This is a genomic window from Streptomyces sp. PTL18 (assembly GCF_059510295.1).
The window spans coordinates 279,257-336,927 of the sequence record NZ_JCAJZO010000008.1 but is presented as its reverse complement, the minus strand read 5'-3'; the positions used below and the strand labels follow the sequence as shown (position 1 = coordinate 336,927).

42 protein-coding genes and 2 pseudogenes (2 of these 44 running past the window's edge) are annotated in these 57,671 nt (G+C 70.8%); 24 read left to right on the top strand and 20 right to left on the bottom strand.

Annotated elements, in window-relative coordinates; translation table 11 throughout:
• From AC5WS8_RS18590 to AC5WS8_RS18570, 5 genes are all read left to right on the top strand, one after another.
• Positions 1–649, top strand: partial view of an ABC transporter permease gene (locus tag AC5WS8_RS18590; protein ID WP_496104511.1) — the 3' portion only. The gene continues 203 nt to the left of window position 1, outside the view; the window shows 649 of its 852 coding nt (coding positions 204–852); the start codon falls outside the window, past its left edge; the stop codon is at positions 647–649.
• Between the two features lie 58 nt (positions 650–707).
• Positions 708–1,976: a sensor histidine kinase gene (locus AC5WS8_RS18585; RefSeq protein ID WP_496104535.1), complete on the top strand. Its 1,269-nt coding sequence runs from the start codon at positions 708–710 to the stop codon at positions 1,974–1,976.
• Positions 1,973–2,641 (top strand): response regulator, encoded by a 669-nt coding sequence (locus tag AC5WS8_RS18580; protein ID WP_496104510.1) that lies wholly within the window; start codon positions 1,973–1,975, stop codon positions 2,639–2,641. The genes AC5WS8_RS18585 and AC5WS8_RS18580 overlap by 4 nt, the downstream gene beginning before the upstream one ends.
• An 853-nt stretch (positions 2,642–3,494) precedes the next feature.
• Positions 3,495–5,918, top strand: a complete 2,424-nt coding sequence (locus AC5WS8_RS18575; RefSeq protein ID WP_496104534.1) for an SdrD B-like domain-containing protein — start codon at positions 3,495–3,497, stop codon at positions 5,916–5,918.
• Between the two features lie 302 nt (positions 5,919–6,220).
• Complete coding sequence (locus AC5WS8_RS18570) at positions 6,221–6,901, top strand: hypothetical protein (RefSeq protein WP_496104533.1); 681 nt, start codon at positions 6,221–6,223, stop codon at positions 6,899–6,901.
• A 16-nt stretch (positions 6,902–6,917) separates the two neighbouring features.
• Here AC5WS8_RS18570 and AC5WS8_RS18565 read toward each other — a convergent pair.
• Positions 6,918–8,262, bottom strand: a pseudogene (locus tag AC5WS8_RS18565) (right-handed parallel beta-helix repeat-containing protein).
• 83 nt (positions 8,263–8,345) lie between these two features.
• Here AC5WS8_RS18565 and AC5WS8_RS18560 point away from each other — a divergent pair.
• Positions 8,346–9,497 (top strand): Dyp-type peroxidase, encoded by a 1,152-nt coding sequence (locus tag AC5WS8_RS18560; RefSeq protein ID WP_496104509.1) that lies wholly within the window; start codon positions 8,346–8,348, stop codon positions 9,495–9,497.
• 204 nt (positions 9,498–9,701) lie between these two features.
• Here AC5WS8_RS18560 and AC5WS8_RS18555 read toward each other — a convergent pair whose 3' ends face one another.
• From AC5WS8_RS18555 to AC5WS8_RS18520, 8 genes are all read right to left on the bottom strand, one after another.
• Positions 9,702–12,638: a discoidin domain-containing protein gene (locus AC5WS8_RS18555; protein WP_496104508.1), complete on the bottom strand. Its 2,937-nt coding sequence runs from the start codon at positions 12,636–12,638 to the stop codon at positions 9,702–9,704.
• Positions 12,639–12,747: 109 nt separating this feature from the next.
• Positions 12,748–14,199, bottom strand: coding sequence for a glycoside hydrolase family 32 protein (locus AC5WS8_RS18550; RefSeq protein ID WP_496104507.1), 1,452 nt, complete (start codon positions 14,197–14,199; stop codon positions 12,748–12,750).
• A 108-nt stretch (positions 14,200–14,307) separates the two neighbouring features.
• Positions 14,308–16,527 carry a glycoside hydrolase family 3 N-terminal domain-containing protein gene (locus tag AC5WS8_RS18545; protein WP_496104532.1) on the bottom strand — a complete coding sequence of 740 codons (2,220 nt, stop codon included), beginning with the start codon at positions 16,525–16,527 and terminating at the stop codon, positions 14,308–14,310.
• Between the two features lie 142 nt (positions 16,528–16,669).
• Complete coding sequence (locus AC5WS8_RS18540; RefSeq protein WP_496104506.1) at positions 16,670–17,557, bottom strand: carbohydrate ABC transporter permease; 888 nt, start codon at positions 17,555–17,557, stop codon at positions 16,670–16,672.
• Positions 17,558–17,561: 4 nt separating this feature from the next.
• Positions 17,562–18,545, bottom strand: coding sequence for a carbohydrate ABC transporter permease (locus AC5WS8_RS18535; protein WP_496104505.1), 984 nt, complete (start codon positions 18,543–18,545; stop codon positions 17,562–17,564).
• A gap of 44 nt (positions 18,546–18,589) precedes the next feature.
• The gene (locus AC5WS8_RS18530; protein WP_496104504.1) at positions 18,590–19,888 is read right to left on the bottom strand and encodes an extracellular solute-binding protein; all 1,299 of its coding nucleotides are present in this window, start codon (positions 19,886–19,888) and stop codon (positions 18,590–18,592) included.
• Positions 19,889–20,374: 486 nt separating this feature from the next.
• Positions 20,375–21,382, bottom strand: coding sequence for a LacI family DNA-binding transcriptional regulator (locus tag AC5WS8_RS18525; protein WP_496104503.1), 1,008 nt, complete (start codon positions 21,380–21,382; stop codon positions 20,375–20,377).
• A 187-nt stretch (positions 21,383–21,569) separates the two neighbouring features.
• Entirely contained in the window at positions 21,570–22,613 is a 1,044-nt protein-coding gene (locus AC5WS8_RS18520; RefSeq protein ID WP_496104502.1) for a LacI family DNA-binding transcriptional regulator, read from the bottom strand.
• Positions 22,614–22,903: 290 nt separating this feature from the next.
• Between AC5WS8_RS18520 and AC5WS8_RS18515 the strand changes: the two genes are divergently transcribed.
• A complete protein-coding gene (locus AC5WS8_RS18515; protein ID WP_496104501.1) occupies positions 22,904–25,453 on the top strand; it encodes a GH32 C-terminal domain-containing protein in 2,550 nt (849 codons plus the stop codon).
• 391 nt (positions 25,454–25,844) lie between these two features.
• On the opposite strand, the gene AC5WS8_RS18510 is transcribed toward AC5WS8_RS18515, so the two are convergent.
• Positions 25,845–26,780 carry a potassium channel family protein gene (locus AC5WS8_RS18510; RefSeq protein ID WP_496104500.1) on the bottom strand — a complete coding sequence of 312 codons (936 nt, stop codon included), beginning with the start codon at positions 26,778–26,780 and terminating at the stop codon, positions 25,845–25,847.
• Between the two features lie 335 nt (positions 26,781–27,115).
• Here AC5WS8_RS18510 and AC5WS8_RS18505 point away from each other — a divergent pair, with 335 nt between their 5' ends.
• Entirely contained in the window at positions 27,116–29,446 is a 2,331-nt protein-coding gene (locus tag AC5WS8_RS18505) for a heavy metal translocating P-type ATPase (protein WP_496104499.1), read from the top strand.
• 252 nt (positions 29,447–29,698) lie between these two features.
• Here the strand turns inward: AC5WS8_RS18505 and arsM are convergent, their stop codons facing one another.
• Positions 29,699–30,604 carry an arsenite methyltransferase gene (arsM, locus tag AC5WS8_RS18500; RefSeq protein ID WP_496104498.1) on the bottom strand — a complete coding sequence of 302 codons (906 nt, stop codon included), beginning with the start codon at positions 30,602–30,604 and terminating at the stop codon, positions 29,699–29,701.
• Positions 30,605–30,709: 105 nt separating this feature from the next.
• Here arsM and AC5WS8_RS18495 point away from each other — a divergent pair, with 105 nt between their 5' ends.
• Genes AC5WS8_RS18495 through AC5WS8_RS18485 form a run of 3 tightly spaced genes read left to right on the top strand, consistent with a single transcriptional unit; the run spans position 30,710 to position 32,265 of the window.
• Positions 30,710–31,081: an ArsR/SmtB family transcription factor gene (locus AC5WS8_RS18495; protein WP_496104497.1), complete on the top strand. Its 372-nt coding sequence runs from the start codon at positions 30,710–30,712 to the stop codon at positions 31,079–31,081.
• Entirely contained in the window at positions 31,078–31,812 is a 735-nt protein-coding gene (locus AC5WS8_RS18490) for an aquaporin (protein WP_496104496.1), read from the top strand. Before AC5WS8_RS18495 ends, AC5WS8_RS18490 begins: the two co-directional genes overlap by 4 nt.
• Before the next feature lie 30 nt (positions 31,813–31,842).
• The gene (locus tag AC5WS8_RS18485) at positions 31,843–32,265 is read left to right on the top strand and encodes an arsenate reductase ArsC (protein WP_496104495.1); all 423 of its coding nucleotides are present in this window, start codon (positions 31,843–31,845) and stop codon (positions 32,263–32,265) included.
• Positions 32,266–32,652: 387 nt separating this feature from the next.
• On the opposite strand, the gene AC5WS8_RS18480 is transcribed toward AC5WS8_RS18485, so the two are convergent.
• Complete coding sequence (locus AC5WS8_RS18480) at positions 32,653–32,841, bottom strand: hypothetical protein (RefSeq protein ID WP_496104494.1); 189 nt, start codon at positions 32,839–32,841, stop codon at positions 32,653–32,655.
• Between the two features lie 4 nt (positions 32,842–32,845).
• On the opposite strand from AC5WS8_RS18480, the gene AC5WS8_RS18475 reads away from it, so the two are divergent.
• Positions 32,846–33,067 (top strand): hypothetical protein, encoded by a 222-nt coding sequence (locus AC5WS8_RS18475; protein WP_496104493.1) that lies wholly within the window; start codon positions 32,846–32,848, stop codon positions 33,065–33,067.
• 81 nt (positions 33,068–33,148) lie between these two features.
• Here the strand turns inward: AC5WS8_RS18475 and AC5WS8_RS18470 are convergent, their stop codons facing one another.
• A complete protein-coding gene (locus AC5WS8_RS18470; protein ID WP_496104492.1) occupies positions 33,149–35,821 on the bottom strand; it encodes a WD40/YVTN/BNR-like repeat-containing protein in 2,673 nt (890 codons plus the stop codon).
• A 537-nt stretch (positions 35,822–36,358) separates the two neighbouring features.
• Here AC5WS8_RS18470 and AC5WS8_RS18465 point away from each other — a divergent pair.
• Positions 36,359–37,558 (top strand): glycoside hydrolase family 64 protein, encoded by a 1,200-nt coding sequence (locus AC5WS8_RS18465; RefSeq protein WP_496104491.1) that lies wholly within the window; start codon positions 36,359–36,361, stop codon positions 37,556–37,558.
• Between the two features lie 111 nt (positions 37,559–37,669).
• Here the strand turns inward: AC5WS8_RS18465 and AC5WS8_RS18460 are convergent, their stop codons facing one another.
• Positions 37,670–37,963 carry a putative quinol monooxygenase gene (locus tag AC5WS8_RS18460; protein ID WP_496104490.1) on the bottom strand — a complete coding sequence of 98 codons (294 nt, stop codon included), beginning with the start codon at positions 37,961–37,963 and terminating at the stop codon, positions 37,670–37,672.
• Positions 37,964–38,376: 413 nt separating this feature from the next.
• Between AC5WS8_RS18460 and AC5WS8_RS18455 the strand changes: the two genes are divergently transcribed.
• The 4 genes from AC5WS8_RS18455 (at position 38,377) to AC5WS8_RS18440 (ending at position 42,487) form a co-directional block, all read left to right on the top strand.
• A complete protein-coding gene (locus AC5WS8_RS18455; protein WP_496104489.1) occupies positions 38,377–39,402 on the top strand; it encodes a sugar ABC transporter substrate-binding protein in 1,026 nt (341 codons plus the stop codon).
• 149 nt (positions 39,403–39,551) lie between these two features.
• Positions 39,552–40,553 carry an ABC transporter permease gene (locus AC5WS8_RS18450; RefSeq protein WP_496104488.1) on the top strand — a complete coding sequence of 334 codons (1,002 nt, stop codon included), beginning with the start codon at positions 39,552–39,554 and terminating at the stop codon, positions 40,551–40,553.
• Positions 40,550–41,386, top strand: coding sequence for an ATP-binding cassette domain-containing protein (locus tag AC5WS8_RS18445; RefSeq protein WP_496104487.1), 837 nt, complete (start codon positions 40,550–40,552; stop codon positions 41,384–41,386). Before AC5WS8_RS18450 ends, AC5WS8_RS18445 begins: the two co-directional genes overlap by 4 nt.
• 69 nt (positions 41,387–41,455) lie before the next feature.
• Positions 41,456–42,487 carry a LacI family DNA-binding transcriptional regulator gene (locus AC5WS8_RS18440; RefSeq protein WP_496104486.1) on the top strand — a complete coding sequence of 344 codons (1,032 nt, stop codon included), beginning with the start codon at positions 41,456–41,458 and terminating at the stop codon, positions 42,485–42,487.
• Between the two features lie 61 nt (positions 42,488–42,548).
• Here AC5WS8_RS18440 and AC5WS8_RS18435 read toward each other — a convergent pair whose 3' ends face one another.
• Together AC5WS8_RS18435 and AC5WS8_RS18430 are read right to left on the bottom strand one after the other, a co-directional pair.
• Positions 42,549–43,829: a hypothetical protein gene (locus AC5WS8_RS18435; RefSeq protein WP_496104485.1), complete on the bottom strand. Its 1,281-nt coding sequence runs from the start codon at positions 43,827–43,829 to the stop codon at positions 42,549–42,551.
• Positions 43,830–43,904: 75 nt separating this feature from the next.
• Positions 43,905–44,402, bottom strand: a complete 498-nt coding sequence (locus AC5WS8_RS18430; protein WP_496104484.1) for a SigE family RNA polymerase sigma factor — start codon at positions 44,400–44,402, stop codon at positions 43,905–43,907.
• A gap of 650 nt (positions 44,403–45,052) precedes the next feature.
• Here AC5WS8_RS18430 and AC5WS8_RS18425 point away from each other — a divergent pair.
• On the top strand, positions 45,053–45,724 hold the full coding sequence (locus AC5WS8_RS18425; protein ID WP_496104483.1) for a nucleotidyl transferase AbiEii/AbiGii toxin family protein: 672 nt from the start codon (positions 45,053–45,055) through the stop codon (positions 45,722–45,724).
• 90 nt (positions 45,725–45,814) lie between these two features.
• On the opposite strand, the pseudogene AC5WS8_RS18420 reads toward AC5WS8_RS18425, so the two are convergent.
• Positions 45,815–46,966, bottom strand: a pseudogene (locus tag AC5WS8_RS18420) (MFS transporter); the annotation flags it as partial.
• Positions 46,967–47,075: 109 nt separating this feature from the next.
• On the opposite strand from AC5WS8_RS18420, the gene AC5WS8_RS18415 reads away from it, so the two are divergent.
• Positions 47,076–48,104 (top strand): ArsR/SmtB family transcription factor, encoded by a 1,029-nt coding sequence (locus AC5WS8_RS18415; protein ID WP_496104482.1) that lies wholly within the window; start codon positions 47,076–47,078, stop codon positions 48,102–48,104.
• Complete coding sequence (locus tag AC5WS8_RS18410) at positions 48,091–48,603, top strand: glutathione peroxidase (protein ID WP_496104481.1); 513 nt, start codon at positions 48,091–48,093, stop codon at positions 48,601–48,603. Before AC5WS8_RS18415 ends, AC5WS8_RS18410 begins: the two co-directional genes overlap by 14 nt.
• A 422-nt stretch (positions 48,604–49,025) precedes the next feature.
• Here AC5WS8_RS18410 and AC5WS8_RS18405 read toward each other — a convergent pair whose 3' ends face one another.
• Both AC5WS8_RS18405 and AC5WS8_RS18400 read right to left on the bottom strand, forming a co-directional pair.
• Positions 49,026–51,011 (bottom strand): DUF8823 domain-containing protein, encoded by a 1,986-nt coding sequence (locus AC5WS8_RS18405; protein ID WP_496104480.1) that lies wholly within the window; start codon positions 51,009–51,011, stop codon positions 49,026–49,028.
• Between the two features lie 188 nt (positions 51,012–51,199).
• Positions 51,200–53,530: a D-alanyl-D-alanine carboxypeptidase gene (locus tag AC5WS8_RS18400; protein ID WP_496104479.1), complete on the bottom strand. Its 2,331-nt coding sequence runs from the start codon at positions 53,528–53,530 to the stop codon at positions 51,200–51,202.
• Positions 53,531–53,758: 228 nt separating this feature from the next.
• On the opposite strand from AC5WS8_RS18400, the gene AC5WS8_RS18395 reads away from it, so the two are divergent.
• From AC5WS8_RS18395 to AC5WS8_RS18385, 3 genes are all read left to right on the top strand, one after another.
• Positions 53,759–54,493: a GOLPH3/VPS74 family protein gene (locus AC5WS8_RS18395; protein WP_496104478.1), complete on the top strand. Its 735-nt coding sequence runs from the start codon at positions 53,759–53,761 to the stop codon at positions 54,491–54,493.
• A gap of 363 nt (positions 54,494–54,856) precedes the next feature.
• The gene (locus AC5WS8_RS18390) at positions 54,857–55,714 is read left to right on the top strand and encodes a helix-turn-helix domain-containing protein (RefSeq protein ID WP_496104477.1); all 858 of its coding nucleotides are present in this window, start codon (positions 54,857–54,859) and stop codon (positions 55,712–55,714) included.
• A 227-nt stretch (positions 55,715–55,941) separates the two neighbouring features.
• Positions 55,942–56,130, top strand: a complete 189-nt coding sequence (locus AC5WS8_RS18385; RefSeq protein WP_496104476.1) for a DUF397 domain-containing protein — start codon at positions 55,942–55,944, stop codon at positions 56,128–56,130.
• An 84-nt stretch (positions 56,131–56,214) separates the two neighbouring features.
• On the opposite strand, the gene AC5WS8_RS18380 is transcribed toward AC5WS8_RS18385, so the two are convergent.
• Positions 56,215–57,108, bottom strand: a complete 894-nt coding sequence (locus tag AC5WS8_RS18380; RefSeq protein ID WP_496104475.1) for a hypothetical protein — start codon at positions 57,106–57,108, stop codon at positions 56,215–56,217.
• Between the two features lie 105 nt (positions 57,109–57,213).
• On the opposite strand from AC5WS8_RS18380, the gene AC5WS8_RS18375 reads away from it, so the two are divergent.
• Positions 57,214–57,671, top strand: the 5' portion of a protein-coding gene (locus AC5WS8_RS18375) for an SDR family oxidoreductase (protein WP_496104474.1). Its footprint extends 328 nt past the window's final position; only the first 458 of its 786 coding nucleotides appear in the window; the start codon lies at positions 57,214–57,216; the stop codon falls past the right edge of the window.

Here is a 57,671-nt window from a genome sequence, read left to right as displayed (position 1 = left end):
CAATCTCACCTCCGGCCGGCACATGGACCGCGACTTCGCCACCGCGACCGCCGTGAGTCTGTCCCTCTTCGGCACGAACTTCGCCCAGCTCGCCCTCGGCGTGCTCGGAGTGCTGGTCACGGCGGGCGAGTACTCCACCGGCATGATCCGCTCCACCCTGGCCGCGGTGCCGCGCCGGCTGCCCGTGCTGTGGTCGAAGGCGGCCGTGTACGGGCTGGTCGCCCTGGTGATCGCGACCGTCGGCGCGTTCGTCGCCTTCCTCGTCGGCAGCCGGATCGTGTCCGGCACGCCCGCCGCCATGGGCCTCGGTCACGCCGGCGTCGTACGCAGCCTGCTGGGCGCGGGGCTGTACCTGGGCCTGGTCGGCGTGATCGGCACGGCTCTGGGAGCGCTGCTGCGGTCGGTGGCCGGAGGCATCTCGGTGCTCGTGGCCGCCCTGATGCTCGTACCCGGGCTGATCTCCCTGCTGCCCAGCTCGTGGCAGGGAAACATCGACCCCTACCTGCCGAGCCACGCCGGTGAGTCGATCTTCGCACTGACCCACGACTCGACCAGCCTGTCACCGGGCGCCGGACTGCTGGTCTTCCTCGGCTGGACGGCACTGGCGCTGGCCGGAGCGGCGTACCGGCTGCTGCGCAGCGACGTCTGAGCGCAGTCACCCGCATCATGGGCTGGTGACCTCCGTGACCACCGAAGATCTCAGCGGGATGGGGCCGCTGGTCGCCCGGCTCGGCCGGGCCGCCCAGCGGCTCCGGCATGCCGACCAGGGCCGGCCGTGGGTGCTGGACACCGCGGTGGTGGTCCTGGTCGTCCTGCTCTTCTGCCTGCCGGACGTGCTGCACGCGGCAGGCGCGACGGGCGGAGACGGTGACGGACCGCGCCGCTTCCGGGTGGCGTTCACCCGGTTGCCCGTGGTGGGGATGCTGGCCCTGCAGGCCGGGCTGGTGCTGCCGCTGCTGTGGCGACGCCGGGCACCCGCAGTGGCCTTCGGCGCCGTCACGGCCGTGTTCGTTCTCCAGTGGTCGCTCGGCGCCGCGCTCCGTGCGGACGTCGCCCTCTTCGTCGCCCTGTACAGCCTGACCCTGCACGGACGGCTACGGCAGCTGCCCTGGGCCTGCGCAGCGACAGCAGGGGCACTCGGGTTGGTGGCGGCGAGGGTATCGGCGGCGATGTCGGTCTGGGACGCGCTCTTCTTCCTGCTCAGCACCGCGACCGCGGCCCTCGCCCTCGGCCTGATGATCCGCATCCGGCGTGCCCAGCTGGCCGGGCTGCGGGACCGCGCGGCCCGGCTGGAGATCGAACGCGACCAGCGCGGCAGGCTCGCCGTAGCTGCCGAGCGGACGCGGGTGGCCCGCGAAATGCACGACATCGTCGGCCACAACCTGTCCGTCATCATCACCCTCGCCGACGCGGGCGCCTACGCCACGGCCGCCGCCCCGGAGCGGGGAAAGGAAGCCCTGCACCTCATCGGCGACACCGGTCGCCAGGCCCTGAGCGAACTGCGCCGGGTACTCGGTGTGCTGCGCGAGGCGGACGGCCCGCCGGCCGGCCCCGAGCTGAGCCCGCAGCCCGATCTCACGGACATCGGCGCGCTGTGCGAAGGGGTACGCGCCGCCGGCCTGGAGGTCGTCTACCGTACGGCCGGAGACATCGACGCCCTCGACAGCGGGGTGCAGCTCACGGTCTACCGCATCGTGCAGGAGGCCCTGACGAACACCCTCAAACACGCCGGCGCGGGCGCCCGTGCGAACCTGGCCGTCGTCGTTGAGGACGCACGGCTGACCATCACCGTCCAGGACTCCGGGCCACCCACACCGGCCGTCCGTCCCGGCGCGGCGAACGAGGAAGGACACGGCCTGGTGGGCATGCGGGAACGAGCGGCACTCTACGGAGGCCATGTCAGCGCGGGTCCGGCCGGCGCCGGCTGGACGGTGCGCGCCACCCTCGACCTCGCTCCCCAGGGTGGTGCCCGATGACGACCGTGCTCATCGTGGACGACCAGCCGCTCCAGCGGTACGGCTTCCGCATGCTCCTCGACTCCGTGCCCGAGACGAAGGTGGTCGGCGAGGCCGCGCACGGAACCGAGGCCGTCCGCAAGGCCGCCGAACTCCGCCCCGACGTCGTCCTGATGGACGTGCGCATGCCGGGTATGGACGGCATCGAAGCCACCCGCCGCATCGTCGCCACCGGCGGCCGCTCGCGGGTGCTCATCCTGACCACGTTCGACATCGACGAGTACGTCTACGCGGCCCTGCGCGCCGGAGCCAGCGGCTTCCTGCTCAAGGACGCCCGTCCCGAGGAACTCCTCGCGGGCATCCGCGCCGTGGCCGTCGGCGACGCGGTGATCGCGCCCGCGCTCACCCGCCGCCTGCTTCACGAATTCGCCCGGTTCGTACCGGCCGGTGGCAACGGCTCGGCCGAGGACCCGCGCCTGAGTGCCCTCACCGACCGCGAACGCGAAATCCTCGTGGCCATCGGCAAGGGCTGGTCCAACGGCGAGATCGCCACGCATTTCGTATTGTCGGAGTCCACGGTCAAGACACATGTCGGCCGCGTCCTGTCCAAGATCGGCGCCCGCGACCGCATCCAGGCCGTGATCTTCGCCTACGACCACGGCCTGGCCCGACCGCAGGCAGGCTGAGCCCGCGGCACGGGCGATCGGAGCGCCTCCTCGGACAGCGGACGTCGGTGCGCGCTCCTCGATCCCGTCCGCCAGGAGCTCGGCAGTCTCCCACCGTCAGCCGGGCATGGGCCCGGCTGACGGCACGCCGGAGGGCTGTCTCCGGGCGTTCGTGGGGCGCTGGGCGGATCGTCAGACCAGTCCGACCCGAGCGCGGTCCGACCACCGCCGCCGGCCAAGCGGATCTGCCGTCACGGCACCCGTCGTCGCGACAGCCGCGACGAGCACATCACAACGCGTCATCCAGGCGTCACGCACCCGAGGGGTCCTGTTTCCGGCCATCACGTCGCTCCCCCACATTCCTCCGGTCCCCTTTATCCGGGCGCTCGGACGTGGGGACCGTCGCGAATCCAGACGGATACAAATGGGTTCGGCTGGTAAAGACGAGACTTCAGCGGATAGAGTACGGCGCGCACTGCTCGCGATGGCGGTGGGTAAGTCGGCGGTGGGGGAAGCATCGTGGTTGAGCCGCAGAAACACGCAACCCGGGGCCGTCCCGCCCGAGGCCGGGAACACGCGTTTGTTTTTCCTGGCCCGCGACGCTTACACATCGACCATAATATCTTCATAAAATCATCGCAGAGTGGCCCGCAATCAGCAGTGGGCCCCTTTTCGTTTTTCCGTCGGTGTTCGGGGCCGGCGTTCTCGCCCGGGACCCCGGAGTGGACGTGCAGCGAGAGGTGGGCGCTATTTCCAGGACAAGAGAAGTGTGGGGTGTGATGCCATGAATCAGGTCGGAAGAGACCCGCGCCGGACGGCCGTGGGGCCGCTGGCGCGCATCGGATTATCCGTTCTTCTCATGGCGGGCGGCGCCATGGGAGCGGCAGCCGGACCGGCCGCCGCATCGACCGCCGACGGCACGCTGACGGTCGAGGTACTGCGCGACTTCTTCGGCACCGGCGTGGTCAACGCGACCATGGACGTGCCGCAGCGGGGCATGAGGGTGGAGATCTCCGACCCCGCCGGGCACCAGGTCACCGGTGTCACGGACGCCACCGGAAAGGTCGTGGTGTCGCGGTCGACCGTGCTGAGCGGCGGCCAGTACCGGGTCGACGTCAGCGTCCCGGCGCCCTACAGCGATTACCTGCAGGCGGCGCCGGCTTCGACCGCGGCGAACCACTTCGACAGCTTCACGTCGTTCGTGGATGTGTCGGACGGCAAGAACGCCTCGGTGGTGACGGGGGTATGGGACCCCGCCGACTACGCGCTGCCCGACTCGCGGTACTTCGTACCGGTCCAGAACGGCGCCAACGGGACCGACACCCGGGCGTTGGTGGCGTTCGGGACGAAGACCCGGGGCACGTGTCCCACCAACGTGGCGTGCCCGGCCACGCTGGCCACGCAGGCCCAGGTGGGCACGACGTTCGGGTTGGCGTACGACAAGTACCGCAGCCGGTTGTTCCAGAGTGCGTTCGCCCGCCGGTACGCCCCGTACGGGCCGAAGGGCGCCGGCGCGATCTACACCGTGCCGACCCACGGCGGCGGTGCGCCGAAGCTGTTCGCGCGGGTGCCGGGCGCCGCACTGACACCGCACGACAGCGCCGACATGATCAAGGATCCCGGCTTCACCAACGCACCGGGCAAGGAGAGCATCGGTGGCCTGACTCTGTCGGAGGACGGTTCCACGCTGTACGCGGTGAACCTGCTGAGCCGGAGTCTGGTGAGCTTCGACCCGACCGGGGCCACCGCCTCGGCTCCCGAGGCGACGGTGCCGATCCCGGACCCGGGGTGCGCGGCGCCGACCGACTGGCGGCCGTTCGGCCTGGCCACGCACGACAACAAGCTCTACGTCGGCGGCGTGTGCAACGCGGAGAGCACGCAACAGCGCGCGGACCTGAAGGCCGTCGTCTACACCTACGACGGCAAGCGGTTCACCACGGTGCTGACCCACGCGCTCACCTACAAGCGCGGCAGCGTCTTCGGTTCCGGCGACAAGGCCACCCACTGGAACCCGTGGAACACCAGCCCGGCCACGTGGAACGAACGGATGACGGCCCCCGGCAGCAACAACTTCATCGATCCGCAGCCGGAGCTGGCCTCCATGGCCTTCGGCCGTGACGGTTCGATGATCCTGGGCTTCCGCGACCGGTTCATGGACGTTCTCAGTTGGGGAGGGCTCGACCCCCGCCCGGGGAACAACACGGCGGAAACCGCTATGTCCGGTGGTGACATCACCATGGTCTGCGCCACTCCCACCGGTGAATACCAGTGGGAAGGCACCGGGAGCTGCCCCAACCACGCCACCCCCGCCAACAGTGGCGGCCAGGCCGCCGGTGTCGTCGAGTACTTCCCGGGCGACTTCTACGCCAACGCGCACCACGAGACCGCGCTGGGGTCGGTGGCCTACATCCCGCAGCAGCAGTGGGTCGTCAGCACGGAGTTCGACCCGGTCGCCGACGTCGCGACCTCAGGGACCGGTTACCACAACATCACGACCGGTCAGGGCCCGGGCGACGACCCGACCCACAACGGGTTCCAGTTCGTCAGCCGGTTCCAAGGCGGGTTCGGCAAGGCCGGCGGCCTCGGTGACATCGCGTACGCGGCGGCGAACGCGCCGATCCAGATCGGTAACCTCGTGTGGTTCGACGGCGACCACAACGGGATCCAGGACCCGGCGGAAGTGCTGCTGCCGGGTGCGACGATCAACCTGCTGGACGCGGGCGGCAAGCAGGTCGCCACGACCAGGACCGATGCGGCAGGCGAGTACTACTTCGGTGGGGTCGGCGCCGCCTACCAGCTCACGCCGGGTGCGAAATACACGGTGCAGTTCGACGTGTGCACCGCGGACACGAGTAAGGTGCCGAGCCGGCCTCCGGCGAGCGAGCTGCGGTTCACGCTCCCGCGGGCCGGTAGCAACCGGGCGCATGACTCGAATGTGACGCCGCCGACCACCGGTCAGTTGTGCAACGGCTACGCGCCTGTCACGGCGCCGGACAAGCCGGGCGGGGTCGATCACACGATCGACGCCGGGGTGTACATCCCGAAGGCAACCCCGACGCCGACGCCGACCCCGACCGGGACCTCGACCGCGAGGCCGACCTCGCCGCCGACGTCGTCCGTGCCGCCGTCACCCGCGCCGCCTGCCAACAACCCGGCCCCGGCCGGTGGCGACTCGGGTTCGCTGGCGCACACCGGTACGTCCGACCTGCCCGAGATGATCGCCCTCGTCGCCCTTCTGGTCGGTGCGGGCTCGGTCATCGCGTTCGTGAGCCGGAAGCGTCGCGCTCAGAAACACTGAACGAACCGAACAACGAGTGCTCTGCCCGCTCGCGGCCCGGATGGCGCGGGCGGGCAGAGCACGTCCGAGCCGGTCCGCGAGGCCGGCCATGACGTCGTCTGTCACTGGACTGCCGAAGGCCGCCGCGTCCGCACGGCGGCCGAGCGGTGTGGTGATTGAGAGGGTGAATCAGAAGAGTGTCATCGTCGAGCCGCGTGCGGAGCGTGAGAACCCAGCAGGCTCTACCAGGCCGTGCGGCAGGCCGGCGTCGATGGCTGCGGCCTCGCTGGGCGGCAGCCGTCGTCGGCGCAGCGGCCGTCGCGGTGGCCGCGTTCCTGGCCGTCGGCGGCGGCCCCGGTTCCAGCGGTCCGCGCGCACTGACCTCGGACGAGGCGAACCGGCTGGCGATCACGCGGTTCCGTAACTACGAGGCGAAGGGCCGCGCGGTGAGGATCACTGTGCCGGGCACCGCCGGCGGGCTGGTCGTCACCGGGTCCGTCGATTACCGGGGCAAGGTCGGTTACGGCGTGGTGCACGGCACCGGGCGCGACACGTCCAGCGACGGGCTGATCGAGTGGACGGCCGCCTCGGTGTTCGTCCACCCGATGGCGAACGCCCCGGCGCACGCACCCGCGGCGCCTCCCCGCTCGGGCTGGTACAGCCGTCCGCTGCAGTCGTCCGGCAGCGCGCTGGACAGTTCGCTGGCCATCGCGCTCGGTCTCGGCAGCGACCGGCCGGACAACGCCGAACTGCTGCCGCAGAACGGTGCCCTCTGGGTCGGACGGGACCGGGTGGACGGCCATCAGGTGGATGTCATGACCGGGCCCAACTCCCGTGCCAAGTCCGGCACCGCGGACGCCGTGCGCTACTGGATCGGCTCGGACGGCACCATGTACCGGGTCCGCGCCGGCGTGGCATCCGAGTCGCGGCCGGTGGTCATCGATTTCGACACCCAGAAGTACGTTCCGGTCGAGCCGGTCCCCGGAGTCACCCCGCCGCCGTAGCCGCTGCGCAGGACGCTCACGACGTCTGCACCCGCGCGCCCGCGGCGAGCAGGGACGCCGACGGCAGGGGGATCCTCGCCGCATCCGGCATGGCCGGAACGGCCGGGACTGCGGTGGCGCCCGTTGTGCCGGCGTGGGGGAACTGCGGTTGGGGACCAGGCACCGCGACCTCGGTGAACGGGATGCCACCGGGTGCCGTCGGCATCGCCCACCTGCCGTACGGCGAGGGCGAGCGGGCCGGAAGCGGACAGGACGTGGTCGTCGCGAGCCGGGAGGGCACCGTCGTTCGCAGGTCGTTGCCGCGCAGGCAGTTGCCCCGTCCCCGCGTGGCGGTGGGAAACGTCCAGCCGACGTCGACTCCGTTGGCGGTGAAGGTGTTGTCCAGGACTCGGTTGCCGTTCGGCGGGATGTCGGCCGACGCGGTGATCACCAGTCCGGCGTTGCTGTTGCCGGCGATGCGGTTGCGGATGAACTGGTTGTCGCTGCCACCGTCGATGCCGATGCCGATGCCCCACCCCCCGTCGGCCTGTTCGGGGGGTCGCCTGCTGCTGGTTGGCAGCGATCAGGTTGCCCGCCACGACGGCACCCTGCTGCGGAAGCAGCTTCTCCTGGTGATCGGAGTCGGTGGTGAGGCCGACCCGGTTGCCGACCAGGCGGTTGCCGACCACGTACATGTCCCCACTGGCGTTGGTGCCTTCGTAACCGACCGCGTTGAGTTCGGCGACGTTGTCCCGCACCACGATGTGGCAGGGCTTGCACTGCCCGACATAGATGCCCGAGTCGGCCCCGCCCGAGGCGTACGAGTGCTCGATGACACCGTTCTGCGCGGAGAACGCGTAGATCCCGTACAGGCCGTTGCGCGTCGCGGTCACGTACGAGACCAGGAACGACTTCAGGAAGGTCACCGGCTCATCGCCCGTGTCGTAGCCGCCGCTCTGCCCCGGCAGTCCGGCGGCCGCCTTCGCCGAACCGGTGACCAGAACCCCGTTCTGCGTGTTGTTCTCCACGGTCAGGTTCTCCACGGCCACCCCGGGCGCGGCGACAACGATGCCGTTCGGCTGCCGCAACCGCCCGTCGATGACGACCTTGTCCCGGGACTCACCACGAAGAGTGACGCGCGGCGTGGAGATCTTCACCGACTCGTGGTACACGCCCGGCGAGACCAACACCAGATCACCGGACCGAGCGAGAGACACCGCATCCGAGATCGTCGGGGCGTCCGCCGGCACTCTGATCGTCACCCGCTCACCGGACGGTCGCCGACCGTGGCTCGATCCGCCGTCGCCGGACCCGCAGCCCGCCAGGGCACATGTCAGTGTGATCAATAAGGCGAGCATCACGCGAAGGCGAAGACGAAGCATGACCTCATCCTGGCATGAAGTCGTCCTGGCACGGGGGCCGCTCAACTCGCCGTCCCCGAAACGGATATGGCATCCTTCACGCCGTGAGCCGAGCCGATTCCCATCCGTCACGCCGTGCGTTCATCGGTGCCACCGGGGCCGTGGCGGCCACCGGGCTCACCGCCGGGTGCGAATCGCATGCGGCTCAGCCGAGCCGGCCCGCTTCCCCCACGCCGACTCACCCGGTGCCGCCGACCGGCCGCCATCAGGCAGGCATCGCACTCCCGCAACCGGTCCAGCCGAACCTGCTGGCAGTGGTGGCCGACCTCGCTGACGCCGCGGCCGCCGGCCCGCTGCTGGCCGAACTCGGCGACGCGATCCGCAGGCTCACCGCGGGAACCGATCCCCGACTGCTGGGCCTTCCCCCGGGCGATCTCACCGTGACCATCGGAGTCGGCCCCCGCCTGGTGCGCACGGCCGACCCCGCCCTGCCGGGCGCGACGGACCTCCCCCGCTTCTCCCGCGAGCGGATCGCCCCGAAGGCACGCGGCGGCGACCTGTTGATGCAGATCTGCGCCGGCGACCCGCTGCTGTTACCGGTCGTCGCCGCCGCGCTCCTGGCGCAGGCCGGTGACCGGTTACGCGAACGCTGGCGGCAGTCCGGACGCCGCGGCCCGAACACCCCCGTCGGTCAGGGCCTCTCCGCGCCACGCAACCCGCTCGGTTTCATCGACGGCATCGTGGGCCCGCACACGACGGCCGAGCAGCAACGCCACCTGTGGCTGACCGGCCCGGCTCCCGTCGCCGGCGGCACCCTTGCCGTACTGCGGCGCATGGAACTCGACCTGCCACGATTCGCCGCGCTCTCCGTCGCCGACCAGGAGGCGGTCTTCGGCCGGCGCAGAGCCACCGGCGTGCCCCTCTCCGGCGGCACCACGGCCTCCGACCCGAACCTCGGCGCCAAGACACCGGACGGACGCTACCTCGTCCCGGCAGACGCCCACGTCCGCCGGGCCAACCCCAACGTGGTCGGCGTCGGCCTCATGCTCCGCCGCTCCTACAACACCGACGACCCGGCCCCCGGCCTGCTCTTCATCAGCTTCCAGAACGACATACGCACGTTCACCAGCACCCTCACCCATATGGATGACTCCGACGCGCTGCTGCGATTCACCACCACCACCGCCAGTGCGACCTTCCTGATCCTTCCCGGCTTCGATCACCACCACCCGCTCGGCGCGAGCATGTTCCGCTGAACAGGCGGCCGACGGCGCGATGGCCGTCCGCCCACCCGCCGATACCGGTCGTGCCCCTGCGCGGCGCTGTCCCGGCGCTCGCCGAGTTGCAGCCCCCTCGCCGGTCGCCGCGCCGGGGCGGAGGTCGTTCAGCCGGACCGGCAGGAGGCCGGTCTCCTCGCACCTCCGCGTCCGACGGGTTTCACCTCGCGCAACACCCGGAGGTCAGCTGTATACGTTGAATTCTGCGATCGACCACCAGTTACTCGCGACGTCGCCGGTGTTGACGACCTTGACGTAGCGAGCTGTCTGCGTCGCGAAGGACACCGGTTGCACCCGTTGGCCGTCTGTCACGGAGGAAACCTTGACCCAGTCGGTTCCGTCCGTGGATACGTACACGTCCGCGCTGCGGGCATAGTCGTCGGTGCTGCTGCCGACATCCCACACAATCGTGTCGAAAGTCTGCGCCTGCCCCATGTCGATTCGAATCCAGAGACCGTTGTACTGCCCTGTTCCGGAGCTGTACCGAGTGCCGGAGTCGCCGTCCAGCATGTTTCCGGGCGCATCGCCGGAACTTGCGTTCGAAGCCGTTGCGGTCCAACCCGTCCGCGGCAGCGCAGGACCCAGGTCTACGACGTCGAACGAAGAACCACCTGCGTCTGCTCCGCCGGCGCCGTTCACCGAGACCTTGAACGTCCCCGCTGAAAGGCCGTTCGGAACGTAGGCGCTGATGCCGGTGTCCGACCAGCTGTCTATTTCGGCATAGGCCGATCCGAAACGGACCGTACCCAGTCCCTGCGTGTCACCGAAATGAGATCCGCTGATCGTGAACTTGGAGCGCGGTATGCCCTGCTTCGGCGTCAAACCGCTGAGGACCGGCGCGGGGAAGCTCGACAGCTTGTCGGTGGTGAACATCGCGGAGGTGCCGCTCGGGAGCGTATAGGTGTACGAGCCGTCGGCGGACACCGGGAAACTCCGACTGGTGACGGTCCCATTGAATACCACGGTGACCTCCGACCCTTCCGGGCTGGTCCAGGTCTTCGACTGCAGGCCCTTGGGTACGGCTTTCGGAGCTGCGATCGAACCGGTGCCAGTCGAAGGCCCGTACACGTTGATCTCGTTGATGCTCCACCAGAAACCGGAGGCCGCGGTACAGACGATGCGAATGTACCGTGCCGTCCGGGGCGGCAACGTGACGGCTATCCTTCCTATGCCCCCAGGGCCGTTTGCTATCGCGCCGCCCCAGTCGACACCATCGTTCGACACATATACCTGGTATTTGGCGACATAGTCGAAGGAATTGTCTTCGCCGGTGGCGAAGACGATCTTGTTGAAGCTCGTGGGGCTCCCCAGATCGATCTGGAACCAGTCGCCGCTCGCCGTTCCGTGCCCGAGATTCCACCGCGTGTTGATATCGCCGTCGATCGCGTTCGCGGCCGCACCCCAGTCCGGGCTCGCGGAGGCCGTGGCGGTCCACCGACCACGACTCAGTGCCCTGCCGGGCGTCCGGATGGAAGCCCCGACCGGAAGGGAGTAGGTGAGTATCTCGTCACCGGTGCGGACGGCATTCCGATAGGACAGCAGCGCCGGATCGTACGTGACCGTGACCGGACCGGACGGCGACTTGAACGTAAAGTCATGGGTCGGGTCCGAGACATTGGCTGCCGCACGGATCCTGCCGCTCTGCGTGAGCCCCGAATAGGTGAATGTGACGGCGTCGCCGGCGTTCAGCGTGTAGTCGAACGACTGTGTTCCGTCTGCGACGCTGAAGGTTTTCGCGGAGCTCCCCGAGTTGTGTGCGATCAGGACCTTCGAGCCGTCCGGGTTCCGGAAGGCCACGCTCTCTATGCTTCCTTTCCCGAAGGTGTTCGAGTAGATCCGGTGTGCTCCGGGCCTTACGAACCTGCTGGCATGTGCGAGGGCGTGGTAGTCCACGTTGTAGGACACCTTCCCGCCGGCCGGATCAATCGTGACCAGTCCTCGGCACATGGGTATGCCGTCGGTGTCGCTGTTGAGCGGGCCCATGGCGGGGTCGAGTGCGATGTTCCACAGCATGACTCCGTTCGCCCAGTTGCGCATGCCGCCGATGATCCACGTTCCCAGCGCGTCGTTGAACGCTGTCCGTGTGCTGCCCTGCCAAAGACCTCCGGTGGCTTCCGTGATATAGGCCTCCTTGCCCGGATAGTCGTTGTGGACCAGGGTCTGGTAACCGGGATTGCCGCTGTAGATGTGCCATCCGGTTCCAGCGGCGTACTTCGAGGCCGCGGGGTCGCTGAAAATCGTCTCGGGGTACGAGGGGACATCCCAGTTGTGGTCCCACGCCAGAATCTTCGTGGAGATTCCGTTGGCCTCGAATGCCTGGCCGATCTCCTGGATCACCTGGGATTCCTGGTAGGCGGACAGGAACATGCCGGGCCAGCTGGGGGTGCCCATGGGTTCGTTCTGCGGCGTGATATAGGAGATCGGCACGCCGGCTTTGCGGTACGCCTGTACGAACGTGACGAAGTAGTCGGCCAGAGCGGAGGTGTACTCGCTCTTGAGGGTGCCTCCCACCATGGAGTCGGAGGTCTTCATCCAGCCCGGCGGGCTCCAGGGCGTGGCCAGGATCTTGATGGACGGGTTGAGCGAGAGAGCCTGCCGCAGTGCGGGCACGATGTACGTCTCGTCATGCCGGACGGAGAAGTCGGACAGCGTCGGATCCGTCTGTCCCGCCGGCATGTCGTCGTAGGAGTAGTTTCCGGAGGCGTTGAAGTCCGTGGCGCCCATGGGGCAGCGGACCATGCTGAGGCCGATGCCCGTCGAGGGATCGAACAGTTCCCGCATCAGCGTGGTTCGACCGGCGGTGGGCAGCTTGCTGATGAGCCAGGCGGCGGAATCGGTCATGGCCGCACCGAAGCCCTGGACTCTTTGGTACCTGACGCTGTCGTCGATCTCGATGGTGAGCGGGTTGGCCGTTCGCTTCGTCTGGAAGCGCACGGCGCTCTGACCGGCGACCCACTGGTCGGCCGAGACGTCTGTCAGCCACACCCGCACGGAGTTGCCGTGTGTGGCTTCCTCCCGCTGCGGGGCGGCGACGGCCTTCCCGGAAACCTGGGTCCAGGCTGTGGCGACGCCGATGGCGGTGGTGAGGAACTGGCGTCGTCCGAGACCGTACGAGCTCATCGAAGATCCTCCTTCGGACCTGTTTGTCGAGGACGGGGAAAGGCAGGTGGGGGGAGGGATGACCGACTCGGAGTCGGCTCTGTGGCGGCGTCGGCGGCGTCAGGGCCGACTACGCGGTGCCGGTGCTCGGCTCCTTGATCACGAGCGGGTGCAGCTGCCAGGCGTCGACCGCGAACCCGAGGCGGGTACCCGGTGCAGTGTGGGCCTGGAGTCGCCACGGTCCCTGCCCTGTCGGGTAGAAGCGCAGGGTGAGGACCTGGCCGGTTGTGGTCAGGAAGACCTCGGTGATGGAGTGGTCGACGACCACGCGCAGGTCCACGGGCCGGCCGGCGGGGCAGGGCATCCGATACGAGCCGCCGAGGGCCCGCGTGTCCAGTGAGGCGTGCTCGCGGTCGACGGTCAGTTCGCCCGCCTCGGCATCGAGGCGGATGTCGAGGTACTCGGCACCGTCCGGGGTGGTGAGCAGCCGTAGTCCGGCCTCTCCGCCGGGTTCCAGGCGGGCCGTCAGGTCGAAGGCCCGGCCCACGCTGCCGAGGTCCACCGGCTGCGGGCCGTGTGTCTCTCCCGAGGCGTGGACGGTGTGCTCACCGCGAAGGGCGAGCAGTTCGGCGGCGGGCTGCTGGCGCAGCGTGCCGTCGTCGTCGACACGGATCTCCCGGGGCAGGGTGAGGACGCCGGCCCATCCGTCCGCGACGGCCCAGGCCTGGTCGCGGGCTTCCCACGACCAGCCCCACAGCAGCCACCGACCGGCGGGTGCACGCAGCAGGGCGGGCGCATAGCAGTCGGGACCGTGGTCGAGGGGTACCGGTGCGCCGGCCTCGAAGCGACCGTCGCGCTCCTCGCCGATCAGGGCTGCGACGCTCATCGGACCGGTGGGTTCGGTCCACGCGCCGAAAACCAGGGCGCCGCGGCCGTCGGCCGCCGGGAGGTACTGGGGGCATTCCCAGCCCTCGCCGGTGAGTTGGGCGGTGCCGCCGACGGACTCCGGGTGGCGGGTGGCGAACGGCCCTCGGTGGGTCCAGTTCTCCAGGTCGGGCGAGTCGTAGAGGAGGGCGGCGGCGCGGCCGTCCGCGAGTGCGGCGCCGACCAGCATCCGCCACCGGTCGCCGTCCCGCCAGACGTACGGGTCGCGGTACATGGTGCAGTTCTCGGGCCACTGGGGAATGAGCAGTTCTCCGTGCGGGTGAAAGGTGCGGCCGCCGTCGTGGGAGACGGCGCGGGTGATCGGCTGGTGCTGGGGCGATACGTCCTCGCGGTGCGCGGAGTAGAAGGCGACGAGCCGGCCGCTGTCGGAGACGGCGTTGCCGGAGAAGCAGCCGTCGGCGTCCACGCCACCGGCGGTCGGGGACAGGGCGATCGGCAGCGGCTCCCAGCTCAGCAGGTCGGGACTGCGGAAGTGGCCCCAGTGCAGGTTCGCGTGGGTCGCTCCGTACGGGTTGTACTGGTAGGAGACGTGGTAGTAGCCGTCGTGGAAGGTCAGCCCGTTGGGGTCGTTGATCCAGTTGCGGGGCGGGCGCAGGTGCGCCACGGGAAAGCGCGGATCGCGGGGTTCGGTGGACACACGCGTGCCTTTCGGTGTTCCAGAGGGTCCCGCCCAGCCGGGTCAGGATCGGCTGGGCGGGGGCTTCAGCGGCCTCCGTTCGGCCTTCGCACGGCCTTCGAGCGGCATTCAGGCCCGGACGCGGAATCCCGCGCTGAGCTGCTGCTCCCGCCGTGAGCTGGGGCCGACCCGCAGTACGAACTCGCCGGGTTCGACCACTCGGCGACCGTCGGCTGTGACCAGTGAGCACTGCGAGGCAGGAATGCTGATGGTGACGTCCAGGCTCTCGCCGGGAGGGACCTCGACCTGGGTGAAGCCCTTCAGCTCCTGCTCGGCCCAGGTGACACTGGTGGTCAGGTCGCTGACGTACGCCTGGACCGTCTCCAGGGCGGGCCGGTTGCCGCTGTTGGTGAGTCGCACCGTGGCGTGGACGGTGCCGTCGGCGGGGACGTCGTCCTCGGGCACGGCAAGGGCGGAGTAGGTGACGGTGGTGTAGCCGAGGCCCTCGCCGAACGCGAACAGGGGGTCCTGGGTGAGGTCCGCGTAGCGGTCCCCGTGCTGGCCGCGCACCTGGTTGTAGAAGACCGGTTGCTGTCCGACGTGGCGTGCGAAGGAGACCGGGAGCCGGCCGCTGGGCTCGACGAGTCCGAGGAGGAGTTCGGCGATGGCTCGGCCGCCGCGCATGCCCGGGTTGAACGCCTCGATGAGCGCTGCCGCGTCCAGTGCCGAGTCGGGGAGGGTGCTCGGCTTGGACTGGAGCAGTACCACGATCATGGGCGTGCCGGTGGCGGCGACCGCGTCCAGCAGCGCGATCTGGCCGCCCTGGAGGTCGAGGGTGGCCGTGGAGCGCACCTCGCCCGTCAGGGCGATGGTGTCCCCCACGACCACGACGGCGTAGTCGGCGGCCTCTGCCGCGGCGACGGCCTCGCGGAGCTGAGCCTCGTCGACCGGGGCGGGGGTGAACACGGGGGGCTGCGGTTGTCCGTCGGGCCCGACGGTCCACTCGTCGGGGTCGAAGGCGGGGCTTTCGATGTCGGCTCCGCGGGCGTGCGTGACGGTCCAGTCGGCGGGGACGACCGCGCGAAGGCCGTCCAGCACCGTCTCCACCACCTCGCGTGGATGTCCTTCGGGCATCCACGGAACCTGGCCGGTGGCACCCGCCCAGTCGCCGAGCACGGCCTCCGTGCTGTCGGCGTTGGGGCCGATGACCGCGATCGTCCGCGGCGTGCACCCGCCTGCGGCGCGACCGGTTCCGTCCGCGGTCAGCCCGCCTTCGAGTGGCAGGATCCCCTCGTTGCGCAGCAGCACGAGGGAACGCCGGGCGGTCTCGAGGTTGAGGTCGGCGTGTTCCCGGCAGCCGATCACCTGCGCCTGCCGCTCGGGGTCGGGGGCCCGGGGGTCCTCGAAGAGTCCGAGCTCGAACTTCAGCCGCAGAACCCGCCGTACCGCGTCGTCGATCTGCTTCTCGTCGACCAGGCCGCGGGCGACCGCCTCCTGGGCGCCCTCGAAGAACGCCGGCGTGGCCATGATGAGGTCGTTCCCGGAGTTGACGGCGACCGCCGCCGCCTCGGCGTAGTCCGCGCAGGTCCGCTGGTCGTAGACCATCCGGCCGACGTTGTCCCAGTCGGTCACGAGCGTGCCGGTGAAGCCCCACTCGCCCTTGAGCACGTCGTTGATCAGCCACTGGTTCGCGGTGATGGGCACCCCGTCGATCGACTGGTAGCCCAGCATGAAGGCGCGGCAGCCGGCCCGAGCCGCTCGCTCGAACGGGGGCAGGAACCACGAGCGCAGCTTGCGTGGGCTGAGATCCGCCTCACTGGCGTCCCGTCCGCCCAGGGTCTCCGAGTAACCCGCGAAGTGCTTGGCGTACGCCAGCACGGCTGTCGGGTCGCCGAGGCCCTCACCCTGATAGCCGCGCACCATCGCCGCGCCCAGTTCACCGATCAGGTACGGGTCCTCGCCGAACGTCTCGTTGATCCGGCCCCAGCGCAGGTCCCGGGTGATGCACAGCACCGGGGAGAACGTCCCGTGGATTCCGGTCGTCGCGATTTCGGTCGCGGACGCACGGGCGACCCGCCGGATCAAAGAGGGATCCCAGCTGCAGGCCATGGCCAGCTGTGTCGGGAAGATGGTCGCGCCCGGCCAGAACGAGTGGCCGTGGATGCAGTCGTCGGCTGTCAGCAGCGGAATGCCGAGCCGTGTCCGCCGGGCCAGTTCCATGGCCTCCGGCATCCGCGCGGGAGTCACATGCAGGACCGACCCGGCCAGCTTGGCCGACACGATGTCCTCGAGGTCCCCGTGTTGCGCGTCGAGCATCAGCAACTGCCCGACCTTTTCCGGCAGGGTCATCCGGGACAGCAGGTCCTCGATTCTCGTTTCCACGGACGCGTCCGGATCCAGGTACGCGACAGGGCGGACCGGCTGTCCCACTGTGGTCTCCAGGTCATGAGTCGTTGCAGGTCAGGGAGTTGATGAGGGTGGGCGACGGAGGTCACTTCAGGCCGGTGGTGGCGATTCCGGCGACGAAGTGGCGCTGGAAGCGGAGGAAGACGATCATCACCGGCAGCAGGACGACGACGGCGCCGGCGAGGAGGATGCCGTAGCGGGTGAAGGACTGTCCGCTGCTGGCCAGGGCCAGGCCGACCGGCAGCGTGTACTGGTCCTGGTTCTGGGCCACGACCAGGGGCCACAGGAAGCTGTTCCAGGAGCCGAGGAAGGTGATGATCCCCAGGGTGGCCAGAGCCGGCCTGGTCAGCGGCAGGATGATCCGCCAGAAGATCGCCAGTTCGCGGCAGCCGTCGACCCGGGCGGCGTCGATGAGTTCGTCGGGCAGGGTGGAGATGAACTGCCGCATCAGGAACACCCCGAACGGGCCGGCCAGGAACGGCAGGATCAGCCCGAGCAGCGAGCCGGTCAGCTTCATGTTGGCCGTCAGCACGTACAGCGGTACGAAGGTGACCAGGCCGGGGACCATGAGGGTGCCGATGACCAGGCTGAACACGACACGCCTTCCGCGGAAGTCCAGCTTGGCCAGGGCGTAGCCGAGCATGGAGCAGAAGATCAGGTTCCCCGCGGTGATGGCCAGGGCCACGATCACGGAGTTCGCGAACATGCTCGTGAAGTCGAGGCTGCGGAACAGCCGGCCGTAGTTGGCGGTCGTGGGTGCGGTGGGTATCAGAACGGGCGGTACTTTGCGGATGTCGGCCTCGGGTTTGAAGGAGCCGGAGAGCATCCACAGGAACGGCGCGATCATCAGCAGGAGGCAGCCGGTGAGCGGCAGATACAGCCAGGGTTGACCCCAGTTCTGCCGGGTGCGGCGGCGCCGCAGGGCCCGGTCCGTGTCCGCGTGTCCGGTGCGGGGGTGGGTGAGGGTGCTCATGGGATCAGTCCTTGTCTCGCAGTACCCGGAACTGCAGGACGGTCAGCGCGACGATGAGGACGAAGACGACGTAGCCGGCGGCCGACGCCATGTCGTAGTTGCCGTTGCCGAACTGGTTGTAGGCGTACAACGTGGCCGACAGGGTGGAGTCCAGCGGCCCGCCGCCGGTCATCACGAACGGCTCGTCGAAGAACTGCAGGTAGCCGATGCCGGTGGTGACGGCGGTGAGCAGCAGGGCGGGGCGCAGGAGCGGGAAGGTGACCCGCCGGAACCGCTGCCAGGCCCCGGCTCCGTCGAGTTCGGCCGCTTCCATCAGGGACTGGGGTACGGACTGCAACCCGGCCAGCATGATGATCATGACGGTGCCGAGGTTGCGCCACACCGCCATCACGATCATGACGGGAAGCGCGAACCGGGTGTCCGCCAACCAGGCCGGGCCGTTGATCCCGAACCAGGCCAGAACGGTGTTCACCAGCCCCGCGCGCGGGTCCAGGAGCGTCTTCCAGACCACGGCGACGGCCACGACGCTGGTGATCACCGGCAGGTAGAAGCCGACCCGGAAGACGGCACGGAAGCGGCGGATGCCGCGGTCGAGGGCGACCGCCGCGGCGAGCCCCGCGGCCAGGGTCAGGGGCAGGCCGACCAGGACGAACACGCCGGTGTTGCGCAGCGCATGAACGAACTGCTCGTCCTCGAAGAGCCGTACGTAGTTGTCGAAGCCGGTGAACGACACGTTCAGCGGAGTACGCAGGTCGGCGCTCTGGGTGTCGGTCATGCTCATCAGCAGCGACCAGACCACCGGCAACACCATGAAGGCCGCGAAGAGAGCGAGGAAGGGCGCGCCGAGGATCCAGGCGGCCCGGGCCTGCGCGCGCGCCGAGCGGCGGAGCGCGGAGTGCCGGCGATCGGCACTCCCGTCCGGCCGCCCGGTGATCGGCTCATGGACGTCGCCCCGCCCGGGGAGCGTTTTCGTGGACATGGATGTCATCCGTCCGTAAGAGGGCTGCTGGAGGGCTGCTCACGCGCCGGCGCTCAGCGGCCGGTGCCGATGCTGGTGGCCTTGGACTGCAGGGCCTGCTGCACCTGGGCGACGGTGGCCTTGCCGAGGGACAGCTTCTCCAGTTCGGAGTCGATGGCGTCGGCGATCTGCTGCCAGGTCGTGAGGGCGGGCGGCGCCTTGCTGACCTTCAGCTGCTCCTCGAACGCCTTCTTCGTCTCGTCCTCTGTCAGCTTCCCCTCCGACCATGCGGCGGGCGCGGGGGGCAGGCTGCCGGTCGCCTTGCTGTAGGCGGCGAGGTTGGCGGGCTCGGTGAGGAACTGGGCGAACTTCCACGCCGCCTCGGGGTTCTTGGCGCCCTTGAACACCGCCAGGTCGCTGCCGCCGGCGAACCCGGCGGGCTGCTTGCTGTACGGCACCGGCATGGTCTTCCACTTGCCGTCCAGCTTCGGGGCGTCCTTGTGGAAGGCGCCGCCGGCCCAGGCGGCCTCCTGGTAGGTGGCGATCAGCCCGTCCTGGAAGCCCTGGACGTTGTCCTCCTTGTCGGTCGGCGCCAGGCCCTGCCTGGGGACGCTCGCGTAGTACTCCAGCGCCTTGGCGACCTCCGGGGTGTCGAAGGTGAACTTCTTGGTCTTGGCGTCGTAGATGTCACCGCCCTGCTGCCAGACCATCGGCACCCAGAAGATCCAGGAGTTGAAGCCCATCACCAGGCCGGTGGCATGGCGCAGCTCGGGGTTCTGCTTGCCGGCGGTGGCCTGGATGGCCTTGAGGTCCTTCAGGTATCCGTCCCGGTCGCTTGCCAGGGGGCCCTTGATGCCGGCCTTCGTGGTGATGTCGGTCCGGTAGTAGACCGCCGAGGTGTCGGCGACGAACGGGACGCCGTAGGAGGTGTTCTTGTACTTGGTGGTGTCCCACTGGCCGGGGTAGAAGTCCGACGACTTGAACGACGTCGGGGTGGCCTGGAAGGCGTTCATGGCGGCCATCTCGGCCATCCAGGTGGAGCCGATCACGGACATGTCCGGTGTGTTGCCGCCGGCGATGGCGGTGGTCAGCTTGTCGTGGGCGGAGGCCCAGGGCACCGGGGTGATCTGGACCTTGACGCCGGGGTTCTGCTGCTCGAACTCCTTGGCCAGGCTCTCCAGGGCCGGGTCGGTGTCGCCCATGGACCACATGACGACCTTGCCCGTTGCCTTGCCGCTGCCCATCTTCGCGGGTGCGTCCCTGCCGGGTCCGGAGTCGGCGCTCCGGCCGCAGCCGGTGGCCACCAGGGCTGCCGTGACGGTGACGCACAGGGCCTGGACTGTTCTGACGGTGTGACGAGTAGAGGTACGCATGGTGCGGCTCCTTGCCGTTGGGTGATGAAGGCGCGGGGGGCGGCGAAGGCTGGGGACGAGCGCCCGGATGGGTCGGCGGACGAGTGGAGACCGTCCGCGGTGACAGCGGCATCGACGGTCAGCCGCAGATCGCGGCTGGAGCGTCCGACCGGAGTGGGCTGCGGCCGGGCGGGGGTGTGCCGGGCGTGCCGTTCGGTGGGGCGGGCCGGGAAGGCGCCGACGGTAACGGCACCTCGGCGGTGGTCACGCGGGAACGGTTCCGTGTGGACGGCGGTGAAGCAGACGCACAGTCGGAACAGGCCGGTCGGGGCCGACGCGTGGGGCGGCTTCGAGTGGAGCCGGGCGACCTGCCGGCCTGCCCCGGGGCCGGTTGGGTCGGTTACACGACCGGATGGGGTCCGTCCCCGCCTGCGGGGCAGGGCAGGAGCGGCGGAGACGGACGGTTCGGTGAGACGCCGACACCGCGCGCATCGGAACGACGTGGCGTCAGTTCGGGCTCCGCTGCAACGTCGAGCCACGGGCCACAAGGCTGGTGGGGATGATGCACGAGGGGGCTGCCTCCGGCGATCCGCGCACGTGGTCCAGCAGCAGACGCGCCGCCGCCGCACCCATCTCCCTCATCGGCTGGCGGATGGTGGTCAGCGCCGGATAGGTGTACGACGCCATCTCGACGTCGTCGAACCCCACCACGGCGACATCCTGCGGTACCCAGAGACCGGCCTCGTGCAGGGCGGCGAGCACCCCGGCCGCCGAGGGGTCGTTGTGGGCGAAGACCGAGTCGAACTCCAGGCCGTCCGCGAGGGCGCCCGCGACGGCGGTCCGGCAGCGTTCGAACTGGAAGTCGCCGCAGATGACGCTGCGTTGGCCGATCTCGATCCCGGCTTCCGCGTAGACGTCGACGAAGCCGCCCAGCCGTTCCCGAGTGCAGCCGAACGTCTCGGGACCGGTCAGCACCAGGGGGCGACGGCGCCCGATGTCCAGCAGGTGCCGTGCCGCCTGCGCACCGCCCTCCCGATTGGTGGTGGCCACGTAGGGGAATCCCGGCCGCTGGAAGCGATCGTCGATCAGCACGACCGGCAGCCCCGCTTCGTGCAGTTCCGTGATGTACCCCAGGGCGCCCTCGGGCTCTATCACCAGCAGGCCGTCGAACGACTTGGCGGCGACCTGCAGGCCGAGCCTGCGCAGTGACTCCTCACCGCGGTTCCAGGTCAGCATGCGCAGTCCGAAGCCCTCGGTCTCCAGCGTTTCGACGACCGCCTGCACTATGCCGGCCCAGGCCCAGGCCATGTCAGGGACCAGCATGCCGATCATCTGTGTGGTGCCGCGTGCGAGCCCCACTGCTCCGGCGCTGGGCACATAACCGAGCTCCGATATCGCCTTGCGGACCTTCAGGACGGTGTTCTCGTTGATCTCGCCCTTGCCGTTCAGCACCCGCGAGACCGTCGTCTTGCTGACGCCGGCCCGTGCGGCCACGTCGGCGATGGTGACTCCCATGCCACCCCCTCTCCCTCCACGCTAGGGCGGGAGACGTCCTCCCGCACCGAAGGGCTGATCGTACAGACCCCTTGGAACCGGTACCGGGAGCGGTGCCGGAACCGGTTTCGGTACCGGTTCCGGCAGTGAAGCACCGAGAGGCACGCCCCGTCAACACACCGGAAACAACTCGTTCACCGGAAGGTCCTCAGCCGTCCTCGGGAGCGGAAAGCTCGCCGGAGCCGCGGGCGAGGTAGCGGGTGGGCAGCACGCGATGACGGGCGGGTCCGCCCTCGCCCTCGAGTCGCTCGAACAGCAGGCTCGCGGCCTCCCGGCCGATGGCGGCGTGGTCCTGGGCGATCACCGAGATGCCGGGGTCGAGCAGGTCGGCGAGGGGCAGATCGTCGAAGCCGATCAGCGCCACGCGGTGCTGCAGTCGAAGCTCCTGCAGGGTCCGGCGGGCCCCGATGGTCAGGAGGTTCTGGCCGGAGACGAGTGCGGTGGGCGCGCGGGTGAGGGCCAGGAGTTCGCGGGTGGCCTCCCGGGCGGCCTCCGCGCCGTGCAGGCCGCGTCTCACGAGCGAGGGGTGCAGGACGCATCCCACCTCGGCGAGCCCCTCCACGAAGCCGGCGTGGCGCTCTTCGGCGGTCCAGATCGTGCGGAGGTCACCGAGGAAGGCGATGCGCCGGTGGCCTGCCTCGTGCAGCCTTTTCACCGCCAGCCGCACGCCCGCACGGTTGTCCACCGTCACGGTGTCCACCTGCGGCGCCGTGGTGCGGCGGTCCACGCAGACGACGGGTGTGCCGGCCCGGCGGGCCGCGTCGAGGTCGGTGTCGTTCTGTCCGGTGGGCACCACGACGAGGCCGTCGACCCGGCGGGCGGTGAAGGTGTTCAGCAGGCCGCGTTCCCGGACCGGGTCCTCGTCGGTGGACCCGGCCAGGAGCAGCATGCCGTGCTCGGCGGCGGCGTCCTCCACCGCGCGGTGCAGCGCGGCGGAGAAGGGGTTGGCCGCGTCCTCCAGGACCAGGCCGAGGGTGTGGGTGCGGCGGTCGGCCCGACGCAGGCTGCTGGCCGTCAGGTCGTGGCGGTAGCCGAGCAGCTCGGCGGCGCGCGTCACCCGTTCCGCAAGGTCAGGGGTGACGGGCTTGCCGTTGACGACCCGCGAGACGGTGGCGATCCCCACCCCGGCCATGGTCGCGACGTCGCGCATGGTCGCCGGTCGCCGACCTGTGTCGCTCTGCTCGCTGGGCAACGTTTTCTCCCGGGGTTCGATGGCACCGTGCCGCCGTCTCGATCCTCGCATTCAGGAGTTTTCCTGCACAGGGTCTGGACTTCGGCGGCTTGGTGCCCGTACGTTCGGCGAAACGTTTCCAGCCACCGGCTGGAGCTGCCCGGTGCCGTGCTGCCCCCCAGTCGGCTCACCCGAGGCCTTGGACGAGGCCACGGCAAAGCCGCCGCCCGCACCCGACACGCGTCAAGCGCCACTCGTCACGCGTCAGTCCCCTACGGCTGAGCCGAAGCCGCATGCCTGCAAGGAGCGCCATGTCCAGAACCACCCGTCCGCGCCGCGGACTCCTGGCCGCGCTGGCCGTCCTGTCCGGGCTCGGCCTGGTCGCCGCCTCTCCCGCCATGGCCGACACGCTCTACCACGAGCAGTACCGCCCCCAGTTCCACTTCACCCCGGCCCGGAACTGGATGAACGACCCCAACGGCCTCATCTACTACAAGGGCCGGTACCACCTGTTCTTCCAGTACAACCCGTCCGGCAACACCTGGGGCAACATGTCCTGGGGCCACGCCGTCAGCACCGACCTGGTGCACTGGAAGCAGCTCCCGCTGGCCATCCCCCAGGACGACCAGGAGATGATCTTCTCCGGCAGTGTCGTGCTGGACAGGAACAACACCACCGGCTTCGGGACCAGGAAGAACCCCCCGCTCGTCGCCGTCTACACCAGCGCGCAGAAGGCGTCCGGCAAGCAGCAGCAGGCCCTTGCCTACAGCACCGACGGCGGCACCACCTGGACCAAGTACTACGACAACCCGGTGCTCGACATCGGCTCCGACAACTTCCGCGACCCCAAGGTCTTCTGGTACGCCCCCACCCAGCGCTGGCTGATGGCGGTCTCCCTCGCCGACCAGCACAAGATCTCCTTCTACAGCTCGGCCGACCTCAAGCACTGGACCCACCAGAGCGACTTCGGCCCGGCCGGCGCCACCGGCGGGGTGTGGGAGTGCCCGGACCTGTTCCCGCTCCCGGTCGACGGCGACACGAAGAAGACCAAGTGGGTGCTGGCCGTCAACCTCAACCCCGGCGGCATCGCGGGCGGCTCCGGCGCCCAGTACTTCGTCGGCGACTTCGACGGCAGGAAGTTCACCTCCGACGACACCGGCACGTACACCCCGCCGAGCGGCACCGTCCTGCAGGACTTCGAGTCCGGCTCGTTCGGCGACTGGACGGCCACCGGTGGCGCGTTCGGCAGCGCGCCGGCGACCGGGGCCGTGGACTGGCAGTCACAGGTCACCGGCTTCGAGGGCAAGGCCTTCGCCAACAGCTTCCACGGCGGCGACGCCTCCACCGGCACACTGACCTCCCCCGCCTTCACCGTGACCAGCAACTACATCAACTTCAAGGTCGGCGGCGGCAACCACCCGTACGACCCGGGCGCCGTCCTGGGCGACGAGCCGGCACCCACCGGCGAGACCCTCGCCGACTTCGAGGGCAGCACCTACTCCAGCCCCATCGGCGACTGGACCACCACCGGCGACGCCTTCGGCACCGGACCCGCCCAGGGCACCCTTCCCGGCCAGCAGCAGGTCACCGGCTACCTCGGCCACGGCCTGGTCAACACCTTCCTGAACGGCGACGCCTCCACCGGCACCCTCACCTCCCCGGCCTTCACCGTCGACAAGAAGTACCTGGACTTCCTCATCGGCGGCGGCTACCACCCGGCCAGCTCCGACGCCCCCACCGCGGTGGAGCTCCTCGTGGACGGCAAGGTGGTGCGCTCCGCCACCGGATCCAATGGCGAGGCCCTGAACTGGGCCTCCTGGGACCTGTCCGACCTGCAGGGCAAGCAGGCCCGGATCAAGGTCGTGGACGCCGACACGGGCGGCTGGGGCCACCTCAACCTCGACCAGGTCGTCCTCTCCGACACCCGGGCGAAGCCCCCCTCCGTCGAGACCGGCGTCAACCTGCTGGTGGACGGCAAGGTCGTCCGAAGTGCCACCGGCGCCGGCTCCGAGAACCTCGACTGGGCCTCCTTCAACACCATGGCCTACAAGGGCGAGAAGGCCCGGATCCAGATCGTGGACGCCAACTCCGGCGGCTGGGGACACGTCCTCGCCGACCAGTTCACCGCCGCCGACAAACCCGCCCTGACCACCACCCAGCGCGCCCACTGGCTCGACTACGGCGCGGACTTCTACGCCGCCAACACGTGGAACGACGCACCCGGCGGCCGCCGCGTCATGATCGCCTGGATGAACAACTGGAACTACGGGCAGGCCGTCCCCACCAGCCCGTGGCGCAGTGCCGACTCCTTCCCCCGGCAGCTCTCGCTGCAGACCGTGAACGGCAAGGTCCGGCTGATCCAGCAGCCGGTCCGCGAACTGACCACCCTGCGCGGTGCCGGCACCCGGGTGCCCGGCACACGCGTCGCGAACACCACCACCCCGCTCGCGGTGCACGGCAGCAGCCAGGAACTCCAGGCCGACCTCACCGCCGGCACCGCCGACCGCTTCGGCCTGGACGTCCGCACCGGCGGCGGGCAGCGCACCCGCATCGGCTACGACACCGCCACCGGCGAGGTCTACATCGACCGCACCGCCTCCGGCGCGACCGACTTCGACCCCACCTTCTCCGGCGTCCAGCGCGCCCCCCTCGCCCTCGACGGCGGCCGACTGAGCCTGCACGTCCTCGTCGACGCCTCCTCCGTCGAGGTCTACGCCCAGAACACACGCGGCGAACAGGTCGTCCTCACCGACCAGGTCTTCCCGGATTCCTCCAGCACCGGCGTCGACGCCTTCGCCGAAGGCGGCACCGCCACCCTCAACCACCTGCAGGCGTGGCAGCTGAAGTCCATCTGGCGGTGACGAGCATCGGGGCCGTGCGCCGGGCGGCCGGAAGCGGGCCTTTGGCGTGCGACTCTCGGATGCGCCTCCACAGCCCGGCGGCGCGCCGGCCTCGCCGCGGGGCCGACGCCAGAGGCGCCCGAGGGCGCTCCCTCACCGCCCCCGGATCACGGCCCCGAGCCGATCGGCGACGGCCCGGTCACGGTCGCTGGTCGTCTGCCGGTGCATCAGCACGGCCCGCGAGCTGCCGCGGCCCATGCGGGTCACCGATGCCCGGGTGCCCGCCCCGGCCGTCGAGGCGAGCCCGTTGCCGTGTGCCGAAGGTCGTGGAAGTGCGGCTCGGCTGTGACACCAGCAGCCTTCCGCGGTCCCTCACATGACTCAGTGGCCGGGTACCGGTGGCTGGTCGCTTTCAGGGACGCCGCTCTTCATCGCCCGGGGAGGACGTGTCCGTCCCCCTCGGGCGGGCGGGCCCGGACCCCGTGCGGTCTCCGTGATCGGAGGCGTAGGACGCGAAGACGCCGGCCGTGGCCGCCCCCGTGTGCAGGAAGCGTTCGTCCAGGATGGCGGCCAGGTCGTCCAGCGCCCTGTGCAGCACCCTCGCGGACAGCCGGACGTCGGGATGGCGAGCGCCGACCGCCCGCGCTGCGAGGCCTACGGCGTGGCCGATCTGCCGGGGAAGCGAGGTGTTCTCGTCGCCGTCGTAGAAGTAGTACGACTCGGCGTACTGGAGGAAGTCGACCGTGATGACCGAGACGGCTGAGGCCAGACCGTCCAGCAGGGCGGCGCCCCCGTCCGAGTCGAGCGCCTCGGAGGTCACCCCGCCGCGACGCACGTGGGAGAGACGCAGCGCGAGCGTGCGGCGACGGGCCAGAGCGGGGTAGATGCCCAGGATCCACGACACGGTCGCCGACAGCAGGGCGAAGCCGACGAGCGCCTCCAGCGGGCCGGCGACGCGCAGCCAGCCCGCGGTCGGTGCGATGTCCCCGAGGCCGAGGGTGGAGAGCGTGACCAGGGAGACGTACAGGGCGTCCACCGGCCCCGCATGCTCGGCCGGGACGAGTCTTGAGGAGTACGCGAAGCTCTCCGGCATGTGCGGCCAGTAGACCAGGGCCCAGCCCACAGCCACGGCCAGCGCCCACACCGCGACGACGCAGACCATGCCCAGGGGGCCGGCGAGCCCGGCCGCGCGCCACCGGGTGCGCAGGCGCGAGGAGCTGCGCCACATCCCCGTCATCACCAGCCTGCTCAGGCCGCCGTGGCGAGTCGGGTGCCAGATCGTGTGAAACACGTCCCGGAGGATGGCCATCACAAGGGCGACACCGAGGAACGTCACGAACCACGTCATGTCCTCGCCCTTCCCGCCGGGGGTGGCGGCCTCCCACAGCCGGGGGGTCTCAGCCCGTGCGAGTGACCGCGCGTCCCGAAGGGGCGGCGCGGCACGGCCGTCGCCGCCCCTTCGGGACGGCCCGTTCCCGGCCGTGCGCCGTCGCCGCCTGCCCCCCGCCTGCCCCCGCCTGGCCGTCCACACCGGCCACGGCCGACCATGACCAGCACGCGAAGGCAGTGTCTGCAGGGCCCGGAAGCAGGGCCGGACGTCCCCTCCCGCCGGCACCCGGTGGTGCGCTGTGCTGGATGGGGGCCGACCCGACGGTCCCGGCGCCGGACGCACCGAGGTACGCCATGAAGCACCGCACCCTCACCACACGGCTGCGCCACCCGACTGCGGCGGTGGTGTCGCCGCGGCTCGAAACCGTCCTTCTGGCGGTCACAGCGAGCGCCCTGATCGCCGGCGGCATCGCCTGGCTCACGGGAGCGGGCGGCCTCGCCGACCTCATCTGGGGGCTGGGCACCCTGTCGGCCGTCGTTCCTGCCGTGGGATGGGTGCTGGCCGCACTGCGGCACGGGCAGGCGGGCGTGGATCTCATCGCTGTGCTCGCGCTGGGCGGCACCCTGGCCGTCCACGAGTACCTGGCCGGTGCGCTGATCGCCCTGATGCTCGCCACCGGACGCACTTTGGAAGCGGCAGCCCAGCGACGTGCCTCCCACGACCTGCGCGCCCTGCTGGAACACGCACCCCGCTCCGCGCGCCGCCGCGCCGAAACCGGGGTGACCCAGGTGCCGCTGGCCGAGGTCGCCGTCGGCGATCTCCTCGTCGTCGGCCCCGGCGAGGTGGTCCCCGTCGACGGCCGGGTGGAGAGCGCCGCCGCCGTCCTCGACGAGTCGGTGCTCACCGGTGAGTCCCTCCAGGTCGAGCGGGCCCGCGGCGAGCTGGTGCGCAGCGGCGTGGTGAACGCCGGCGGCGCCTTCGAGCTGCGCGCCACGGCCACCGAGCGGGACAGCACCTACGCCGGGATCGTACGGCTGGCCCGGCAGGCCGGTGCCGAGTCCGCGCCGGTCGTACGGCTGGCGGACCGCTACGCCGCCTGGTTCCTCCCGCTCTCCCTCACGGTGGCCGCTCTGGCCTGGCTGATCAGCGGCTCCGCGGTCCGCGCGGTCGCCGTCCTGGTGGTCGCCACCCCCTGCCCACTGCTGCTTGCCGCCCCGGTCGCCATCGTCTCCGGCCTCTCCCGCGCCTCCCGCCTCGGTGTCGTCATCCGTGACGGCGGTGCGCTGGAGAACCTCGGCCGCGCCCGTACGCTCCTGCTGGACAAGACCGGCACCCTCACCCGCGGCCGCCCCCGCGTCCTGGACGTCATCGCCGCCCCCGACGTCAAACCCGCGGACGTCCTGCGTCTGGCGGCCTCGCTCGACCAGTACTCGCCCCACGTCCTCGCCCAGGCGATCGTCGACACCGCCCGGGAACGCAAGCTGGCGCTGTCGGTCCCGACGGACGTCACCGAGGAGCCCGGCCGGGGCGCCACCGGGACCGTGGACGGGCACCGCACGTCCGTCGGTCGTGTGGACGCCGCCACCGCCCGGCCGGGCTGGGCGAAGGCGGTCGACACCCGCGCGCTTCTCGACGGCGCGGCTGTCGCCTGGCTCACCGTCGACGGACACCTGGCCGGCGCCGTGCTGCTGCGCGACCCTCTGCGCCACGACGCTCCACGCACCCTGCGCCACCTGCGCGCGGCGGGCATCGACCGGCTGCTGATGCTCACCGGCGACCGCGCCGCACCCGCCCACGAGGTCGCCGCCGTCCTCGGCCTGGACGACGTGCGTGCCGGACTCCGCCCGGCCGACAAGGTCGCCGCCGTCCGTGCCGAACGCGAGCGGGCCGTCACCGTGATGGTCGGCGACGGCGTCAACGACGCCCCCGCCCTCGCCGCCGCAGACATCGGCGTCGCCATGGGCGCCCGCGGCTCCACGGCCTCCTCCGAAGCCGCCGACATCGTCCTCACCACCGACCGCGTCGACCGGCTCGCCGACGCCGTCGCCATCGCCCAGCGGGCCCGGCGCATCGCCGTCCAGAGCGCGCTGGGCGGCATGCTGATGTCCCTGGCCGCCATGGGCGCAGCCGCCTTCGGTCTGCTCCCGCCCGCCGCCGGCGCCCTGCTCCAGGAGGGCATCGACGTCGCTGTCATCCTCAACGCGCTGCGCGCCCTGCGCACCGGCCAGGCCGCGCGGCCGGCCCTCACCCCCGCCGCCGAGGCCCTCATCCACCGCTTCGCCGCCGAACACGACGACCTCCAGGACGTCCTGGAAGCGGTACGCGACGCGGCCGACCGTCTCTCCGACAGCCCCGGCCCGACGGCCCTGGCGGCCGTGGAGGAGACGCACCGGCTGCTGATCGAGCGGCTGCTGCCACACGAGTACGCCGAGGAACACGAGCTCTACCCGGCCCTCGCGCCGACGCTCGGCGGTCCCGAGGCCACCGCCACCATGAGCCGCGCCCACACCGAGATCGAACGCCTCTCCCGGCGCATTGCCACCCACTTGCAACTGGCCCACGCGGGAGAGGGCCTCTCCGCCGAGCAACTGGACGACCTGCGCTCCTGCCTCTACGGCCTCAACACGGTGCTGCGCCTGCACTTCACCCAGGAGGAGGAGAACTACTTCTCCCTCGCTCCATGAACGACGGCACGGGAGCGCCTGACGACAGGCCGGGGCCGGAACGCGGGGTGTCGGGGGAATCGGCCGGGGCGGGCGGATCGGGGGCCTGTACGACGGTGCGGTCGCCGGTGTGCGTCTCGACCACGCGGAGGATCCGCACGCCGCGTCGCAGCCGCGATCACTTGCTCGATGTCCGGGCGGATCGACCGCCGCCGCCGTCCGCCTGCCGCCCGCCGCCTGCCGGACGGCTGCCCGGAGACCGATGTCACGCACTCACGTGCGGGCTCGGTCCCGGCATCCGCAGCCCGAGGCCGTCTTGGCCTCGCCGACGGTGAGGGTCGGGTCGGCCGGGGATTCGTCCGGGGTGCAGCAGGCGTTGACTCCGCAGCAGGCGTCGGCCGACTCGGCGGCCCCGGAGGGGGTGTCGGCCGTCCCCGGCTTGGTGGCTCGGACGATCGCCGAGTGCATTCCGTCCGCGACGGAACGGGTCGGGGTGATCTCGATGTCCGTGAACCCGGCGGCTTCCAGCCCTGCGCGGTACTCGGCGAAGGAGAGGGCGCCGGCGATGCAGCCGACGTAGTCGCCGCGCTGGGCCCGCTGCTCGGGTGTGAGGGTGTCGTCGGCGACGACGTCGGAGACGCCGATACGGCCGCCGGGCCTCAGGACGCGGAAGGTCTCGGCGAAGACGGCGGGCTTGTCGACGGACAGGTTGATCACGCAGTTCGAGATGACCACGTCGATGGTGTTCGCGGGCAGCGGGACGGACTCGATGGTGCCCTTCAGGAACTGGACGTTCGTCGCGCCCGCCTTCTCGGCGTTGGCCAGGGCCAGGGCCAGCATCTCGTCGGTCATGTCCAGCCCGTACGCCCTGCCGGTGGGGCCGACGCGTCGGGCGGAGAGCAGGACGTCGATGCCGCCGCCGGAGCCGAGGTCCAGAACACGCTCCCCCTCGCGGAGTTCCGCGACGGCCGTGGGGTTGCCGCAGCCGAGGGAGGCGGCGATCGCCTCGGCGGGCAGGGCGTCGCGCTCGTCGGCGGCGTACAGGGTCGCACCGAAGTTCTCGTCGGCCTCGACCCGCTGCGGCCCGCAACAGTCGGTGCCCCCCTCGGTCACTTTCGCGGCCGCCGCGGCATAGCGCCGGCGGACGGTTTCACGCAGCTCGGTGGACTGCTCGCTCATGACTCACTCCCAGGTGACGGGGCATGGCGTCGCCCCGGAACGGCCTGTATTGACGTTCGTTGATGCAACCTTGCGCCCTGAATCGAAAAACGTCAACATAGAGGCATGTCGAAACAAGACCTTGGGGCGGTCGGGCAGGAAGCCGCCTGCCGCGCGGGACTGTCCGCGTCGTTGGACGAGGACCGGGCGGCCGAGCTGGCGAGGGTGTTCAAGGCTCTGGGCGACCCGGTCCGGCTCCGGCTGATGTCGATGATCGCCGCGCGTGGTGAGGGCGGCGAGGTCTGCGTGTGCGAGCTGACGCCGGCCTTCGAGCTGTCCCAGCCGACGATCTCCCACCACCTGAAGCTGCTCCGGCAGGCCGGGCTCATCGACTGCGAGCGGCGCGGGACCTGGGTGTACTACTGGGTGCTGCCCGGCGTCCTGGACCGGCTCGCCGGGTTCCTGACCGCGCCGCAGACCGCCGGAGCCACCGCGTGACCGCGCCCCTGGGTCGACGGCTGGCCGCTGAAGCCGTGGGAACCGGGCTGCTGGTGGCAGTGGTGGTCGGCGCCGGAATCCAGGCCACCGAGCTGTCGCGCGACGTGGGCGTTCAGCTGCTGGCCGACTCCCTCGCCACCGTCTTCGGCCTGGGCGTGCTGATCGCCGTGCTCGGGCCGGTCTCCGGCGCGCACTTCAACCCGGTCGTCACCCTCGCCGCCTGGTTCACCGGCCGCCGCAAGGCCGACGGCCTCACCCTGCGGGACGTGGCCGCCTACGTGCCCGCACAGATCGCCGGGGCCGTGGGCGGGGCGGTCCTGGCCGATGCGATGTTCGCCAAGCCGCTGGTCCAGTGGTCCACCCACGACCGGTCCGCCTCCCACCTGTGGCTCGGTGAGGTGGTGGCCACAGCCGGGCTGATCCTGCTCGTCTTCGGACTCGAACGCATCGGCAAAGCCTCCCTCGCACCGGTGGCCGTGGCCTCGTACATCGGTGCCGCCTACTGGTTCACCTCCTCCACGTCCTTCGCGAACCCGGCAGTGACCATCGGCCGGGCCTTCACCGACACCTTCGCCGGTATCGCCCCCGCCTCCGTCGCCCCGTTCATCGCGGCCCAGCTGGCAGGAGCCGCGCTCGGGCTGGGCGCCGTGACCGCGGTGTACGGCCGTCCCGTCCCCGTCGCGGACGAGGTCGTGGTCCCGCACGGCGAACCGGAACTCGCCTCCTCCTGATCCACTCCGCTCTCCCGAAAGACGCCTGCCATGAGCACCCCCGCCCCGCGCCCCTCGGTCCTGTTCGTCTGTGTCCACAACGCCGGCCGCTCCCAGATGGGCGCCGCGTTCCTGACCCACCTGGGCGGCGCCCGGGTCGAGGTCCGCTCGGCCGGCTCCGCCCCCGCGAACTCGGTCAACCCCGCCGTGGTCGAGGCCATGGCGGAGGTCGGCATCGACATCTCCGCCGAGACACCCAAGGTCCTCACCACCGAGGCGGTGCAGTCCTCGGACGTGGTGATCACGATGGGCTGTGGGGACGCCTGCCCGGTCTTCCCCGGAAAGCGGTACCTGGACTGGCAGCTGGACGATCCCGCCGGGCAGGGTGTCGACGCCGTCCGCCCGATCCGGGACGCCATCGAACAACGGGTACGTGGCCTGCTCGCCGAACTCGGGATCTCCGCGGTGGCCTGAGAGCCATGACCCGCTGCCGCCCCCTGCGGGGCGCAGCGCGCCCAGCCTCTTGGACCTCCAGCTCCAACCGGTGGACGTGCTCCGCGACAGTGCCGGCACCGGCGGCGGCACCGGAGCGCGTGCTGTGTACGGGGTACAGGAACCGGGCGCAGGACGAGGACGTCACAGTGGCGTGCGGCGACGTGGGGAGGCGGTTGTGGCGCTGGAACAGCAAGGACGCAGACCGGGCCGGGGGCGGCCGTGGTTCGGGGCCGCCCTGGTCGCGGTCGCCTGCCTCCTGACCGCCTGCGGAAACGGCAGCGGCGCGCACTCCGACTCGGCGCGGCCGCGCCCTGCCGCCGACCCGCACGCCGCAACGCCGTCGGCAAGCGGTACGGGGACGGCAGGTCATCCGGCCTCGCCCTCCACGTCGCCATCGGCGGCAGCACCTCCTGGGACACCGTCGTCGCCCCCGGGGGCCACCCCGACGGCCCCTTCCACGGCCGCTCGGTCGCCGGGATGCACGGCAGGCTCCGCCACGATCACCCACAGGGCCGGGGACGCCTCGGTCCAGAGCCTGTGCGTACGCTCCGGCACGACAGTGACCGTCGTCCTGGGGCCCCGCACCCACGGCTCCTGGCCACAGCCGCGCAGCAGCAACCCGATGCTGGCGCTGGTGACCTCCTCCGCCACCGACGGCGAGGGCGTCACCCGGGTCACGGTGCGTGCCGCGCGCACCGGGGCGGTGGCCGTGACCTGGGGGCCGGAAAGCGCGCCGCTCTTCACGCTTCGGCTGAGTGTGGCGGCGTATCCGGTGCAGTGAACCTGAACGCCGGACGGCCGGTGCGCCCCGGGAGCGGGACTGCACCGGCCGTCGTCGTGCCACGGACCGTACGGGTGGTGATCAGTCCTTACGGCCCTTGAGGCGCCGTACGTCGAAGGACCAGATGCCGCGACCGTGGGTGGCGGCGTACAGCTTGCCGTCGGGGCCGAGGCGGAGCTGCATGACGGCGGTGGTGGGCAGGTTGCGGCCGAGGACCAGCCACTTCGTGGCGCCGGCAGGCCGGTAGAAGGTGGCCAGGTCGGTGCCGAGGGCCAGGCCGCCGTTCGGGAGGAGCTTGAGCGTGTCGGCGGGGACGTCGGGCAGGTCGGCGGAGATGTCCGTCCAGCTGGCACCGCCGTCCTCGGACTCGAAGACGTGGCCGACGCCGGCGCCCGGCCCCTCGGTGAACCGGCGGGAGAACCCGTTGATCGCCACGTACACGTGACGGGCGTTGGCGGGGTCGATCTCGAAGCCGGAGATGTATCGGTTCGGGATGGTGCCGTCGACCGGGAGGTTCAGCTGGTGCCAGCCCGTGCCGTCGGCGTTGCCGACCGCGATGCCGCGGGTGAAGCCCTGGTTGTTGCAGGGGCCGCACCAGCCGACGTAGACCGTGCCGCCGGAGGACGCCACGGCCGTGGCCACATGGCCCTCACCGAGGTCGTAGGCGTTCGTCCAGTCCTTGCCCGAGCGGATGGCGAAGCCCTTGGTGTTCACCCACACGTGCCGGCCGCCGGCGATCCAGGTGCTGGTGTTCTTGGCGTCGGCGGTGATCGGTGCGATGAAACGGGCGCCGGCGCCGCCCTGGTCCTTGTCGGGCGGTGCGACCTCGTACTCGGTGGCCTTGGACGGGTCCGTCGTCCAGGAGCCGTCGTTCACACCGCAGTTCTGGGTGACCCACACGTCCAGGTAGACGTACTCCTCGGCGATGTTGCAGCCGTTGGCGGGATCGGTGATGGTGTCGCCGCCGTCGCCGCCGAAGTTGGAGCCCATGACCTTGTCACGGCCGCGCAGGATCGACTGGCCGTTGTCCTGCAGGCCGCCGGTCACGGAGACGCCACCGTGGGTGAGGTCCTTGCCGACGCCCACGGAGTAGTACTGGAGGGTGTCGAGGGTGCCGTCGTTGAGGGACTGCCAGTCCTTGGCGTGACCGCCGGAGTCGACCGCGCCGTTGAGCGGGCGGCGGTAGATTCCGCCGTCGTTGCCGACGTACGCCCAGCTCTTGCCCTTGTAGCTGCCGATCGCGACCGCGTGCTGGTCGGAGTGGGTGGTGGGTGAGCAGTCACCGGTCTGCTTGGCCGGGTCGATGCTCCAGCAGGGGAAGGAGAAGTTCCAGTAGGGACCCGGTACGGTCCAGCTCTGGCCGCCGTTCTTGGTCTCGAAAACCTCTTCCAGGCCGAGGTAGACATGGTCGGCGTTGGCCGGGTCGACCTGGAGGAACTGGTTGTACCAGGACTGGATGCCGGGCATGTAGCCCGCGCCCTGGAGCGCCGATCCGGACGCCTTCAGCTTGGTGTAGTCCGCGATCAGCGTCCACGGCCCGAACGGCGAGCCGTTCTTCGAGACGTACACGCCCTTCAGCCCGCTGTCCGGATTGGCGGCCATCTGTGCCGGGGACTGGTCGATGGCGTACAGGCGGGAGCCGTCGGCCGCCGCGGCGAACGTCATGTTGCCGACGTCGTCACTGCTGGTGGGCAGGTCGCCCAGTCCGCTGACCGGCTTCCAGCTGCCGTCGTCCTGCTTGGCGTACAGGCCGTTGTAGGTGTCGCCGCTGCGCCAGCCGACCGCGAGGAGGACCTTGTCCGGGTCCTTGGGGTCGACGGCGATGTCGTTGGCGATGTTCTTGTACGGCGCACTCGGGTCGTCCGCCTTCGAACCACCCGGGAGATAGTCCGGGTTGGGGGCGAACTCGTGTTTCCAGGGACCGGAGAGAGTGGTCGTGGAGTGCGACCAGACGCCGGTGCTGGTGGCCGCCCACACCTTGCTGCCGGCGAAGCGCAGGGCGTGGATGACGGTGGACTCCAGTTCGGCGCCGCCGACCCGGTCACCGGGCTGGAACTGGCCGTGTCGGGGGTCCTTCAGGACGTAGACGCCCGTGCCGGCGAAGGAGGTCGCACCCGTGTTGGACTCCCCGGTGGCGTACCAGAGCCGGTTCCTGCCGTCGAGGGCGAGCGTGCCGGTCGAGAGGGACGGCAGCTTGTCGGAGATCGGCTTCCAGTGTCCGCCGCCCCTGGTGGAGCGGAAGACGCCACCGTTGGCGCCGCCCGCGTACACATAGCCGTGGTCGTCGGCGGCGATCCCGGTGATCCGGCCCGTCACATAGCCCGAGCCACCGCTGGAGTTGGAGTTCACATCGCGGTAGCGGGGGTCGTCGGAGTTGTACGCCTTCTTGGTGACGTGGTCCCACCTGCCGCTCGTGTGCCTCATCGACTGCAGCTGCTGCCAGGCCGCCCCGTAGGCTCCGGGCGCGACCACGCCGGGGGCGGTACGGGCCTCGGTGAACTGGGCTGTCGACTCGGCGGAGTTCTCCGCCTCGTCGGCCCCGTCGTCATCGCCCTCCGCGGCGAACGCGGACACTCCATGGCCCGCGTGGACTGCCTTGATGTGCTCTCGGCCCATGGCGGCCTGGTGACGGACCTGCCACGGTCTGGGTCTGGTGTCGGTCGAGGCCGCGAACGACTGGGTGCTCACCAGTCCGAACGCGGCTGCTATGACGGTGCAGGTCATGAACCGTCGCTGGTACTTCGGGGGCACCATGCCCTCTCCTCCCTGCACCGGGCATATGGGGGTGTCCCGGCACAGAGGGGATCTTGGCGTGGCCACAACAATCCCACAAACGGCTCGCAGGAAAAATGGCGGGGTGTTTACCTTGCGCCTCGCGGCGACCGTGCCGTCCGCCTGCACGGTCGGGGTGGCGGCGCACCGGCGGCCAGGGTCGGCAGCAGAGTGCCGGAGGCGGCGAGGGCCACCAGCAGCCCAGAGGGGCGGTGGAGTTCACGAGGTCTCCGCAAGGGTGGCGGTCGGACCGGTGTTCCACCGGCCCCACCTGGGGCCTCTCCGCGCCGGCACCCGGACTCGACAGGGAACGCCCCCGAGCAACCCGTGACCGGACGCGGGAGATTGATGGGACGTCGGGTCGCACCGGCCGGACGATCAGCCGTCGCGGCACCTCACACCGGCGTCAACCGGTCGACGTTCGACTTATTGACACGGACCCACCCGGGTGCCACTTTGAGAGCGCTCTCAAAAAGGTACGGACCAACTCCCCGAGCAATCCCCCCACGGAGGTGGAGCGTGCTCAGCAGGCTCACTCACCGGCTCCTGGCACCGGCAGCGGCCGCCACGTTGCTCACGGCGTTCCTCGCCGTCCACTCGGCCTCGTCCGCCGCCGCGACGGTCCCCGACACCATCCCCCTGAAGCTGACCAACGACTCGGGCCGGAGCGAGCCGGTCCACGTCTACGACATCGGCACCCTGCTCTCGACGGGACAGCAGGGCTGGGCGGATGCCAACGGCGCCTTCCACGCCTGGCCCGCCGGCGGCAGTCCGCCGACGCCCGCACCCGACGCGTCCATACCCGGCCCCGCGGCCGGACAGTCGGCGACGATCCGGATCCCCAGGTTCTCCGGCCGCATCTACTTCTCCTACGGCCAGAAGCTGGTCTTCAAGCTGGCCACGGGCGGCCTGGTCCAGCCGGCCGTGCAGAACCCGAGCGACCCCAACCGCGACATCCTGTTCAACTGGTCCGAGTACACGCTCGACGACTCCGGCCTGTGGCTCAACAGCACCCAGGTCGACATGTTCTCCGCGCCCTACGCGGTCGGGGTGAAGCGCGCCGACGGGAGCATGGCCGGCACCGGGCACCTCGAGCCGGGCGGCTACACCGGCTTCTTCAACGCCCTGCGCGGGCAGCCGGGCGGCTGGGCCGGCCTCGTCCGGACCCGTTCCGACGGCACCGTGCTGCGAGCCCTGTCCCCCGTGCACGGCCTGGAGACCGGCGCCCTGCCGGCGTCGGTCATGGACGACTACGTGGACCGGGTCTGGCAGAAGTACGCCACGGCCACCCTCACCGTCACCCCGTTCGCCGACCGGCCGAACACGCAGTACTACGGCCACGTCTCGGGCGGCGTCATGAACTTCACCGACGCCTCCGGCGCGATCGTCACCAGCTACCAGAAGCCGGACGCCGACAGCGTCTTCGGCTGCCACAAGCTCCTCGACGCACCCAACGACCAGGTGCGCGGGCCGATTTCACGCACCCTGTGCGCGGGATTCAACCGCTCGACCCTTCTGGTCGACCCCAACCAGCCGGACACGAACACGGCGCACTTCTACCAGGACCCGGTGACCAACCACTACGCCCGCGCGATCCACGCCCGGACGGCCGACGGCAAGGCCTACGCGTTCGCCTTCGACGACGTCGGGAACCAGGAGTCGCTCGTCCACGACGGCAGTCCGCAGCAGGCGTACCTGACCCTCGACCCGCTCAACTGACCCCCAGCTCCCGAGCCGGCCGGCATCCGGCCCGGCGCAGCGCCCCGCTCGGACCAGGGCGGGGACGCCGAGCCGGGTGGGTCGTCGGCCCGGCCCACGGGACGGCCCCGGTCAGGACATCGGCTCCAGGAAGGTCAGCACGGAGGCGTCCTCCTCGATCAGCGGGGCGAGGGCGGCGTTGAACGGGGCGCCGTACGGAGCCCTCAGGTGCGCCTGGAAGGCGTCGTCGTCCCGGTACACCTCGAAGATCCAGAAAGCACGCGGGTCGGACGCCTTGGTGTAGACGTCGAAGGCGAGGTTGCCCTCCTCCTCGCGGACCTCGCGGGCGTAGTCCCCCAGCAGACCGGCGACCTCGGCCTCCGCACCCAGGCGGGCGGTGAACTCGGCGAACAGGGTCTTCTTCACGATGGCGTGTCCTTGCCTTGCCTTGTCGGTCGGCCTCTCCCCGCAGCGGGGGCCCGTACGCCGCGGAACCGTCATGTCATCGATGACCTATGTCATCGATGACATCGCGCGGACCCCAACGATGATGTGCGCAACCGCGCCCGCGCGTCAACGCCTCGCGCCCAACCGCCCCAACCGCCCCAACCGCACCGCAATCCCGCCCGCCACCAGGCATCGCCGACCGCACCACGGGACGCGGCCCTCCGTGGACGTTGCCGATTTGTGACGAGCGCAAGGCATTGACGTTGCCCCGAGCGGAGTCCATCATCCTCGACAAGCAAGCAGTGTCAACGATGACATAAGTCAACGATGACACCTGGGGACGGCATGCTTCGATGCCGGCCGCGCCGCCCGCAATCCCGCAGGAGTCGTTCATGTCTCGCACCACTCGTCTGTCCTCCTCCCTCGTCAGAGTCGCCGCCTGCACCGGCATCGCGGCCCTCACCCTGACGGCCTGTGGCTCCGGCTCCGGCTCCGGCTCGGTGAGCGCGGGCTCCGGCTCGGGCAAGGGCGTCAAGGTCGGTCTGATCACCAAGACGGAGACCAACCCGTTCTTCGTGAAGATGAAGGAGGGCGCGGAGAAGGCCGCCAAGCAGGACGGCGTCCAACTCATGACCGCCGCGGGCAAGTTCGACGGGGACAACGCCGGTCAGGTCACCGCCATCGAGAACATGGTCGCCGCCGGGGTCAAGGGCATCCTGATCACCCCGAGCGACTCCAAGGCGATCGTGCCCGCGATCCAGAAGGCCCGCGCAAAGGGCGTGCTGGTCATCGCCCTGGACACGCCGACCGAGCCGCAGAGTGCGGTCGACGCCCTCTTCGCCACCAACAACTTCAACGCGGGCACGCTGATCGGCGAGTACGCCAAGGCCGCGATGAAGGGCAAGACGGCCAAGATAGCCACGCTCGACCTCGCGCCCGGCGTCTCCGTCGGCGTCCAGCGGCACAATGGCTTCCTGAAGGGCTTCGGCGCCACCGACAAGGACGTCGTCTGCGCCCAGGACACCGGCGGCGACCAGGCCAAGGGACAGACCGCCATGGAGAACTGCCTGCAGAAGTCCCCCGACATCAACCTCGTCTACACCATCAACGAGCCCGCGGCGCTCGGCGCGTACACCGCGCTGAAGGCCAAGGGCCGGGAGAAGGACGTGCTGATCGTCTCCGTCGACGGCGGCTGCACCGGCACCCAGGCGGTCAAGGACGGCAAGATCGCCGCGACCTCGCAGCAGTACCCGCTGAAGATGGCGGCCGAGGGCGTCAAGGCCGTCGTGGACTACGCCAAGACCGGCAAGAAGGCCTCCGGTTACACCGACACCGGCGTCACCCTGATCAGCGACAAGGCGCAGGCCGGGGTCACGTCCAAGGACACCGGGTTCGGCCTGCAGAACTGCTGGGGCTGAGCCGCCCCGAGGTCCGTTCGACACCGCCTCTTCCCTCAGCGGGGCGGCCGGCCCCACCCCTCCCCGACCGTGGGACGGCCGCCCCCGTGTCCTCCGACAAGGACTTCTGTCCTCCGACAAGGACTTCTGTCTTCCGACAAGGACTTCGCATGACCGCCACGTCCACCACCACGCCGTACGCCGAGCTCAAGGCACCGACGACAGCCCGCAGACTGCTGACGGCACCGACCACCGGCCCGCTGGCCGCACTCCTTCTGGCCTGTGCCTTCTTCTCCCTGACGACCGACCAGTTCCTCTCCGGCGGGAACTTCTCCCTGATCGTGCAGCAGGTGATGGTCGTCGGCACCCTCGCCATCGGACAGACCCTGATCATCCTCACCGCGGGCATCGACCTGTCGTGCGGAGCCGTGATGGCGTTCGGCAGCATCGTGATCGCCAGGATGGCGGCCGCCGGCACCCTGCCTCCCCTGCTCGCCATCGCCCTGGGCGTGGTCGTCTGCGGCGGATTCGGCCTGGTCAACGGACTGCTGGTGCAGAAGATCCCACTGCCGCCGTTCATCGTGACCCTCGGCATGCTCAACGTGGCGTTCGCGCTGACCCACATCTACTCCCAGGAGCAGACCGTCACCAACCTGCCCGGACCGCTGACGGCCCTCGGGCAGACCTTCCCGCTCGGGAAGACCGACATCACCTACGGCTCCCTGGTCACCATCGCCCTGTTCCTCCTCCTCGCCTACGCGCTGAGCAACACCGCCTGGGGCCGGCACGTCTACGCCCTCGGCAACAGCTCGGAGGCCGCCCGCCTCAACGGCATCCGCAACTCCCGCCTGACCATCGGCATCTACACCGTTGCCGGCCTGCTCTACGGGATCGCCGCGCTGCTGCTCATCTCCCGCACCGGAGTCGGCGACCCCCAGGCAGGACAGACCGACAACCTCGACAGCATCACCGCGGTGGTCCTCGGCGGCACCAGCCTCTTCGGCGGACGCGGATCGGTGCTCGGCACGTTCATCGGCGTGCTCATCGTCGGCGTCTTCCGCAACGGCCTGCAGTTGATGGGCGTCGCCTCCATCTACCAGACCCTGATCACCGGCGTCCTGGTGATCCTCGCGGTGACCGTCGACCAGATCTCCCGGAAGAAGGCCCGATGACCGCCACCACGTCCCCCTCTCCCGTTCTGCAGGCCCGCGGCCTGGTCAAGCGCTACGGTCACGTCACCGCCATCGACGGCGCCGACTTCGACCTGCTGCCCGGCGAGGTCCTCGCGGTCATCGGCGACAACGGCGCCGGCAAGACCAGCCTCATCAAGGCCCTCACCGGCGCGGTGATCCCGGACGCGGGCGAGATACGCCTCAACGGCGAACCCGTCACCTTCTCCGGTCCGCAGAGCGCACAGGCCCACGGCATCGAGACCGTCTACCAGGACCTCGCCGTGGCCGCCTCCATGGACATCGCCTCCAACATGTTCCTCGGCCGCGAACTGCGCCGCCCCGGCGTCCTCGGCAGCGCCTTCCGCATGCTCGACAAGAAGCGGATGCGCCAGGAGGCCGCCGAGCACATGGCCGACCTGAAGATCGGCCTGCGGTCGCTCACCCAGGCGGTCGAGACCCTCTCCGGCGGCCAGCGCCAGGCCGTGGCCGTCGCCCGCGCGGTCGCCTGGGCCCGCACCGTCGTCGTCATGGACGAACCCACCGCGGCCCTCGGCGTCAAGGAGTCCGGCCAGGTCCTCGACCTCATCCGCCGCGTCCGCGACAAGGGCATGCCGGTCGTCCTGATCAGCCACAACATGCCCCATGTCTTCGAGATCGCCGACCGGATCCACGTCCACCGGCTGGGCCGTCGCGCCGCCCTGATCAAACCCTCCGACTACTCCATGGCGGAGGTCGTCGCCATCATGACCGGCGCGCTCACCCTCGACGACGCCGGCGGTACCGTCGTAGCGGACTCCGAGGCGGCCAAGGCCGTCGGGGTCCAGGCCAACTGACCGAAAACTCTTGACGGTTCCGGCCGGTCCAGCGGCCGGAACCGACGAGCCCGCACGGAACGGTCCTCCATGGCAGCGAACCGCCGCCCCACCCTGGCCGACGTCGCCCGAGAAGTCGGCGTCAGCGCCAAGACGGTCTCCCGCGTCCTCAACGAGGACGGACCCGTCTCGGACCGGACCAGACAGCAGGTGCTCGCCGTCGTGGCCCGGCTCGGCTTCCAGCCGAACCTCATGGCGCGCAACATCCGCGTCGGCGGACCCGACACCACCATCGGACTGGTCGTCCCGGACCTCGGCAACCCGTTCTTCGCCGCCGTGGCCGGCGGCATAGAGGACGCGGTGCGCGAACGGGGTCTCACCCTGCTGATGGGCTCCTCCGCCGACGATCCCGTCCGCGAGCAGGCGCTCACGGACAAGTTCCTCGCCCGGCGCGTCAGCATCCTGATGGTCGTACCGTCCGTCGGCGCCGACCACTCCCCCCTCAAGGCCCACCGCGCCGCGGGGCTGCCCGTCGTCTTCGTCGACCGTCCGGGATCGGGCCTGTCCACGGACAGTGTCGTCAGCTCCAACCGTGCCGGCGCCCAGGAGGGCGTCACCCATCTGATCGCGCACGGCCATCGCCGCATCGGCTTCGTCGGCGACCTGCCCGTCAGGCTGTACACACGCCGTGAACGCCTGGCCGGATACCGCTCTGCCCTGAGAGAAGCAGGCCTCGCCTACGACCGCGCCCTGGTCACCAGCGCCCACGACCCTCAGGGGGCCGCCGTCGCGACCTCCCGGCTGCTCGACCTGGCGAACCCGCCCACGGCCCTGTTCGCCGGCAACAACGTCGTCGCCCTGGGGATCGTCGCCGAGCTCTCCCGCAGCAAACGGAAGGACGTGGCCGTCGTCGGCTTCGACGACCTGCCGCTCGCCGAGGCACTGGAACCGGCCCTCACCGTCGTCACCCAGGACCCCGAGGAAGTCGGCAGGGCGGCCGCGGCCACCGCCCTGGCCCGACTCGACGGCGACCGCTCCCGCGCCCGCACCATCGTCGTCCCCACCCGACTGATCGTCCGGGGATCGGGCGAGGGACCGGCTCCTGCGCCGCAGGGCCCGTGATCCTCGCCGGTCCGCAGAAGGACCGTGCCGGGCGCCCGAAGAACCGAAACCGTCCCGGGGTTCAGCCGGTGAAGAACCGCTCGTCGAGCGCGATGGCCACCAGCTGATCCATGCTCAGCGCCGGCTGCGGTCGCGTCACCGCTGCGCTCTCGGCGTACGAGTTGACCTCGCGCACCGTCACCCGGCGACCGTCCTTCCGGAGCGTGTCGACCAGCCACACCGCGGCCGAACCGCCCTTCTCCGAACGGCCCTTGACCTTCTTCACCCGGGTGCCGTCGGCCAGGGTGACGGCCTCGCACCCCCCGGAGACGTCGGTGCACCCCATGAGCCCGGCCAGGTCCTCGGTCCGGTGGTACTGCACGTCGACCTCCACCATGTTCTTCCCGTGGCCGTCGTCGTAGACCAACTGGACCAGCGACTCGTCGGCGTTCACGTCGGACACGGTCCCGCCCCGGGGAAGGTGCGACTTGAGCACCTCGGTCAAACGAGGACCCGGGACCCGGTTGTCGCTGTTCGAGGAAGTGGCGGAGGGAGCCCCTTCCGGGGCCGGCAGCGCCGCGATCGCCTTGCCCCAGGCCGGGCTGCGCACGATGGAGGTCAGCTGGTCCATCGACAGCACCGGGTCGGCCCCGCCGGACGAGCCCTTCTCACCGCCGCCGCCGAACTCCTGCAGCACCAGTTGCGCCCCGTCCGAGGTGGTGAGCACCACATACCAGCGCTTCTGCCCGGTGTCGCTGCTGGGGTAGGTGAACGACTCGGTGGTGTACAGCACCGCGCCGCCCGGGAGCTTTTGGGTGATGCACTTGTCGTACGGGCGCACCTCCACCGGAAGGCAGCCGCCCTGGCCCTGCCGGTCCCCGGAAGCCAGCCGGGCGACGGCGATGTCGATGCCGGAGGAGCCGTTCGCGGTGGAGTAGGTGAGCCTGGCGGTCGGCCAGACGACCGGGCCGTCCCCGTCAGAACCCCTGCCGGAGGCCGCGGAGACGGTGCCGCCCGGCGGCAGCAGGCCCTTCAGCGTACGGACCATCTCCTGCGCGCTGATGGACGACGGCGCCCGGGAGGGGGACTGCTCGATGGAGTGCGCGGGGCCGCCGGGCCTCGACAGCCCGGGCGATGCGCCGCCCCCGCCGCCGAAGGCGTCCGTGGCCATCAGGATGCCGCCTGCGGCGACCGCCGCGAAGGCGGCCGTGGCGGTGGCGACCTGGGTGGCGCGGATCATCCGCATCCGCCGGCCCCGGGCGATGGAACGCCGCACCAGGTCTGCGGAGTGGGGCGGGAACTCGCTGGTGGCGCGGCTCATGGCGCGGGTCAGCCGTTCCTCGAGGTCCTCGTCGAGTGGCATGGGGGATCTCCGTTCGTCTGGGCGTCGGTCGGGGCCCGGGGGCGAGGGGCGTGCCGCGCCGCCGGGCCGGGCTCCTCATGCGGCCAGGTCGGCCAACTGATCGCCGAGCAGAGCCCGCAGCCGCTGCAGGGCGCGCAGGCTCTGGGCTCGCACGGCTCCCGGCGACAGATGGAGCACCTGGGACGTCTCCTCCACCGAACGGTCCTCCCAGTAGCGGAGCACCAGCACGGCACGGTCCTTGGCGGTCATCCGGGCCAGGCCGTCCAGCAGGGCCATCCGCAACTCCGCGTCCCGCCCCGGGCCGGCCGCCTCGGGCAGCCGGTCGCTGGGGCGCTCGGTGGAGCTGCGGCGGCGGCGCTGGGAGAGGAAGGTCCGCACGAGCACCGTGTCGGCGTAGGCCACCGGGGATTCCGCCCGGCTGATCCGCCGCCAGGAGCGGTACATCTTGGCGAGGGTCTCCTGAACCAGGTCCTCGGCGAGGTGCCAGTCGCCGGTGAGCAGGCAGGCGGTCCGGAACAGAGGGCCGCTGCGGGCGGCTGCGAACTCCAGGTAGTCCGCGGGTGCTTCCCTCACCGTGTGTCCTTTCGTGGTCGGACGTCATCTCTTACACGCGGTGGGGGTGGTGGCGCGTTACGGCCGTGGAGGCATCCGCGTCGTGGTTCCGGCGAGGACCGCTCCCGGTCGCGTGGGATGCGCCCGGCCTCGGGTCATGCGGTAGTTCGCCAGATGGTCCCGCAACGTCCGAGCTCGCCGTCCGGACCGGGACCTTCGCTGTTGCGGGGGGGGGCGTCGCCCGGATCGACCCGCGCACCGGGGCGGACGGTCGCCCGGGGCCGTCGCGCGGATCGGTCACCCATACGTCGCATGTTCGTCCGCGACGGCCCGGACCCGCCACTGGGTTCTCCGCTTCGAGGTCACGCCCTGGGGGTATCAGGACGGGAGCGTCGCGGACGCCGGCCTGGTTCTGCCCATCGCGAAGACCTCCGATGTGGTGGAGCTGTCCGGGAACGCACCGCACGGAGGTCTTCGTGTCCCACCGTAATGCCCGGCCGACCGCCTTCGGCAGGCGGCCGCCCGTCACCCCTGCGCATCACCCGGCACCCCGCCGGCGGGTCGGACACGCCCGCCCTCCGGAGGCCATGGCACCGTCGCGGTGACGGACATAATCAGGGCATGGCCTCACCCCTGCCCTCCGCTTCCGACAAGTTCCCGGTCGAGGTGGCGTGAAGCTCGCCGAACCGCATCGACGGCTCCTGGCCGACGTCCTCGCCGTCGGTACACCGTACGTCCTGGCGCTCGCCGGTGGGGACGCGGTGCGGGCGCACGGGCTGGTGGACCGGCCCAGCCGGGACGTGGACGTCGTCACGGAGAGTGCCGTCCCGATGGAGGAGATCGCCTCAGCCGTCCGGGCCGGCCTGGAGGAACGAGGCTGGGCCGTTCGCCCGCTGGGGACGGACCCCCTCGCCGCGCGCTTGGTCGTCACCGAGCCCTCCAGCGGTGAGCAGTGCGAACTCCAGGTGCTGAAGGAAGCGCTATGGCATCCGCCCGTCGTCACCGAACTCGGCCCGACCGTCTCCCTCGAGGACGTCGTCGGCATGAAGGTAGGGGCCCTGGCCGACCGCGGTTTCGCCCGCGACCTCATCGACGTCCACGCCGCCTCGGACCGCTTCAGCCACCCGGAACTCGAGGAACTGGCCCGCCGCCACGCCGGTGACACCTTCGACCTGTCGGATCTGCAGGCCCGCCTGACCGGTGCGGAGTGGCTCGACGACGCGCAGTTCGCGGCGTACGGACTCGACGAGAGCGCGATCGCCGGCCTCCACCGCTGGGCCCAGGAATGGGCGGACGACATCGCGGAGCGGCTCGTGGAGGGTGGGCCGCCCGAGGAGGAGTGACAGGTCGCCGACGCGTCTGCGCGTGCCGGGGCGGCGCAGGTGTCGTGCGGCCCCCTCCTGCGCCTCCGTTTCCGGCGTCGCCGGGGGCCGTCGGCGGCGGGTCGCGGCCAGCGCCAGTGTCACCGACAGGGACGTCGCCGCCATCACCGTCATCGCCGGGCCCGGCGAGATCAGTTGAGCCACCGTTCCCGCCAGAGTCGCGCTCACGCCCTGCATCGTGAGCATGCCCGCCGAGTGCAGGCCGAGGGCGTGGCCGCTCAGCTCCGGTGGGGTCAGGGTCATCAGGTGCTCCTGCTGGACCAGGCCCGCCGCGAAACCGACCGACGCCAGGGCCGCGCAGGCCGCCGCCACCGGCACCGCGGGGTGCAGGGCGTACGGCAGGTACGGGGTCGCGAGGAGCAGCAGGAACGGGATGCCGAGGCGGCGGCGCAGCGCGGGCGGGAGCAGACGGCCCGCCGTCACGTCACCGACGAACATGCCGAACGCCGCACACGCGAACAGCACGCCCGCGTGGTCCGGTGCGTAGGGGACGTAGAGCGATTCGCAGCCCACCACCAGGCCGTTGGGGATCCACAGCAGGAGATAGGTCGTCCGGCGCTCCGGGGACGACCACAGCAGGGCGTTGGTGCGCCAGGTCTGCGCGACGGAGGGGCGGCCCGAGGTGCGAGGGGCCCGGCGGGTCAGGCCGAAGCGGGCCGTCGCGGCCGCCGCCAGGTACAGGGCCGACGCCGCCGGCAGCGTCGTACGCGCGGACAGGACCACCACCAGGACGCCGCCCGTCGCGTAACCGGTGATCTGTGTCAGCCCGTTGACGACGTTGAAGGCGGAACGGCCCAGGAGATAGCCGTCCGTGGACAGAATCTCGTTGAGCAGGCCCCAGCGGACGCCGCCGCCGAGCGACTGGACCAGGCCGAGGAGGAGGATCAGCGCGAAGATCGCCCCCAACGGCAGGCCGGGCGTCGCCGTCACGGCCGTCCCGACCGCGAACGCGCACGCGATGCCCGCCGTCGTCGCGCGCGGCGGCAGCCGGTCGGCCGCAGACAGCAGGGTCGTCGCGCCCACGACCTGGGCGAGTTGCGGGCCGAACATGCTCACCGCCGACAGCAGCGGCGAGCCGGTGGACCGGTAGACCAGCGTGCCGAGCGCCAGGCCGCCCAGCGTCGAGGCGGCCGTCTGGAAGGAGGAGGACAGGAACAGCGGGGTGAACTCCCGCGTGCGGAAGAGGACGGTGTAGCTGCGCATGCCGCGCAGTGTGGGCAGGTGTCCGAGGCCGTCGTTATTGTTTCGCGTACGGGCGAAAGGTGTGCCCGAGGTTCTCCTCAACGAGTCTCCTACGAGTGCGAAGGCGCCCATGGGTCTCTGGTACGTCAACGCCGACACCCTTGCCGGAAGCCGGTTCCTGCTCTCGCCGCTCGCCGAGGTGTTCGCCGCTCTGAAGCAGCTGCACGCCGGCACCGCGTCCCATCCCGGGGAACGGGCCTGGCTGGACGCCCATCTCCCCGGGTACCGGGCACGGCTGTCCGCCGACCCCGTCACCGCGCTGCTGGTGAGCAGCGGCCTGGGCCCGGAGTGGATCGCCGACTTCCTCGCGCCCACGCCCGGGGACGGGGAGACCTTCGAGGAGGGCGTGGCTCGCGTCCGCTCCGCTTCCCCCGCCGGTGCCCGGGCCGATCTCACCGTCTCCCTGCGCGGCCCGCTCCCTTCCGCCCTCGACCGCGACGACCTGCCGGAACGCGCGGCCGACCTGCTCACCCACGTGTGGACACAGACCGTACGGCCGTACTGGGACCGGCGGCGGCGCGTCCTGGAGGCCGATGTCGTCGCCCGGACCGCGCGGCTGAGCCGGGGCGGCTGGGCGGCCGCCCTGGACACCCTGCGGCCGGGCCGGACCCGCTGGCTCGGCGGGAACCGTCTCCAGGTCAACCTCCACGCGTACCCGCCGCGCGAGATCTCCGGCGCCCAGTTGCTCTTCGTCCCCGTCACCCCGCAGCGGGCCGGCTGGGTGTCCTGGGAGGAGCCCGACCGGTACGCCCTCGTCTACCCGTGCGCGGGCGTGCTGGCGGGCGGGGCGCGCACCGGGGTCCCGGAGAGCCTCGGCGCGCTGCTCGGTCCCGCCCGGGCCCGGGTGCTGGTGCTGCTCGGCTCGCCGATGAGCACCAGCCAGCTGGTCGCCGTGACCGGGCAGGGGCTCGGCTCGGTCGGGCGGCACCTCAAGGTGCTGCTGGACACGCGGCTGGTGGAGCGGCGACGCGCGGGACGGTCGGTGCTGTACTCCCGTACGGCGGCCGGTGAGGTCCTCGTCACAGCGCAGCGCGGCCGACGGGCGCGTCATCCGGGGGCGACGGCGGCGGAGTTAGGCTCCGCCCATGACGACTACTGACAACAGTGCGGGCGCCTCCGTCCTCGATGTCCCGATCGGTGCGCTGCGGGGCGGATCCGCGGACCTGTCCCAGTACGCGGGCAAGGTGGTCCTGGTGGTGAACGTGGCCTCCAAGTGCGGGCTGACGCCGCAGTACGCGGGTCTGGAGCGGTTGCAGGAGCGGTACGCGCCGCTGGGTTTCACCGTGCTCGGGGTGCCCTGCAACCAGTTCCTGGGGCAGGAGCCCGGCAGTGCCGAGGAGATCGCGGAGTTCTGCTCGGCGACCTACGGCGTGACCTTCCCGATGACGGAGAAGATCGAGGTGAACGGGGAGGGCCGGCACCCGCTGTACGAGCGCCTGGCCGAAGTCGCGGACGCCGAGGGGCACAGCGGGGACATCCGCTGGAACTTCGAGAAGTTCCTGATCGGGAAGGACGGCAAGGTCGTCGCCCGCTTCTCGCCGCAGACGGAACCGGAGGCGGCCGAGGTCGTGGCGGCCATCGAGGGCGAACTCGCGTAGGCGGGGGCGGGCCCTCCCCTGGGGGGCAGGGACGAGCCTTCTCCGTCACCGGGCGAACGGCGCCCGGTGACGGAGGCGCGCCGCCTTGAATCGTGGGCCGACCGGGGCCCTGCCGGGAGGTGTACTTCGCGGGCTGGGAGGCCTCGGGACCGGAGGACGCGATATGTGACGTGGCGTTTCCCTTCCGGTGGGGTGACGCCGGGCCGTTCCTGGCAGACGGGTGGGGCTCGGCCGTCGTCCCCTGCCCGGGGGCCGGTCCTGCCCGCACTCGTCGTCCTGCGGGCGGGCTCCCTCCCGGTTCTCGGCAGGCGGTCCGGCGAGGCAGGCCGGGCACATCCGCCCGAGCCGCCGACCGTCGGCTCCGGCCGCCCCACGAGATCACGGTCCGAGTCCCCCCTTCCGGGAGGGACAGGAACGTTCACTCAACCGTCGGACGGCTGGTCGCTCCCCTTCAGCTCCTCCGGGCACGCCGTCCCCCGCGGCAGCTGGTACGGCGCCGCCATGCGGTAGGTGCCCGCTCGGGGGGCCAGGAGCTCTGTCCACTTGTCGCCCCAGATGTCCTCGGGGGCCTCCATCAGGCAGCCGTTGAGGTTCTGGTACGTCTTCGGGGTTCCCTGGGCGCGACGCTTGGAGGCCTGGGTCTCCTGCGGGGGCTTGACGCCCTTGCCCTCGGCGTCGACCAGACCCAGCCACGGGGAGTAGGGGACGCGGATGAGGACGCGGCCCGCCTGCTTCACCTGGATGGTCAGTTCGCCCTGCTCCGCCCGGTCGACCACCGCCGGTGGATCCGCCAGCGGGGTGGGGTCGGTCACCGCGAACAGCTGCCAGTTGGCGTCGCCCCAGATCTGCCTCAGGTACGGCATGCCCCGCTGCACGAGCTGACGTTCGCGTTCGCCGCCGTTCCCGTCCGGCTCGCCCTTCGGCAGCACCACGTAGTGCACGGCCCAGCGCTGCAGCCAGGCGTGGTAGTTCGCGGAGTTCAGCGTGTCGTCGTAGAAGAGCGGGTTGCGTTCCATGTCGGCCTGGCGGTTCCAGCCGCGGGCCAGGTTGACGTACGGCGCCAGTGCGGAGGCCTCGCGGTGCGAGCGCGCCGGGACCACCTCCACGCGGCCCTTCTCCGCGCCGACCACCTGGAGCTGGTGGACCAGCGGCGCCAGCTCGTGCGCCCAGGACGCCGCGGGGGTGGTGTGGATGATGTCGTCCACCGTCTTGACGCCGATCCAGACGACGAATCCGGTGATCGCCACCACGGTGGCGTACCACTTCCGGCTCCGCGGCACCGTGAACGGCAGCGCCGCGACCAGCGCCACCCCCGCGAACAGCATGGCCAGGCGCGTGATGTTGGAACCGATCTGGGAGCTGATCAGCCAGACGAGCAGGACCGACAGCGCGTAGACCGCCGCCGTGATCCGTACCGTCCTCCACTCCGTCGGCACCACGAGCCCGATCAGCGCCGACAGGAGGAGGGGCAGGATCGTCGACGCCCAGGTCATCGGCTGCGTGCCGGAGAACGGGAACAGCCACGCGGACAGGGCCACGACGGCCGAGGGGGCCAGGCCCAGTGCCCACGCGCCGGGGCGGCGCTTCTGCAGGAACAGCGCCACCGCGACCAGGCCCACGAACAGGCCCGCCACCGGGGACGACATCGTGGCCAGCGCGGCCAGCGACGCCGCGCTGAGCGCCTTCGCCCAGCGCTTGTGGCGCCAGCGGTGGGGCCAGCAGAACACGGCCGCCGTCGCGCCCAGCGCGAACACCGTGCCGAGGCCGAACGTCACACGGCCCGAGATGGCGTTGCAGAGCAGTCCGAACACCCCTGCGAGAGCCGGCCACCACGGCTCGCGGACCACGCGGCTGCGGATGAGGATCAGGGTCAGCAGGCCGGCCGAGGCCGTCCCGGCGATCATCATCGTCGTCCGGACGCCGAGGAGCGACATCAGATACGGCGACACGACGCTGTACGACACCGGGTGCATGCCGCCGTACCAGGCGAGGTTGTACGCCGAGTCCGGGTGCCGGCCGACGAACTCCGCCCAGGCGTCCTGCGCCGCGAGGTCGCCACCACTGTTCGCGAAAGTGAAGAGCCAGATGAGGTGCAGCACTCCGGCGAGGGCCGTGACGGTGAGGGCGGGATGGCGGCGGGCCAGGTCGGCCGCGCGGGAGGAGCTCAGACGGGAGACCAGGGCGCGGAGGCGCCCCGGGGCCTTCGGAGCGTCCTCGGCGGGGGGTTCGGCGGCGGAGGCCGGGGGTGCGGGAACCACGGGTGCCGTCGGGGCCGGGGCCTGGGCGGCCGGTCGGCCCGGGGAGTCAGGGACGGGCGCGCGCAGCGGTATTCGCGGTCCGGAGGGTGACCCGTCCGGGCGACGTCCCCGGTCGGCGTCGTCGGCGTGTGTCGGCTCCGCTGTGGCCACCTGAAGGTACTCCCCGTGTCCTGTCTTCCGTTCTCGGTCGCGTCCCGTTCGCTCCCGCTTCACGGTCGCGCCTCCGCGACCGGCGACCTGTCCCGATTCGCGACGCTAGCACGCACCCCGCCACGGGGCCCCGGGGTGGGGCTCCGCGGCGGGGTGCCGGGTACCACTGTGGGCGGGGTACGCCCGGTTCAGCCGAGACGGGTCAGTTTGTCCGTGAAGCCCGGTTCGGCGAGGTCCTTCTGGAGGGCCACCGGGACCGCCACGGCGTGGCTGGAGCCGTCGCCGACCGTGAGTTCACCCACGACTTTCCCGGCCTTCGCCTGGTGCGGAGGTACCGTGCCGCCGTCGCCGATCGACAGCTTGGTCCTCAGGCCCGGCCAGCCGAGGGCCGTCAGGTTCTCGGTGGCGACCACCGGCGTCTTCCCGCCGAGCCGGTCGTCCACGTACCCGACGACCTCCCCCTTCTTCACCACGGTCGCGGTGGCCAGGCCCTGCTGGATGGCGTTGATGAGCTTCTGGCTGTTGGTCAGCGCCAGGTGCAGGCTGTCCCAGACGCGGCCGGTGTGCGCGTCCTGGTTGAGGACGGCGCCGTAGATCGTCCGCTTCTTGCCGCCGACCACCTTCGTCGCCGCCCACACCAGGTTGCCGCCGGCCGGGGTCGACGAACCGGTCTTCAGGCCGATCACGCCGACCTGCTCCACCAGCAGGTCGTTGTTGTTGTATATCGGCTTGTCCAGGCCGGGGATGTCCGCCTTGGCCATCGCGACGATGCTGCGGAACGCCTCGTTCTGCATGACGGCCTTGGCCAGCTTCAGCTGGTCGACGGCCGTGCTCACGGTCGTCTTGTCCAGACCGCTCGGGTCCGTGTACGTGGTGTGGGTCATACCGAGCTTCTTCGCCGCGGCGTTCATCTTGCCGACGAAGGTGCTGCTGTCGGAGTCCCAGCGGGCCAGCAGCCGTGCGACGTTGTTCCCCGACGGGATCATCAGCATCTGCAGCATCTGCCGCTCGGAGAACTTCTGGCCCTTCCTGATGGCCGCCGTCGACTCGTCCTCCTTCTTCGAGTCGTCCTCGGCCTGCTGGTCGGCGGTGATGGTCGGGCCGCCCTGGTCGCCCTTGAGCGGGTGCTCCCGGAGCGTGACGTACGCCGTCATGATCTTGGTGACGCTCGCGATGGGCTTCGGGCTCTGCCTGCCCTCGGTCCCGACCATGCCGACGCCCTCGACCTCTATGGCGGACTGGCCCTGACCCGGCCAGGGCAGGGCGAGCCTGCCGCCCTGGAAGGTGTACGTCTCGGCGGCCGTCAGTGCGAGGATCGGCGTCGGCAGCGGACGGACCGCCTGCGCGATCGCAAAGACGATCACCAGTAGGACGACCAACGGCGACCAGATCTTGATGCGCCGCAGCACGGTGCGGACCGGAGTCTCCGGGGGCGGCGGGGTGTTCGTCAGCTCGGCGAGCAGATCCAGCGGCGGCTTGGGCGGGATCGGCTGCTGGGCGGTGCGCTCGGGGCCGACCTGGGGCATGGCGGTGGTCGCGTCGGCGTGGTCCGCGCCGGGCTTCGGCTCCGTGGACGCCGGCTGCGCGGGCCGGGAATCGTCGAGCGACTTCAACGGGACGAACGTGCTGGTGCGTTCGACTACGGACCCGGACTTGTCGGACTTACCCGACTTGTCGGCCCAAGAGGGGCCGGACTTGTCGGCGGGGGGCTTGGCGTCGCCCACCTTGAGCGTGGTGGTGGGCTGGTCGACGGCAGGCGTCCGCACGGCCTTGAAGACGGCGGTGGGCTGGTCTACGGGGGGGTCGGCATCCTTCTCGTCGCCCTCTTCGGCGGGCTCGGCGTCACCCTTGCCGGCGGGCTCGGTGTCACCCTTGCCGGCGGGCTCGGCGCCGTCCTTCCCTCCCCCTTCTCCCCCTTCGCCGGCTGCTTCGGCCCTCTCCTCCCGTTCCTGCTTTTCCTGCTTTTCCTGCTTTTCCTCTGACTTGAGGGTTTCTGCGACCTTGTTCTCGACCTCGGTGGCCACGGGCCCGGCGTCGACCTCGGCGTCGGCGTCGGCGTCGGCGTCGGCGTCGGCAGGCTCCTCGGCTTCCGCGGTCGCCGCTTCGCCCTCACCCTCGCCCCCGTGCTCGCCCTCGACCCCGTCAGCCGCATCCTCGGGCTCGGCCTCCGGCTCCTCCTCGGCCTCGCCCTCCTCCGCGCTCCGCACCCAGGAGGCCAGCGACGCACGCTCCTGTGCCTCGTCTCCGGTGCCGTTGTCGCCGAGGCCCGCCGAATCCGCCGAGTCCGCAGGATCCGTGCCCTCCTCGGCCGCCTCAACGGCCGTACCGGCGGAGCCGCCACGCAGCGACTTGGTCGAGAGCACCGTCGTAGCCTGGTCGACCCGAACCTTCTCGCCGGTCATCGCGAGCCCGGGGTCAGCTCCGGCTTTGGCCGGGACGGGAACCGGAGCCCCGCTCCCCGACGTCGCCTCCGCCGACGACCCGTGCTCCTTCGACCTGTCGGGGGACTCGCCCGCCACCGATGCCTCCTCCGTGCGCCGCGCACCCGCGTGCGCGCCTTGCCGAACCGTGAACCGCCGCCCGGACACCGCTGCCCGAACCATGTACCAGTGTCCTGTGCGAGGGGTTGACCCCTGGGCTAGACGAGAACGACATACCTACTGGTTCCACTACATTCCGGTCACGCACCCTCGACAGACCAATGTGAGAGGGGTCACCCTGTCTCTCATCCACGCGGGGAGGCATGGATGGGCAGGAGCCGCAGAACACTTCCGGAGGAGCTTCTGCTGCTGGCACTGGACCCGGCCACGGGTACCACTGCACAGCCGCAGTCGCTCGACCTCGGTCTGGCCGGAGCACAGCTAGTGGAGCTGGCGCTGGCCGGACGGATAGCCCCAGACGGGGATCGTATCGCCGTGGTGGTACCACGGCCGACTGGAGATCCGACTTTGGACAGTGCATTGGAGTTGCTGCGCAGGCGCGGCGCTCCGGTGCGGGCCGTCCACTGGATCGGCGGGCCACGTCTCGGGCTCCGCCAGATCTATCTCTCGCATCTCGAGCGGTGCGGCATGGTCCACGCCGTTCCGGGCCAGATGTGCGGAGTGCTGCCGACGACTCGCTACCAGGCGACGGACACGGCCATCAGCCGGGAGATCAGGTCCCGGCTGGATTCCGCGATCCGTACCGGCGTTCCGCCGGACCCACGGACCGCGGCGCTCGCCGCGCTGGCCCACGCGGTCGGTCTCGGCAAGCACCTGTATCCGGGCAACGAGGGCCGCTCGTCCCGTTCCCGGCTGCGGGACCTGATCCGGCACGACCCCATGGGCGGCCTCGTGGCGCACGCCGTGATGGACGTTCAGAACGGCGTGGGCGCACAGGCGCGCCGCAGCCCGGCCGCCGGCGCCAGGCCCGCACCGGAACCCGCCCGTGGTGTTCCGATGCAGCCGCGCCACGGATCCATGGCGCGCGTCGTGGCCCACTGAGCCGAGGCCCCACGGCTCAGCGGCACCACCGCACGCCCCCTGCCGCACCGGCAAAATCGGTACGGCAGGACAGCGGGACCGCACGACGAGGCACCCGCAGCACCGAGACCCGTTCGGGAGCCGCCCGGCCGCGCGGGGTGGCAAGGCCGTACGTCCGCAGGCGACGACACGGCCGCGCCGCCCCGCGCGGCCGCATGCGTACGCCACCCGTGCCGCGACGGGGCCGCATCCGGGGCAGGAGCCACCCAAGTGGCTTGCGATCGGCGCATATCCGCGGTTTTCCAGCGGTAGGAAGCACCTTGGTGGCAATCTGCTCAACAGCAGATACGCAAAGTAGAGGCACGCAGCCGGAGGTGCACGTCCGTGGCATCGAATGTCAATCCCACCGTCCGGCGGCGCCGGCTGGGCCAGGAGTTGCGCCGGCTCCGGGAACTGAAGGGCATGACGGCCGAAGAGGTCGCCGAGCGGCTGCTGGTGTCCCAGTCGAAGATCAGCCGCCTGGAGAACGGCCGCCGCAGCATCAGCCCGCGTGACGTCCGGGACCTGTGCGGAGTCTACGAGGTCGAGGACCAGCGTGTCGTCGAATCGCTGATGGAGATGGCCCGCGACTCCCGCCAGCAGGGCTGGTGGCACGCGTTCGGGGACATTCCCTACAGCGTCTACATCGGCCTGGAGACCGACGCGGAGTCGCTGCGCGTCTACGAACCGCAGATCATCACCGGCCTGCTGCAGACCCGTTCGTACGCCGAGGCGCTCATCCAGGGCGCGCTGCCCGAGACGTCGCCGGCCGACATCGAGAAGCGCGTCCAGGTGCGGATGCGCCGCCAGGAACGTATCTCCGCGGAGAACAACCCGCTGCGCCTGTGGGTGGTGCTCGACGAGGCGGCGCTGCGCCGGCGCGTGGGCGACAACCTGGTGATGCGGGAGCAGTTGGAGCACCTGGCGGAGATGTCCCGGCTGCCGCACGTCACCGTGCAGGTGCTGCCGTTCGAGGTGGGGGCGCATCCGGGCCTCAACGGCCAGTACGCCATCCTGGAGTTCGCCGACGCGGCCGACTCGAGTGTGGTGTACCTCGAGGGCGTCACCAGCGACCTGTACCTGGAGAAGGCCCAGGACGTGCAGAAGTACGCCGTGATGTACGAGCACCTGCGGGCGCAGGCCCTCAATGTGGAGCAGTCCCGCAAGTTCATCGAGGACGCGGCCAAGGACTACGCCTCCTGAGGCCTGTGTCCGGCGAGCGGCGGATCTTACACCCGTGGGCGACTCGGGCGTAAGACTCCACTGGAATATGCCACCCGAACGAGTGAACGGCTCCTCCGGACAGGGGGGTTGCCGAGTAGCGTCGATCACGCCACCAGTCAACAAGTTGGCGCGATTCGCATCGCGGAACCCGTGAGGGCCCCCCGCGTCGCGGTCACAGCAACTCAGCAACTCGTACCGGAGTGAACATGGCTGTTCTTCAGGGGGCCACGGCAACGTGGACCAAGTCGTCGTACTCGGCCGGAAACGGCGCCTGCGTCGAGGTCAAGTCGCCCCTTCCGTCGGCCCTGCTCGTGCGGGACTCGAAGGTCGTCGAAGGACCCGTCCTGGCCTTCCCCGCCGACGCCTGGAGCACGTTCGTGGCGTCGATCAAGTAGTGCCGCACGGCTCCACCCCACCCACAACAGAGCCCTCTCGACTGGCCCGCCGTCCCGGCCGAGGGGGCCGTATTCTGCAGGCCCTCAGCGCAATCGGTCCACATACCGGTCCGTTCCCGGCACCGTGGGAATGAACGGCGCCACCAACTCCACCCCGCCCAGCCCGGCTTCCGCGACCGCGCCGTCCAGTCCCGTGAAGTGCTCGTCCCAGCACTCGCGGGGGTCCTCCTCGAGGAACCACAGCAGGGTCAGCCGCGTGTCCACACCCTCCACCTGGGGCACGTAGGTCATCCGGTCGCCCGGCAGCGGCGTCGGGCGGAAGACGGTCACCATGGCCGCCGGGGAGCCCGCCAGACGCTGCGGCAGATGCCGGGTGCGCAGCCACTCCAGCAGACCGGCGCGCTGCTCGGGGCCGTCCGCGTCGACCACCTCGAGGACCAGGCCCGCGTACGGGTGGTCCAGGGCGTGGAAGTCGCGCGGTCCGGCTGCGCCGTCCCGGTAGACCGTCGTCTCATGGTCCTGGAACGCCGTGAAGACGTGGGTACGGTTGCGGTGGACGCGTGCGTCGCGGTTGAGCCGCCTGTTGATGGCGACCGTCCAACGCATGTGGTCGTCGTAGCGGCCCTCCGTGATCCAGTACGTCGACAGATAGCAGCCCGACGTGACCGGTTGCGCGACCGCCGACTTCCCGGGACAGCGCAGGAGTTGCAGATCGCGGGTGGCGACCCAGCGGCGGCCCGCGTACATCCACGGCATGGCCATGGCGCCGGCGTAGTAGTGGTCGTCCTCGTACCAGCGGTTGTACGCGTACTCGTGCCCCGGATGGGGTTCCACCATGGTGATCAGCGCATGGCCCGGACGGACGCCGTAGGGCCCCACGGCGGCCAGCTCCGCGTACACCTCGCTGCGCGTGTCCTCGCGGTTCTCGCGGTTCTCGCCGTGCTCACCGTGCTCACCGTGCTCACCGTGCTCGGTCATACCGCTTCCCCTTTCCCCTTCCCCCCTCGGCCGGACGCCCCTACTCTGACGCTCCGTCAGGTAGACCGCCATAGGGCGAACGAGCACGGAAGGGGGAGGCGCCCGATGTCACTGCTCCAGGGCAGGACCGTCGTCGTGTCGGGGGTCGGCGCCGGGCTCGGCCACCGGGTCGCCGCAGCCGTGGTGCGCGACGGCGGCAACGCGGTGCTGGGGGCGCGCACGGAGGCGAACCTCGCCAAGACCGCCGCCGCGCTCGACCCGGACGGCGTGCACACGGCGTACCGGGCGACCGACATCACCGACGAGGCGCAGTGCGAGGCGCTCGCGGGGCTGGCGGTGGAGCGGTTCGGGGGGATCGACGCGGTCGTCCATGTCGCGGCCCGGGACAGCTACTTCGGGGGCCTGGAGGACGCGGACTTCGCCACCTGGCAGTCGGTCGTCGACGTCAACCTGCTCGGGACGCTGCGCATGACGCGGGCGTGCCTGCCGGCGCTCAGGACGTGCGGCGGCTCGGTCGTCTTCATCGGCACGCAGTCGTCGGTGGCCGCTCCCTCCCAGGTGCG

Coding starts and splice junctions, on each gene's coding strand:
- AC5WS8_RS18585 (WP_496104535.1), top strand. CDS start 708: ATGGGGCCGCTGGTCGCCCGGCTCGGCCGGGCCGCCCAGCGGCTCCGG.
- AC5WS8_RS18580 (WP_496104510.1), top strand. CDS start 1,973: ATGACGACCGTGCTCATCGTGGACGACCAGCCGCTCCAGCGGTACGGC.
- AC5WS8_RS18575 (WP_496104534.1), top strand. CDS start 3,495: ATGGGAGCGGCAGCCGGACCGGCCGCCGCATCGACCGCCGACGGCACG.
- AC5WS8_RS18555 (WP_496104508.1), bottom strand. CDS start 12,638: ATGAGCTCGTACGGTCTCGGACGACGCCAGTTCCTCACCACCGCCATC.
- AC5WS8_RS18545 (WP_496104532.1), bottom strand. CDS start 16,527: ATGACCCTGCCGGAAAAGGTCGGGCAGTTGCTGATGCTCGACGCGCAA.
- AC5WS8_RS18540 (WP_496104506.1), bottom strand. CDS start 17,557: ATGAGCACCCTCACCCACCCCCGCACCGGACACGCGGACACGGACCGG.
- AC5WS8_RS18535 (WP_496104505.1), bottom strand. CDS start 18,545: ATGACATCCATGTCCACGAAAACGCTCCCCGGGCGGGGCGACGTCCAT.
- AC5WS8_RS18530 (WP_496104504.1), bottom strand. CDS start 19,888: ATGCGTACCTCTACTCGTCACACCGTCAGAACAGTCCAGGCCCTGTGC.
- AC5WS8_RS18525 (WP_496104503.1), bottom strand. CDS start 21,382: ATGGGAGTCACCATCGCCGACGTGGCCGCACGGGCCGGCGTCAGCAAG.
- AC5WS8_RS18515 (WP_496104501.1), top strand. CDS start 22,904: ATGTCCAGAACCACCCGTCCGCGCCGCGGACTCCTGGCCGCGCTGGCC.
- AC5WS8_RS18510 (WP_496104500.1), bottom strand. CDS start 26,780: ATGACGTGGTTCGTGACGTTCCTCGGTGTCGCCCTTGTGATGGCCATC.
- AC5WS8_RS18505 (WP_496104499.1), top strand. CDS start 27,116: ATGAAGCACCGCACCCTCACCACACGGCTGCGCCACCCGACTGCGGCG.
- arsM (WP_496104498.1), bottom strand. CDS start 30,604: ATGAGCGAGCAGTCCACCGAGCTGCGTGAAACCGTCCGCCGGCGCTAT.
- AC5WS8_RS18495 (WP_496104497.1), top strand. CDS start 30,710: ATGTCGAAACAAGACCTTGGGGCGGTCGGGCAGGAAGCCGCCTGCCGC.
- AC5WS8_RS18485 (WP_496104495.1), top strand. CDS start 31,843: ATGAGCACCCCCGCCCCGCGCCCCTCGGTCCTGTTCGTCTGTGTCCAC.
- AC5WS8_RS18470 (WP_496104492.1), bottom strand. CDS start 35,821: ATGGTGCCCCCGAAGTACCAGCGACGGTTCATGACCTGCACCGTCATA.
- AC5WS8_RS18455 (WP_496104489.1), top strand. CDS start 38,377: ATGTCTCGCACCACTCGTCTGTCCTCCTCCCTCGTCAGAGTCGCCGCC.
- AC5WS8_RS18450 (WP_496104488.1), top strand. CDS start 39,552: ATGACCGCCACGTCCACCACCACGCCGTACGCCGAGCTCAAGGCACCG.
- AC5WS8_RS18445 (WP_496104487.1), top strand. CDS start 40,550: ATGACCGCCACCACGTCCCCCTCTCCCGTTCTGCAGGCCCGCGGCCTG.
- AC5WS8_RS18440 (WP_496104486.1), top strand. CDS start 41,456: ATGGCAGCGAACCGCCGCCCCACCCTGGCCGACGTCGCCCGAGAAGTC.
- AC5WS8_RS18435 (WP_496104485.1), bottom strand. CDS start 43,829: ATGCCACTCGACGAGGACCTCGAGGAACGGCTGACCCGCGCCATGAGC.
- AC5WS8_RS18415 (WP_496104482.1), top strand. CDS start 47,076: ATGGGTCTCTGGTACGTCAACGCCGACACCCTTGCCGGAAGCCGGTTC.
- AC5WS8_RS18410 (WP_496104481.1), top strand. CDS start 48,091: ATGACGACTACTGACAACAGTGCGGGCGCCTCCGTCCTCGATGTCCCG.
- AC5WS8_RS18395 (WP_496104478.1), top strand. CDS start 53,759: ATGGGCAGGAGCCGCAGAACACTTCCGGAGGAGCTTCTGCTGCTGGCA.
- AC5WS8_RS18385 (WP_496104476.1), top strand. CDS start 55,942: ATGGCTGTTCTTCAGGGGGCCACGGCAACGTGGACCAAGTCGTCGTAC.
- AC5WS8_RS18380 (WP_496104475.1), bottom strand. CDS start 57,108: ATGACCGAGCACGGTGAGCACGGTGAGCACGGTGAGCACGGCGAGAAC.